Genomic DNA, 57,671 nt, shown 5'->3' on the forward strand with positions numbered 1-57,671 from the left:
GCGCTCGACGGCTCGTTCTGCGTATCCTTGGTGGGCTAGCAATAGCAAAGGGAGACGTGCCAGAGCGGCCGAATGGGCTTCACTGCTAATGAAGTGTGGGGCACAACTCCACCGGGGGTTCAAATCCCCCCGTCTCCGCGAATTGGTCCCGGTTTTCGAACCGGGACCTTTTGCGTTTAAGAGTGGCCCCTCTCCCCTCGGGTCACCAGGACAGGGCGGACGCCTAGCCGCGTTTGGCGCCGCCGCTAACTTCGGCTCCTGCGTGACGGTGAAGGCTCAGACTGTCTGCAGTGCTGATCAGCATCAGCACGGCCATGGCAATGAAAGCCCCTTTGTAGGCCGCCACCTGATCCGGGCCGAACACATGGGTGGTTTCGAACAGGCGCAGGAACAGAGCGCCCACCGCGATGCCTGCTGCCGCCGCCAACTGAACGAGCGTTGCGGAGATGGCATTGGCTGAGGGTAGCTGCCCCGGGACGATGTCCGCGTACTGCACTGAGGCGTATGCGGAGAAACCGATGGAGCGGAACGCGCCACTGAACAGCAGCAGGGCGAAGATCAGTGGCTCGGGTGTCTGGGCGTCCAGTAAGGCGCACAACGCAAAGGTCACAGCGGAGGCAAACGACGCAAAGACCAGCACCGGTTTGAACCCAAAGCGCCTTATCAGAGGCGTGGTGGCCGGTTTAATCCCGATGTTGCCCACGAAAACGGCCGCCACCATCACCCCGGCCTTCAGGGGATCCCAGCCGAACCCGTCCTGGAACATCAGGGGCAGGAGGAAAGGAACCGAACAGATGGTCAGCCGGTAAATGAAACCACCCGTGGAAGTAGCCCTGAAAGTCCTGGTGCCAAAGACGCTGAGATTGAACAGTGGAATGCGCGCCTTCCTCATCCACCACACTGCACCGGCCAAGGACAGCAGACCTCCAACCACCACCGCCAGGGCGAGCACATTGGACGAGTGACCGCCCAGGGTTTCCAGTCCTACCACCAGGGCACCCACGCCAACTGTAGTGAGAAGAAGCCCCAACCAGTCGAGGCGGCGCTTGGCATCAAACGTTGTTCGCGGCACCAGCCTGAGTGCTGCAATGAAGGCGGCAAGGCCCAGTGGGACGTTGATGATGAAGATCCAGTGCCACGACAGGAAAGTGGTCAGTGCCCCGCCCACCATCGGAGCCAGGACCGGAGCCAGCAGGCCAGGCCATACAAGATATGCGGTGGCACGGAGAAGCTCCGATTTTGGGGTGCCGCGCAGGACCACCAGGGTGCCCACGGGCACCATCATGGCCCCGCCCGTTCCCTGGGCCACGCGGCTCAGAGTCAGCATAGTCAGGTCCGTACTGATGGCGCAGAGTAACGAGGCGACGGTGAATACCGATATCGCGAGGCAGAAGATCCTGCGGGCACCGAATCGCTCGGCAAGCCAACTGCTCAACGGGATACCCATGGCCACCGTCACCAAGTAGGCGGTCATGGTGATGTTGATGTCCGCTGGTGCCACCCTGAAGTCCGAGGCGATGCTGGGAATGGCAGTGGTAAGGATCGTCCCGTCGAGGAACTCCATGAAGAACGTTGCTGCAACCAACAGGGCCAAGCGCGGCCGCCAACTGGTTTCGTCGGAAGTTTCGACGTCGGCGCTGGGTTTTGTGCTCATGGCTCCGGTCCAAGTTCTGGCTGGTGGCCCGCGACGGGCAAGCAGGCGTGTTTGCTCGATCCTATAGACGCAGAGTGGGAGCGATCACAACATGACGTAGTTCTACCGGGTGTGAGTCCTTCCCAGGCAAGCCAGTATCCGGTCTGAGCCCACCCCGGAAGGGACCCTAGCCCGCCTGCGCCAGCGCCAGTGGGAGAACGGCAGCCACGCCGACTTGGCGCAAGGCCCGGGCAGATACGGTCATGGTCCAGCGGCTGTCAATGATGTCGTCCACCAGCAACACGGGCTGCCCTCCCGTACCCGCCAATGCCTGGGCGAGTTCGGGGCCCACAACGAGGCGGTCCCAGACGCCGGCCAACCTGTAGGCACTGTTGCCCCCACGCGCACCGGTGGGCCCTGCGTGTTGGGGCTGCAACTGGCCCAGGTAAGGCATTCGTCCTATTCCGGCAATTCCCTGTGCCAAAGACTCCACCAGTTGGGGCTTGCTCCGGGACGGGATGCTGACAACCGCCACCGGACGTCCGACGCCGCTCCACGGTGTTCCCCCCTCGGCCCCCGACCATTCGCGCAGGACTTGGACGCAAGCCTGCAGCATGGCGGGATCCACGGCGCGGTCCGGAGCCCCTGCGGCGAACAACTCCCTCAAGGCACCGCCCCAACCCAGGTCGGTGAGCCTGGCAAGGATCCGTCCTTCGGAGAGGCTCTCATCCGGCTTGATCTTTCCCTTGACCGCCACACCCAGCCGGTCCATGCCGCTGGGCCACTGAAGGCGCGGCTCAACGGCCAGGCCCGCGCGCCGGAGAGTCTGGCCAGCGGCGTCGGCTGCCGAAGCCGCCACATCTACAGGGAACCAACGCCCGGCGCAGTTGTCGCAGCGTCCGCAAGCGGCTGCGGTTTCGTCATCCAGGACGGAGGTGATGAATTCCATGCGGCAGCCGGCTGTGTCTTGATAAATCACCATGGAATCCTGCTCATCCACGCGGGCCTCAGCGATGCGTGCATAGCGCTCGGCGTCGTAGTTCCACGGCGTGCCGGTCGATCGCCAACCGCCCCCAACGCGTTCCACCGCGCCATCAACCGCCAGGACTTTGAGGAGCAGCTCCAAAGGGGTGCGGCGGAGGTCTACACGGGCTTCCAGTGCGACAGTGGAAAGGGCTGATCCTGCCTCCCCCAGTACGCTCAGCACGGCGTCGGCTTTCTCGGCCGATGGCATGGACGCTGTGGCGAAGTATTGCCAGATTTCGCGGTCTTCGGATCCCGGCAGCAACAGGACATCTGCATTGGCTGCTCCACGGCCCGCACGGCCAACCTGCTGGTAGTAGGCAACTGGAGACGACGGAGCACCCAGGTGGATCACGAAGCCCAGATCCGGTTTGTCGAACCCCATACCCAGCGCGGACGTGGCCACAAGGGCTTTCACTTGGTTGTCCTTGAGGAGTTGTTCAGCCCGCTCCCGGTCTGCGGGGTCCGTCCGTCCCGTGTAGGACAGGACGTTGTGTCCGGCCTCGGCAAGGAGCCGCGCAGTGTCCTCTGCTGCCGAGACAGTGAGCGTGTAGATAATGCCGCTGCCGGGCATGTCTGCAAGGTGGGTCAGCAGCCATCCGAGGCGATCCCGGGAATCGGGCAGCGTCAGGACACCGAGCCGCAATGATTCACGACCCAGAGCGCCGCGGATGGTCAGCACTCCCGCGCCCAGTTGTTCCTCGATGTCGTGAACCACCCTGGAGTTGGCCGTGGCCGTGGTGGCCAAGACGGGGACAGAGCCCGGCAGTTGTGCAATGAGATCCGCAATGCGGCGGTAATCGGGACGGAAATCATGTCCCCAGTCCGAAATACAGTGAGCCTCGTCAATCACCAGAAGCCCGGTTCGACGAATAAGCTCCGGGAGCTGGTTCTCCCTGAAGGAAGGGTTGGTGAGCCGTTCCGGGGAGACCAGAAGGACATCTACCTCGTCCGCGGCCAACTGGGCCAGGACTGTGTCCCACTCCAGGGCGTTCGCGGAGTTGATGGCGACGGCCCGCACCCCGGCCCGGGCAGCAGCGGCCACTTGATCACGCATGAGGGCAAGCAAAGGCGACACAATGAGCGTTGGTCCGGCGCCCCGCCGACGCAGCAGCAATGAAGCCACAAAGTAAACCGCGGACTTACCCCAGCCGGTGCGCTGTACCACCAAGGTCCGGCGGCCTGCGTCCACCAAGGCCTCGATGGCTTCATACTGTCCGTCATGGAACTGCGCTTCAGGGTGACCCACCAACTCACGAAGGCACGCCAGCGCCTGCTCATGGGTAGGTGATTGCACGGAAACGGCAGCGATTGGGGAGTTGTTGGCCATCAACCCAGTATTCCAGCCGACCCTGACAGCCAGAACCCGACTGCCTCGCTATGTGGACAAACACTATCCACAGGTCAAGTCTTCAGGTTCAACCCCAACTGCGTTGCCACAGTAGGATTGAGCCCGTGACTAGCGAGCAGAACAAGACATTCGACCTCTCGGCTTCCTTCAAGGCGTACGACGTCCGGGGCATCGTGGGTGAAACCATCACGGCTGAAATCGTCGAGGCCGTTGGTGCTGCCTTCATCGACGTCCTGGGCTTGGAGGGTGAAACAGTACTGGTTGGCGGCGACATGCGTCCCTCCTCCCCGGAGTTCATCCAGGCCTTTGCCAACGGGGCTGCCACGCGTGGCGCTAATGTCCAGTTGCTGGACCTCATTTCAACCGACGAGCTTTACTACGCCTGCGGGGCCTTGAACGCTGCCGGCGCAACGTTTACCGCCAGTCACAACCCCGCCGCGTACAACGGGATCAAGATGTCCAAGGCCGGCGCCCAGCCCATATCCTCCGAGAGCGGCTTGAAGGAAATCCAGGCCCTCGCTGAGCAGTACCTGAACACCGGCATGATCCCCGCGGCGGCCACCCGCGGCGAGATCGGCGTCCAAGACGTCCTGAAGGACTACTCCGAGTACCTTCGGAAGCTCGTTGACCTTTCCGGGTCCCGTCCTCTCAAGGTCGTGGTAGATGCAGGCAACGGCATGGCCGGCCTCACCACCCCCGCCGTGCTCGGTGACAAACTCCTCCCGGCGCTGCCCTTCGAAATCGTTCCCCTCTATTTCGAACTCGACGGCTCGTTCCCGAACCACCCCGCCAACCCCTTGGAGCCGGAAAACCTGCGCGACCTCCAGGCCGCCGTCGTCAAGCACGGCGCGGACATCGGCCTCGCATTCGACGGCGACGCGGACCGCTGCTTCGTCATTGACGAAAAGGGCGAGCCCGTTTCCCCTTCTGCGATCACCGGCATGGTGGCCCGGCGAGAGATTGCCCGCGCCCAAGCCTCGGGTGAAGAGAACCCCGTGATCATCCACAACCTCCTCACCTCCAAAGCTGTGCCCGAGCTTGTTGCCAAGGACGGCGGCCGTGCCGTACGGACCCGTGTTGGACACTCCTTCATCAAGGCCGTCATGGCCGAGGAAGGTGCAGTATTCGGTGGAGAGCACTCGGCACACTTCTACTTCCGGGATTTCTGGAACGCTGACACCGGCATGCTCGCCGCCATGCACGTCCTCGCTGCCTTGGGTGAGCAGGATGGTCCGCTCTCCGAACTCGGCCGCCAATACGAGCCCTATGTCTCCTCCGGTGAAATCAACTCCGAGATCGAGGACAAAGCCGGTGCCGTGGAACGCGTTCGCATCGACTTCGAAACCGAAGACATCGACATCGACCACATGGACGGCAGCACGTTCACGGCCAAGGACGGCAGCTGGTGGTTTAACCTCCGCCCGTCCAACACCGAGCCCTTCCTTCGCTTGAACGCAGAAGCCAAGGATCAGGCAACCATGGAGAAGATCCGGGACCGCGTTCTGGCCCTGGTCCGGTCCTAGGAACCAGCATGAACGAAGAACCAGCCACCGCGCCCAGCGAGGGCGAATCCGTCCAGGACCGTGAACTCCGCGAGACGCTGGGCACAGCACTCGGGACGGCCCAGGAACATATTCAGCAGAACGGCGGGTTCTTTCCGTTCGGCGTCACACTCTCGAACGATGACGAACTGCGGATAGTCATGATCGCCCCGGGCGAGCCGGACGATAATGGCGAGGTGGATGCCGGCCAGATGTTGACCGACATCCACGAATTGCTGCGCCAAGGCCGTGATGATTTCAAGGCTGTAGCTGTTGTGAGTGACGTCAGCCTGCCGGATCATGGATCTGACGGCATTCATGGTGCAGCCGAACACAGGGGCGGCGAAGTCCGTGCGGCCATCATTCCGTACACTCCCACGGTGGACGGTTTAGAATTTAGGGCCATGGAGCCCGATACCCACGAGCCATCCATCTGGGTGGACTAGACCTTACCCGTGAGCTGATCCTATGAAAATCAATGCCTTCGCAGATGTCAGCCTCCGCGCCATCATGGTGTTGGCCGCTGCTCCCGAGGGCACACTGCTTACCACCCAAGCGGTGGCCGATGCCGTGGGGACACCGTACAACCATGTCAGCAAGGCAATGGTCCGCTTGCGGGCGCTGGGCTACATCGACGTTGAACGGGGACGGCTCGGCGGTTCCCGGCTCAATGAATCCGGTCGGAGGGCCACCGTTGGAGAAGTCCTCCGGCATCTGGACAGCCGCCAGGATCCAGCGGAGTGCCAATCCCCCACAAAGAACTGCCCGCTCATCAATGAGTGCGGCCTGCGCCACGCGATGAACCGGGCCAGGGAAGCGTTCTACACCGAGCTCGATACCGTGGTGATCGCTTCCCTCCCCCATGCACGCCAGATGAACCCGGTGTTCCAATCCATCGGGCTGCGGCCTGAGTTCAGGACCCCTGCGACCCAGTCGTAGCTGTTCCAGGGCAGGCAAAACCCTTTCCGATAGCTCCCTCGATTGGGCATGCCAAGCGGAACCCATCCAGTTTGCACAACTCTTCTACGCGGTGTAGAACTTGGGATATAAATATATGCATTCCAATGCCTATATATTCGGCCGGGCAGTCGGCCCCTACACCAGGAGAACCATGCTCTCGGAAAAGTCCCGCCCTATCATCGAAGCCACTTTGCCCCTGGTTGGTACCCGGATCAGCACGATCACCGTCGACTTCTACAACCGACTTTTTACAGCACACCCTGAGTTGCTCGACGGGTTGTTCAGCCGTTCCAACCAGCGCTCCGGCGACCAGCAGCGGGCCTTGGCCGGGAGCATTGCGGCCTTCGCTACCCACTTGATCAGCAATCCAGGCACCCTCCCGGAAAAGGTACTGTCCCGCATTGCACATAAACATGCTTCCCTCGGAATCACCGAGGATCAGTACGGAGTGGTCTACGAGCACCTCTTCGCAGCCATCGCAGCTGACTTGGCCGAGGTCATCACGCCGGAAATCGCCGAAGCATGGACAGAGGTCTACTGGCTCATGGCCGATGCCCTGATCAAGCTCGAGAAGGACCTCTACGCTTCACAGTCGAACAGCAAGATGTGGATGCCGTGGCGGGTCACAGCCAAGGATCCGGCGGGCACGGACGCCACGACCTTCACCCTGGAGCCGGCCGACGACACCCCGGTGACGGCAGCAAAGCCAGGCCAGTACGTCAGCGTCAAGGTCCAGCTCCCCGATGGACTCCGCCAGGTTCGCCAGTATTCGCTGTCCGGTGACGCAGGCACCAGCAGGGTCTTCACTACCAAGCTGAACGACGGCGGTGAGGTATCCACAGCCCTGCACACCGGCGTCGAACCTGGCGACCTCCTTGAGATCTCAAACCCGTACGGCGAAATTACCCTCAAAGAAGGAGACGGCCCGGTCATCCTGGCATCGGCGGGTATTGGCTGCACTCCCACGGCGTCCATCCTGCGGGCGCTCGCGCAAACAGGTACGGGCCGGCAGGTGATGGTGCTTCATGCTGAGAAAACCATGGAGAACTGGGCACTCAGCGGACAGATGACGGCGGACGCCGCGAAAATTGACGCCGACCTGAAGCTCTGGCTCGAAACACCGCATGCCTCGGCCAGCCAAGGATTCATGTCGCTGCGCGAAGTGGACATGCCCGCAGACGCCTCGCTTTACCTTTGCGGGCCCCTCCCCTTCATGAAGAAGATCCGCGACGAAGCCATCGACGCAGGGATCCCGGCCACCCGCATTCATTACGAAGTGTTCGGCCCAGACGTTTGGCTCGCCAGCTAAGTCCCGGCGCGACTTGAGTCACGGCACGACTTGAGTCACGGCACGACTTGAGTCACAGCACGACGGCGGCCCGCCACCTTTCATACGAAAGGTGACGGGCCGTCGTCGTTCACTTAAGAACGCCGTTGTTCCTAAGAGGTCTAGCCCAGACGGGTCTTGAGACCGTCCAGTTCAGACTGGAGTGCCACCGGGAGGGACTCGCCGAAGTTGGCGAACCATTCCTCGATGGACGCCAGCTCGGTTGCCCACTCCTCAGGGTCGACCCGAACAGCCGATTCAACCTCAGCCGGAGTCATGTCCAGGCCTTCGAGATCCATGGATTCACCGGTCGGTACGAAACCGATCGGAGTTTCCACGGCGTCGGCCTTGCCTTCGAGGCGCTCGATGGCCCACTTGAGCACACGGGCGTTGTCCCCGAAGCCAGGCCAGGCGAAGCCGCCCTCAGCCGTACGACGGAACCAGTTGACCAGGAAGATCTTGGGCAGACGCTCCGGGTTGGCCTTGGCGGACAGGTTCACCCAGTGGTTCAGGTAGTCGCCTGCGTCGTAGCCGATGAACGGCAGCATGGCCATGGGGTCGCGGCGGACAACGCCAACGGCACCGGCGGCAGCAGCCGTGGTTTCGGAGGACAGGGTTGAACCCATGAAGATGCCGTTTGACCAGTCGCGGGCCTCGGTGACCAACGGGATGGTGGTCTTGCGGCGGCCGCCGAACAGGATCGCGGACAGTTCCACGCCTTCGGGGCTGAAGTACTCTTCGGCCAGCATGTCGATCTGGTCGATCGGCGTGCAGAAGCGGGAGTTCGGGTGCGCTGCCGGGGCGTCGGAGTCCGGGGTCCAGGACTCGCCACGCCAGTCGGTCAGGTGCGCCGGAGTTTCCTCGGTCATGCCCTCCCACCAGACGCCACCGTCGTCGGTCAGTGCCACGTTGGTGAAGATGCTGTTGCCCTTGGCAATGGCACGCATGGCGTTGGGGTTGGTGCCCCAACCGGTGCCCGGTGCGACGCCGAACAGGCCGGCCTCGGGGTTGACGGCGCGGAGCTCGCCTTCCTTGCCGAAGCGCATCCACGTGATGTCGTCGCCCAGGGTCTCAACTTTCCAGCCCTTGATAGTGGGGTCGAGCAACGCGAGGTTGGTCTTGCCACAAGCGGACGGGAAGGCAGCAGAGACGTAGTAGGTCTTCTGCTCGGGGGAGGTCAGCTTGAGGATGAGCATGTGCTCGGCCAGCCAGCCTTCGTCGCGTGCCATGACCGAGGCGATGCGCAGCGCGTAGCACTTCTTGCCCAGGAGGGCGTTGCCGCCGTAGCCCGAACCGAAGGACCAGATGGAGCGCTCTTCGGGGAAGTGCACAATCCACTTGTCAGTGTTGCAGGGCCAAGCGACGTCGGCCTGGCCGGCTTCCAGCGGTGCGCCCAGCGAGTGGAGTGCCGGAACAAAGAAGGCATCGGTCTGCGTGATGCGGTCGAGGACGTCCGTACCAATGCGCGCCATGATGCGCATGGAGGCAACAACGTAGGCGGAGTCGGTGATCTCGACGCCAAACTTCGGGTCCTCGGCATCCAGGTGTCCCATGACGAACGGAATGACGTACATGGTGCGGCCGCGCATGGAGCCGGCGAACAGTCCGCGCAGCTTCTGCTTCATTTCGTCCGGAGCCATCCAGTTGTTGGTGAAGCCTGCATCGCGCTCGTTCTCGGAGCAGATGAAGGTCTGCTCTTCCACACGGGCAACGTCGGCAGGGTCAGAGAACGCCGCGAAGGAATTCGGGAACGTTTCCGGGTTCAGCCGCTTCAGCGTGCCAGCCTCGACCAGTTCGTCGGTGAGCTTCTTGTTTTCTGCTTCGCTGCCATCAACCCAGTGGATGCGGTCCGGCTGAGTCAGCTCGGCAACTTCCTCCACCCAAGCCAGAAGGCGTGCATGCGTAGTAGGTGCCTTCTCAAGCAGCGGCAGTCGCGCCAGATCGCCCATTGCGGTTCCCTTCCTCGGGTTCAGTGGTGTGTCCTAAACGATAGGGGCCGCGGACCAGACCAATCCGCTGTCAGACATCGGACATCCAAAGTGGGTGGAGGGAAAATCCGCTAGAAATAAGGGTTCGAGGACCTGAGAAGCCAAATTTAAGTGACGAAGGTCACGTAGACCGGTCTAGTTGCCTAGATTACAGCTTTTCGATTTGGAACTTCACATGAACTTCTGTAAAGTTTATTGAGGTTCGAGGGGGTCAGAGAAACAGGCCGCCGAGAATCACACGAAATGCGCCCATAGCTCAGCTGGATAGAGCGTCTGTCTACGGAACAGAAGGTCAGGGGTTCGAATCCCTTTGGGCGCACAAATGAAGACCCGCACCGGTTCGCCGGTGCGGGTCTTTTTTATGCCCGACTGAGCCCATGTAAGTAGCAGCACAGGCCTTTTTGAGCCCTCAAAACGGCATCAACTGCGACCTACTTGGGCGAGCACAGCGGCAGGTGACCCGCGCGCAGAAACCGGAAGGGCCGTCGTCGTACTTCGAGAGAAGTACGATGGCGGCCCTTTGCGTTAAGTGCGGAGCGCTTACTCCCCCACAGCCTCGGTAATACGACGCCGGATGCCGTCAAAGTGGCGGTTGAGCAGTTCAGAGGCGAGAACTTTGTCCCCGGCGGCGACAGCGGCGTAGATGCTGCGGTGCATAGCGGCGGTTTTTGCCAGGTCCTCGTTGCCCGGACCGATCTCCACATGGATTTTCCGGTACACCTTCCAGAAAACCCCCATGAGGTTGATCAGGAGTTCATTGTTGAGCGGTTCGAAGAGCCGGCGGTGAAACTCGGCGTCGGCTGCGACGAAGTTTTCGCCAGCTGCAGCCAGCTCCTCCATCTGCTTCACGGCTTCTTCAATGGAGGCGAGCTGATCCTTGGTCATGACATCCATGGAGGAGCCAATCAGCCCGGATTCGAGCGCTTGGCGTACGTCCACCAGCTGCAAGGCCTCAAGACCCTGGTGCCGCAGTGAGAGTCGTCCACGGAATGTGAGTCCATCAGCCAGGGCATCGAAGTTGCTAGGCGCCACGAACATGCCGAAGCCATGCCGGATCTCAATGACGCCCAGGGCCTGGAGAACTTTGAGGGATTCACGGAGCGTATTGCGCCCCACGCCAAGGGCGCCGGACAGCTCGCTCTCGGTGGGCAACGGATCGCCGGCCTCGAGCTCGCGCTCAAGGATCAATTCCATAATGTCCGACTGCAAGGCACGCAGCCGGGCCTGCGCGCTGAACCGCGCCTGCGGAACCACACCGGAAGTTGTCATGGCTTTCTCCTTGCCGATGCACCTCTCCCTCAGCCGGCGGAGGCCAGCAGCGGAAACAGGTGCGGTATTAACATTGAGGCGAGCTTAGTGCCCGGCCCCGATCAGGGGACTCGCAACATACAATATCGGATGTCCCACCTCCGTCATAGCCATGTAGGCGCGAAAACGTTGAGATTTCTCGCCGGACCGGCCGCGACCGGTATAAATCCAGCGCAGGACCAAACCCCAAGGCGTCCAATCTCACTTGACGTTCCGTTGTGACCGCCCTTACAGTACGGGCCTCTCCGTCGCATGGCCATACTGGGACCATCCGCCGACGAACAGCTTGCCCTGGCCCATTCCAAGTTGCTCCATCGTCAGCAAGTTGTGGCAGGCGGTCACCCCGGAGCCGCAGTAGGAGATCGCGCTGTTCGCAGTCACGACGCCGGCACGTTCGAAGTTCGCGCGGATATGCACCTCTGGCAGCAGCTGTCCCGAATAGTCGAGGTTTCCTCGGCACGGGACGTTCACGGCACCGGGTATGTGGCCTGAACGGGGATCGATGGGGTCTTGCCTGCCTTCGAACCGGTCACGATTCCTCGCATCCACTGTTATGAACGCGCCAGAGGAAGCTTCCGAAATGTCTGCCAGCAGGTGCGAAGGCCAGGCCTGAGCAGTGAAGCTCCCGGTCTGTCGCAGCGGCGTCTCCGTGGTGCGATCACCGGGATAGCTGCCGATACCGCCGTCCAGGATCGCCGCATGATGCCCCGTCGATCGGAGCATCCAAACCAGCCGGGCCGCGATGACTCCTCCGGCATCGTCATAGGCGATCACGGTGTCCGAGTCGCTGATCCCCGCTTCCCGCATCCCTTGGGCAAAAACCTCGGGATCGGGCAACGGGTTCCTCCCCGCTTCCGGGGATGCAGGACCGGACAACCACTCGTCCAGGTCGACGAAAACGGCGCCGGGAACGTGGCCGCGCTGATACGCGTCCCTCCCGGAAGAGCCATCGAGATACCAACGGGAATCTGCAAGAACGAATTTCCCGGGGTTATCCGCGCACCAGCTCCAGTCGACAAAAGGCTTTAGTTCTTCTCCCATAGCTTTGGAGCCTAAGTAGAAGTTCCACACTTTGAGATACGCATCCCATTATTCGGACACGCCACGTGTTGCGGGGCCCGCTCTGCGCCCCAAAACCCACACCAGCCCTGCAAAGCAGGCCTCACAACGCTCAGGGAGCGGTTGTAGGCTTTCCCCATGACTGCCGAGAGCTCCCGGGAATTCGATGTAATCGTGATCGGCGCGGGCGCCGTTGGAGAAAACGTAGCGGACCGGGTGGTTCGAGGCGGCCTGACTGCGGTGATCATCGAAAGCGAGCTGGTGGGCGGCGAGTGCTCTTACTGGGCGTGCATCCCTTCGAAGGCGCTCCTCCGTCCAGGAAGCGTGCTCCACGCCGCCCAAGTGATACCCGGAGCCAAGGAGGCCATTACTGGAACCGTGGACGCCGAGGCTGCGCTGAAGCACCGTGACTGGTTCACCAATAATTGGCAGGACGGCAGCCAGGTTGAGTGGCTGGACAGCGCAGGCATTGAGTTGATCCGTGGCCGTGGCCGAATCACTGGCCCGCGCGAAGTCCAGGTGGATGGGCTCGATGGCAACAACTACTCGCTCAAAGCCCACCACGCCGTGGTGATCGCGACAGGTTCAACCCCCACCATTCCGGATATTGACGGCCTCAGCGACGTACCTTTCTGGACGACCCGCGGCGCCACGGCAGCCAAGGAAGTCCCGAAGCGTTTTGTGGTTCTCGGTGGAGGCGTAGCAGGGGTGGAGATGGCGCAGGCGTTCGCCCGCCTCGGCTCGGACGTCACGCTGATCGCCCGCGGCCGCCTGCTGAGCAGCTACCCGGAGGAAGCGGCTGATCTGGTGTTGGCCGGGCTTCGCGCCGACGGCGTCACTGTCCACGTCCACACCGATATGCAGAAAACGGAGAAGAACGACGACGGGTCAGTGACAGTCACGTTCGACGGCAAGTCACTCACGGCCGATAAACTCCTGGTCGCTTCCGGACGGCACCCCGCCCTGGCCAATCTGGGCTTGGAAAATGTGGGCGTCGAAGCGGAGGACGGCAAACCTCTGCGCCTCACCACCGATGCCAGCGGACTCGTTGAAGGTCCAGCGAGCGATGGCACCAGCGGACTGTGGCTCTACGCCGCCGGAGACGCAGCCGGCCAGGTGCTGTTGACCCACCAGGGAAAATACGAGGCCCGTGCTACCGGCGATTCAATCGTGGCAAGGGCCAACGGCAAGCTCCAAGGTGCGCCCCAACCGTGGAGCCCCTATGCCCACACAGCCAATGACCATGCCGTCCCGAGCGTCGTGTTCACCGATCCCGAGGTTGCCTCAGTTGGCCCGAGCCTGGAGCAGGCGCTGCTGCAGGGCAAGAACGTCACCGGCGTGGAACTCCCCATCAACGTCTCCGGCTCCCAACTGCACTCCCCCGACTACAAGGGCTGGGCGCAGATGGTGGTGGATGAGGATCGGAAAGTCATTCTGGGCGCCACGTTCGTGGGCCCTGGCGTTGCAGAACTCCTCCATTCCGCAACGATCGCGATCGTGGGCGAGGTGCCCCTGGACCGCTTGTGGCATGCAGTTCCGTCCTACCCCACCATCAGCGAAGTGTGGCTGCGGCTCCTGGAGAAGTACGGACTCTAAAGTTCTATTTGAACTGACTGGTCAGTTTAGTTAGACTTTCAGCAGACACCATTTCTGCGAAAGGCCTCATTGTGCTGTCCGTACAGCAACTTCAGATCAACGGCCGCCGGGGCGATCTCCTTCCGGCAACGTCACTTCAAGTCCGCCGCGGCGAACTCCTGCTCGTCGCTGGAGAGGGCCAGGACCAGCGGACAGCTTTGGCGTTGGCTTTGAGCGGGCGCATGAAGCCAAGCAACGGCGTCCTCAGCTGGGACACCACCACCAAGACCAAGAAGATCCGCCTTGCCAGCGCGCTGGTGGACTCTCCCGGCGTCAACGAACCCGAGCAACACCTCAGCGTCCGCGACCTCGTCACCGAGGACCTCTCCCTCATCCCGCGCCGTTACCGCGGCGCGCTGCTGAGCAAACCGTGGCTGAAGGTCAACAGCTTTGAAGACATTGCTGGTCTCTGGATAGAACAAATTCCCGCCGCACGCCGCTTGGAACTCCTCACCGCACTCGCTTTGGCAGATCCAGCCACAGACCTCCTCGTGGTGGACTCCCCGGACCGCCACAGCGCCGATCCCTCGGCCTGGTTGCCCCGGCTTCAGGCATTGGCGTCCGACGCCGGGCGCCCGCTTGCCGTCGTCGCGGTCGTAAGTGCCCTCCCGGACAACTGGACGGGCGCCGCCGCGGCGATCGGCAACTCCGTCATGCACCCCCCTGAACCGGACGCCGAAGCTGCCCCCGCCCAGCCCAAGCCGACCACCGTCGTCGAGACCAAAACAGTCGTCGAGCCCAAAGCCAAGCACGCGGCCCAACCGGCGTCTGAAACACCTGCAGCCACCTCAGCAGCTGCCAAACCTGAATCCGAAAACCTTCAAAGGACTGCAAAGTGACTGTTCTGCGGCTGGCCCGCTCCGAACTCAAGCGCATGACCGGCGGGCTCCTGCCCAAGCTGACCATCCTCGCCCTCACCATGGTGCCGTTGCTCTATGGGGCGGTGTACCTTTACGCGAACTGGGATCCGTACGGAAACCTGAACCAGATCGACGCCGCCTTGGTGGTTGAGGATACGGGTGCCACGTCGTCGGACGGCACACAACTGCAAGCGGGCAAGAAGGTGGCAGACAGCCTGGTTGAGGGCCACGTCTTCAACTGGAAGCAGGTGTCCAGTGCTGAGGATGCAGATGCTGGTGTTCGCACGGGTGAATATGCCTTCGCCCTGCGCATCCCCAAAGATTTCTCTTCAAATCTGGTCTCCCCCGGCAGCTTCGACGCCGCCAACCAGGCCATGCTGCACGTCACCACCAACGATGCCAACAATTACCTCCTGAGCACCATCGTGGACAAGCTCACAACAGCCGTGCATTCAACGGTGGCCAAGGAAGTAGGCGAGGAAACGGCCAACCAGCTCCTCACCGGCTTCGGCACTATCCATGCGTCCATCGTCAAGGCCGCTGACGGCGCCTCGGAGCTGGCCACGGGCGTGGGGAAACTCAGTGACGGCGCCGCGACGCTGCACAGCGGCACCACCCAGCTGGTCACTGGCGCGGATCAACTCGTGGCCGGGCAAACCCAATTGCGTGATGGTGCTGTGCAGCTGAACGCCGGCGCGGGCCAGCTGAGCTCGGGCCTGACCGAACTCAAGAACAAAACGGCAACCCTGCCGACGGATTCGCAGAAACTCGCCGACGGAGCAGCTCAAGTAGCCGCCGGAAACGCCGAGCTGAACACGAAAGTCCAAGACGTCGTTGGGCAGCTCGAGGCCGCAGACAAGAACCTCCGCAACCGCGTGGTGGAATCGAACGCGCGGCTGGTCACGGCTGGTGTGCTGACGCAGGAGCAGGCGGACAAGGTCCTGGCAGACTTTGACTCCGCCGCAGCGTCCAGCCCCGTCGCCGATGCCAAGGCAAAAATCTCCGGCGACGCTGCCAAGATCCAGCAGCTCTCGGACGGTTCAGCCGCTGTGAGCGCCGGGGCATCCAAGCTGGCCGCCGCCACACCGGCCCTGACGGACGCGATCTCGCAGGCAGCAGACGGGGCCGGGCAGCTGAGCACGGGCGCGTCAACGTTGGCCGCCGGCCAGCAGACCGCTTTGGACGGCGCCGCCAAGCTCGACGACGGTGCCCGCCAACTCGATGACGGTGCGGGCCAGCTCGCCAGCGGCGCAGTGACTGCATCCGAAGGTTCACACACCTTGGCCACTGAGCTCGCCAAGGGCGCGGGCGACATCCCCAACCCCAACGATGATCAGAAGAACAGTGTGTCCAAGGTGATCGCGGATCCAGTGGCTGTGGACAACGTGTCCCAGGCCAAGGCAGGTTCCTACGGTGCCGGTCTGGCGCCCTTCTTCCTGACGCTCGCACTGTGGATCGGCGTGTTCATGCTGGTCCAAGCCATGCGACCCATCACCCAACGGGCCCTCGCGTCGAACGCCCCCGCCTGGAAAATCGCCGTCGGAGGTTGGTTGCCGTTCTTCGTGGTCTCGGTGCTGCAGGCCACCATCCTCACCTTGGTGGTGGACCTCGGTCTTGGCCTGAACCCCGCGCACCCCATCGGGATGTGGCTGTTCATGCTGGCCGCCGTCATGGCGTTCAGCGCGATCATCCAAGGGATCGTGGCGCTCATGGGAACGCCCGGAAAGTTCGTGGTGCTGATCCTGCTGGTCCTGCAGCTCGTTTCCTCCGGTGGAACATTCCCGTGGCAGACCACGCCCATGCCGCTCCATGTTGTGCACGAGGTCCTGCCCATGGGATACGTAGTCACTGGCATGAGGCACCTGATCTACGGCGGTGAGCTCAGCATGATCTGGCCCACCGTGCTGGGCCTGCTTGGATACACTTTGCTGGGAGCGGCACTGTCAACGCTCGCCGTCCGCAAGCACAAAATGTGGACCCTCAAGACGCTGAAGCCGGAGATCGCAGTATGAGCACCACCGAGCCGGTCCCTTCCCAGTCAGATTCCGGGGCAGGCGAGAAGAAGCTCCGCCCCGGCCGCACCAACGCCACCAAGCAGCGCCTGTTCGAGGCCTCCATGGAGCTGATCGGCGAGCGCGGCGCTGCGGGGGTGACCGTGGATGAGATCGCGGCCGCCGCCGGGGTGTCCAAGGGGACTGTATATTACAACTTCGGCAGTAAATCCGATCTGATCGCACAGTTGCTGCGGCATGGTGTGGACATCATGCTGGTCCGGCTGCAAGACGTCCGTGGTCAGAGCAACGATCCCCTGGAGTCCATGAACAACATGGTGGGGCAGGCCATGGAGTTCATGGACGATTACCCCTCCTTCGCCCGCCTGTGGGTCAGCGAAAACTGGCGCACTCCCGGCGAGTGGAGTGCCGTGTTTGCCGAACTTCGGGCTGAGCTCCTGGCCGTGATCGGCTCCGCCGTAGAGAGCGTCGCGGAAGGATACAAGGTTGATGAAAGCATCGCCCGAGGCTCTTTGGAGGCCGCGATTTTCGGGGCCATCTTCGTGGTGGGCCTGGACCGGCAGACGTACAACCCTGAACGCACGCGCGAGCAAAGCGTCGCAGCCGTGATGACCATCATGCATGGGTACGTCATCAAGTAGCTCTGCCTCGCTCCCGTTGTGAGGCCCGCTCTGCATCCCACCGCCTCCCTGGCTTGGCTTGCAGGGCGCAGAGCAGGCCCCACAACGGTATTCAACTGCAATGTCCGACGGCGTGGCGCGGCCCCTTGGTCGGCGATGATTAACCTCATGCGTCACATGGGGAACAGCGGGAAGCTTGCGGTGGTGGCTGCGTTCGTCTCGCTCGGGCTGCTGGTCCTGGCCGCTGTGGTGCTCGAGGAACTGGTGTTGTGTCTGTTCCTGGGCTCCGTGCTGGTCTGCTATCTCGCGTCCCTTGTCCAAGTGTTCAACCGCCGACGCTACTTGGTGGTTCTGCTTGGCGCGGCGGGCACCAGCCTGTTCATTGGTTGCAGCATCGCGTTCCTGCGAGTGTGGGGAATCGCCTTCAACCAGGACGCCGTTGCTCTCGGCAGTGCTGCAAGCACCCAGGACTCGGACATCTACTTCTACTTGGCAGCCGCGGCAGGAGTCGGGACGTTGGCGGTGCTGTTCCTCGGAGCGGTGGTGCCGTCGTTCGGTTCACGGGCTGTTATTCCTCCGAAGAGGCCCTCGACGGCGGCAAAGCGCACCTCCGCGACGCGCAAACCCGTTTCCCGTCCAGCTGCTCCTGCCAAGCGTCCTGCTACTTCGCTTCCTCGGACAGCGCTGGCCAAGTCAAGTCCCGCGAAGCGCCCCGCACCCCGTGCGCCAGCGGCGCCAGCCAAGCGTCCGACGTCGAGCGCTTCCACCCAACGCAGGCCGGCCCCAAAGCGCTAACGCCCCACCCAACTGAGTAGCAGCAGAGCGCGTTTTGAGCGCCCAAAACGCGCTGTACTGCGACTCAGTTGGGTGGGACCTCAGTTGGGATGGGTTAGGAGTCGAAGCCCAGGCCCAGGGCGTCGAGGGCTTTGAGGATGAGGTTCCGTTTCCCCTGGTTGTGGTCTGCCCTGTCCATGGACCAGCGCGTCAGGTTGATTCCCAGGGAAGCCAAGGGCTCAGGAGGGAAGGGCAACGGGCGTTTCCTGACCATCTCCAACCGGCTGCGCTCGGTGTCCAGGCCGGCCAACAGGTCCAGGAGGACGTCGGCGGCGAATGCCGTGGCACCAACCCCGAGTCCAGTGAAACCAGCCGCGTACGCCACCCGTCCCTTCCGTGCCGTGCCGAAGAACGCGCAGAACTGGGTGCTCGAATCGATGGGTCCGGCCCACTTGTGGGTGAACTTCAGCCCCTCGAGTTGCGGGAACGTGGTGAAGAAGTGCGAGGCGATCTTCTCCCACGTCGCCGGCTGGTGTTCGTGCTTTTGGTCCACGCGCCGACCCCAGAAGTAGAGGGCGTCGTAGCCGCCGAACAGGATCCTGTGGTCCTTGGTGATGCGGTAATAGTGGAATTGGTTGGCTACGTCCCCAATGCCCTGCCGTTTGCCCCAGCCGATGGAGTCCAACTGCTCCGCGGTGAGTGGCTCGGTCATGAGCGCGTAGTCGTACACCGGCACTGTCATGAGCTGGTTGCGCTTCAGAAGTGACGGAAACACGTTGGTGCCCAGAACCACGTGTCCCGCTTCAACGTTGCCGCGCTCCGTGACAACCGTGACGCCGTGCTCATGGTCGTTCAACTCCCGCACGCGTGTGTCCTCGTAGATCACCACGCCGAGCTCTGTAGCCACCCGCGCCAACTCCAGGCCCAGTTTGTACGGATGGACCATGGCCACAGAGTCTTTGTGCCAACGGCCCGCCAGGTAGGTGGGCGAGTTGACCTCTGCCCTCACGGCGTCCTGGTCCAGGAAAACGCTGCCGGTGGTGTAGTCCTCCTGGAGCCAAACCACTTGGTGGGGTTCCACGGCAACGTTGAGCTCACCTGTGCGTTCCCACTCGCAGTCCATGCCGTACTTCTCCACGGCTTCCTGCATGCGGTCAAGGTTTTCCATGCCCAGCCTGTCCAGGGTTTCCAGCTCGTCCGGCCAACGGTTCTTACCATTCTCGTGGCCGTGGGTGAGGCTCGCCTCGCAGAAGCCGCCGTTGCGGCCCGAAGCTGCCCAGGCCACCCGCTCCCCTTCAAGCAGGATCACCGTCCTGCCGGGGTCGCGTTCCTTTGCGCGCAGGGCTGTCCACAGTCCGGTGTAGCCGCCGCCCACGATCACGAGGTCCGCGGCAGCATCACCGTCGAGTTGCGGGTAGCGTGTGGCTGAGTCCTTGAGGTGATCGATCCAGAACGGCCGGTGGGCCGCACCTTCCAAGGCACGTGCCACGACGGCGGTCTGAGGGGCGTTCCGTTCGAAAACGGTGGTATTCACGGGAAATTCTCCTGCTTCTGGGCGCACTCATGCGGCGCCGGGACTGGTGTTAGTGACCGGTACTGCTCAGGCAGTGACCGGTTCGGCGTCCCACAAGGGCCGGGGACGCGAGGCGATGAGGTTCCTCGTGTAGTCGTCCCCGGGGTCCTCAAGGATTCGGGCGGTAGGCCCTTGCTCCACAATCCGTCCCTGATGCATCACCAGTACCTCCGAGCACAAGCGCGAGACCACAGCCAGGTCATGGGTGACGAACAGGATGGTCAGTCCAAGCTGGTCCCGCAGTTCCTCAACAAGCTCCAGCACCTGGGCCTGAACCGAGACGTCCAAGGCGCTGGTGGCCTCGTCCAGAACCAGAAGGCGGGGGCGGGCAGCCAGCGCTTTTGCCAAGGCAACGCGTTGCCGTTGTCCACCCGAGAGTGCGCGAGGCAGAGCATCGATTCGTTCCGCTCCGATGCCCACCCGGCCCAGAAGGTTGCGGGCACTGTCCTTGGCTTCCTTGCGCCCCTGTTTCTGATGCAGGCGGAAGACGTCGGCCACTGCGTTCCCTACAGGGATGCGCGGGTCCAAAGACAGGTAGGGGTCCTGGAATACAATTTGGACGTCCTTAGCCAGGGTTTTCCGTTCGGAGGCGTTTAGGGGGCGGCGCGGACGGGGGACGTCCCGCAGGGTGAGTTCACCGGATGTGGCAGTTTCCAGAGCCACCACAAGCCGGGCGAGAGTGGACTTTCCGGAGCCGGACTCCCCCACGATGCCCAAGGATCCGCCCTCCGGCAGGCTGAAATCTGCGGCGTCCAAGGCGGTAATGATTTCGCCGCGGGGAAGTTGGTACGTTTTTGAGAGCCCCGAGACCTTCAGCAAAGGGGCCACTGCCGAATCCGGCCCGGGAGCGGCCGGAGAAGCTGAAGCAGCGCCTGACTCGATGACGGGAGTCGCCTCCACCAGCTGCCGTGTGTAGTCCTGCTCAGGAGTCAAGAACACAGTCCGGGTGGGCCCGTGTTCCACCACCTCACCACGGCGGAGCACGTAGACCCGCTCACACAAACTGGCGGCAAGGTTGAGGTCGTGCGTGATGAAGAGCATGCCCATCCCCCGCGCCTGTTGCTCTTCACGCAAAATGTTCACGATCCCCGCTTGAGTTGTGACATCCAGGGCGGTGGTGGGCTCGTCGCACAGCAACAGATCCGGTGAGTTCAGGAGTGCCGCTGCAATCATGACGCGCTGGAGCATGCCGCCCGAGAGCTGGTGCGGATGCTGATCCATGAGTTCTTTGGCGCGCCGGAGCCCCACCTGTTCCAACTGCTTCACAGCCCGTTCAGTGGCCTCGGACCGGGACAAACCATCAAACCGAAGCAGGGTTTCAGTGAGGAAGTCCCCCACGGTCCGGACGGGATTGATGCCCGCCCTGGGGTCCTGGAAGATCATGGAAGCGTGTCTCCGGCGCAGCTCCATGAGGCGTTGTTTGCTGGCTGTGAGGGTGTCCAGGCCCTGAACTGACACAAGGCCGGAGGACTCCGAGCCGCCGGGAAACAACCCCAGCGCGGCCCGGGTGGTCAGCGACTTACCTGAGCCGGACTCCCCCACCAAGGCGACAGCTTCGCCGTCGTTCACGTGCAGGGAGACGCTGTCCAGCAGCGGCGGCCTGCCCGGAAAGCCGAGCGTAAAGTTTTCGATCTGCAAGAGCTGGCTCATGAAAGTTTTCCTCCGATGCGGTCTGAGAGTTCCTCGCCGATGACATTCACGGCCACCACCACCAGGACCACTACCAACGCGGGCCAGAAGGCAGGGAGGATGTAACCGCCCAGCAGGGCGCCACGGGATTCCTCGATCATGGCGCCCCAGTCGCTGGTGGGCGGCTGCACGCCGAGCCCGATGAAGGAGAGCGCAGCGAGGTCGGCCAACACATAGCCGAAGTTCAGTGTTGACTGGGCGCCAACAGTGGGGATCAGGTTGGGTAGAACCCGTCCCAGCACCACCCAGGGCGTCCGGAAACCGAGCACCCGGTACGCCTGGACGTACGGCCTGCTCCGCTCAGCCACCACCAAAGACTGCGCCAGCCTGGCAACGTACGGAACGTAGGCGATGGTCATGGCCAGGATGGGCGCGAAGAGCCCCTTACCGAACAAAGCGATGGCAAGCATGGCCATGAGCAGCGCGGGAAAAGCGAAGAGGAGATCGAAAAGGCGGCCCAAAACCTTGCCCAGCCATCCCTCGGACCAGCCGGCTACCAGGCCAAGAAGCAGGCCCAGCACCGTTGATCCGATCACCACGATGGTGGGCCCCAGCAGCGAGGTCCGTCCACCGTGCATGAGCCGGCTCAGGAGATCACGGCCTAGAGCGTCGGTGCCCAGCAGGTGCTGTCCGCCGGGACCGGCAAGGACGTTGTTGAGGTCCACATAGTCGGGGTCGTACGGCGCCAGGACCGGGGCGAAAAGAGAGAGAAGTACGACGACGGCGGCAACGGCGAGCGCGCCCCACGCCATGGGTGACAGGAGGCTGCCGTAACGGCGAAGCCCCGCCTGTGGCAGCTGGATGGCTAACGTCATCGGGACTCCGTTCCGGCCGCGATCCGCGGATCAATGAGGGGTTGGACGAGGTCCACCACGGTGTTGACCAGGACGAAGGCTGCAACCACCACCATGACGATCGCTTGGACAACACCGAAGTCGAGCCTGTCGATGGACTGCACCAGGAGTTGACCGATGCCGGAGAGGCCGAAGGTCCGCTCGATGATGGCGCTGGAGACCAGAAGTCCGGCCACGAGCACGCCGCTCACGGTGAGGATGGGTCCCATGGCATTGCGCAGGACGTGGCGTGCCACCACGGATCCGCGGGTGAGGCCGCGGCTGGTGGCCACCTCAACGTGTTCGCGGAGCAGTTGCTCGTTCATGGAGGAACGGGTCACCCTGGCCACCATGGCGATGTAGGTGATGCCCAAGGCGAGTGCCGGGAGGGTGAGATGCCAGATCCGGTCCCATCCGCCGTCGCCGCTTCCAAAGGAGGGGAACCAGCCCAAGCCCACGGAGAAGAGCGCTACCAAGGCGATGGCTGCCACAAACGGCGGAACGGCACCCGCGGCGGTGAGGGTAATGAGGATGAAGCGATCGCCGAAGCCTTTGTTCAGGCTGGCCACAATGCCGGCGAACAATCCCAGGACGGTGATGAAGACTGCGGCAAGTGCTACGAGTTGCAGGGTGGTGGGCAGCCGTCCGAGCAAGACGTCGGAGACGTCCTGGCGGTAGGTCAGCGAGCGGCCCCAATCCCCTTGGAGAATGCCGCCGAGCCAATTCAGGTACTGTTCCCAGGCCGGTTTATCCAGGCCGAACTGCCGGGTGATCTCTTCCAGTGCCTCGGGTTTGGGGCTGCGTCCCCTCAGCAGGAACCGTGCGGGATCGCCGGGAACAAGGAAGCGGGAGAAGAACACGGCCAGTGAGGCAACAAAGAGGGTGACTACCAAGGCCAGAACCTTCTTGGCGATGTACATTGCGGGGCGGGCTGCCTGGCCTTTTTCGCGCCTGCGGGAGGGGGCACCCGGCGCCGGGGCTGGCGCCTGTACGTGATCTGTAGCGGTCATGTCAGCGACCTCCTATCTGGGCTGCCCACGGGAAGTACATGTAGTTGATGGAGGGGTCCGCCCCGGTGATGCGTTTGCCCTGCCACATGGACGTGACAGTCTCATAGAGAGGCCCCCACACCACGTCATCGGCGGCCAGCTTGGCGGCCTGGCCCGTGAGCTTGCCCCGGGCGTCGGGGTCCTGCACGGTGTACGCGGTGTTGACCAAGTCATCGAATTCCGGGTTGCTCCAGCCGCCATAGTTGCTGAAATCGCCGGTGCGCAGCACGCTGTACATCTCCAAGGGCTCGGTGCTGGAGAGGTACCAGGAAGTCACCAGAAGGTCCACGTTCTTGCGGGCCTCAGGATCGGAGAAGAGCGTGGTGTATTTGTCGTTGGACATGGTCTGGATTTCGGGGTCCAGGCCAATCTCCTTGGCCGCGGATGCGATGGCCCGTGCCGTGATGTCGAAAGCTGCGTTCAGTGAGGCCGTGGCGAAGACGAACTTGCTGCCCTCGGCCCCTGCTTCCTGGATGAGTTTCTTGGCTTCTTCCAGGTCATAGGGCGTGGACAACAAGCCGTCGAAAGCCTCTTCCGCAGTCTGGGTAGGAACGTCCTTCCACACACTCTTGGTGGTCAGCGCATCCGTCTTCTTCGCATAGCCCTGTTCGGCCGCTTTGATCAAGGCTTCACGGTTGATGGCCATCATCAGCGCTTTGCGGACCCGGACGTCCTTGAACGTGCCGGCGAGGTTGGTGAAGACCATGCTTTGCACCGACGTATCCTCGCCGAAGTACAAGGACCCGGCGTCTTTGTTGGCCTTCAGGATGTCCATGGCGTTTGACGGGATCGCGAAGCCACCGTCAATTTCGCCGGTCTGGAACGCGTTGATCCGGGACGTGGCATCGGGGAGCATCTTGAAAGTGACCTGGCCTGACTTGGCTTTGAGCTCCGGATCCCAGTAATCGTCGAACCGTTTGAGGGTGATGCTTTCCCCGGCTTCCCATTGCTCGAACATGAAGGGGCCGGTGCAGTTCACGCCGGTGCTGGAGTTGCCGTAGTCCTTGCCCGCCGCTTGCAGGGTCTTGGCGGACTCCACCACGCCTGTGGCTCCCACCAGGGAGCTGTTGAACACGTAGTCCGGCCGGGTGGTGGTCACGGTGACCTCGAAGTCGCCGGTCTTCTCGATTGAGTCCACGTTCTGGTACGCGGAGGCCCAGAAGGAACCCACTTCCGGGTCCACATGGCGGCTCAGGGAAGCCACAACATCGTCCGCCGTCATCTCGCTGCCGTCGTGGAATTTCACTCCCTGCCGGATGGTGTAAACCCACGTCAACGGATCCGGATTCTCCACCCTTGTGGCCAGGCCCGGCGACGTGGACAGGTCCGCATTCCAACGGAACAACGACTCACACACATTGGACAGGACAGTGTTGTCCGGGTAGTCGAAGGCGTACGCATAGTCCAGCGAGAACGGCTCCGCGTACATGGCCCAGTTGAAGTTATCGATCTCCTTGGTAGGGGCCGGAGTGGAGTCGGACACGGTGAACTTGGCTCCGTCCGCGGCGTCCGTCACGCCGGCGGGCCGGACGCCGCAGCCGCCCAGAACCAAGCCGGCCACGACGGCGGCGACGCCTACCGCGGTGATGCGCGACGGCGTCGTCCGCTGTTTGTTGCCTCCGGCACCGCGCTCTGTTGGCGGCCTCATGGCATCACCCTGGCGGGCTGGACTTGGTTGTCACGGGTGAGCGCACGATCGTAAACGCACTCGCCCCCAATCCACGTCTGCGTCACCACCGCACGGTGCAGTTCCTCCGCCGGGAGGTCGAAAACGTTCAGGTCCAGAACGGCGAGGTCCGCGAGTTTTCCCGGTTCCAACGTTCCCGTTTCAGCGTCCAAGTGGTTGATCCAGGCGGAGCCGTAAGTGTAGGCATCCAGGATCTGTTTGAGGCTGAGCTTCTGTGATTCAGGACCGAGCGGTGGCAGGTCCTCCTCCGGTGCGGTTCGGTTGACTGCTACGTGGCTGGCTGCGATGGGGTCCGCCGTGGAGACCGGCCAGTCGCTTCCTGCCACCAAACGTGCGCCTGCGGAGGCCAGTTCACCGAAGGGGTAGTGCCTGTCCTCGGCACCTGGTTCAAGGAACGGGAGGGTCAGGGTGTCCATCTGTTCTTCGTGGCAGGCCCAGAGAGCCTGCACGTTGGCCGCCGCATTCAACGCTGCAAAGCGGGGAACATCCTCGCTGCGGACTACCTGAAGGTGGGCAAGGTGGTGCCGCTGATCGTTGGGCCCGTTGCTGTCCCGCGCTGCCTCGAGCGCGTCCAGAGCGTCAGTCACGGCGCGGTCGCCCAGTGCATGGAAGTGGAGTTGCATACCTGCGGCGTCAATGGCCGTGACGAACTTCTTCAGCTCATCCGGTTCGAAGAACTCAATGCCTCGGTTGTCCGTGTGATGGCCATGGTGATCGAGATAGACGTGGTGCATGGCGGCGGTGTAGTTCTCAGCCACACCATCCACCATGACTTTGACGGTGTTGGCGTTGAGCATCTGGTGATCGAAGCTGCTGGCCACCCTATCCCGGCGTTCCACAATTGCTTCCAGCTGGCCTATTCCGGCCGTGCGGTTCCACCATTGGCATGCTGTGACCCGGACTTTGAGGTCTCCTGCCTTCGCCGCATCCATGTAGACGTTCAAATGATCGGCATGTTCGCCCTCCGGGATAGGAACCCAGGCGTCCTGCCAGGCCGTAATGCCTTGCGCCAGGAGAAGTTTCTGGGATGCGAGCAGGCCCTGGTACGCCAGCCCGTACGGCACCGGCGGTTTGGCCGCGTTGAACAGGTCCATGGCACCTTCATGAACTGTGCCGGCCGGTCTCCCGTCCTCTTCACGTTCCAACCGTCCGCCCTCCGGATCAGGTGTTTCTGCGCTGATTCCCGCGGCTGCAAAGGCTGTGGTGTTGGCCCATGCCCCGTGGTGGTCCCGGTTGATGAGGTAGACGGGCCGGTCCGGCACCACCTCGTCCAGTAGTCCGCGCGTGGGAGTGCCGCCGGGGAAGAAGTCCATGGACCACCCGGCACCCAAAATCCAAGGTTCGTCCGGGTTTTCCTCTGCATATCGGGCAACACGTGCCACGGCCTCTTCTGCACTGCTGGCCTCTGTGAGGTCGCACTGGAGCAGTTCGATGCCGGCGAAGATGGGGTGAACGTGGGCGTCCTGGAAACCGGGCACCACCAGCTGACCTTGCAGGTCCACCCTGCGAGTGTCCGGTGTGACAGTTCTGTTGACGTCCTCGGGCTGACCGACAGCGATGATCCGGCCTTCGGTTATTGCGAGGTTTGCGCGGAGGGGCCCGGCGTCGTTGCCGGTGTACACCCATCCGTTCTCAAACAAAATCTCTGCGTGCACGGCTGAGTCCTTTCGTGGGAAATTCAACTCTGCGAGACACACTATGAGCCAGATCACATTAAAGTCAACAGTGTTGACATCAATGCTGACAAAGACTTTCACTGGACCTTGAAAGGAGGGCGCCATGAATCAGGTAGGTTGATATTCAACCGGGGATCGCATGGAAGGTGGACAACTGATGGTGCAGCCAGCACAATCGACGGACCGCCGCACGCGCCTGGACCCCGCCACCATCATTGACGCCGTCCTACGGATCTCCCGTCAGGAACTCGGGGAACGGCTTACAGTCCGCCGGCTGGGACAGGAACTTGAGGTAGACGCCACCGCCGTCTATCGCCATTTTCGGAACCGGGACGCGATTGTCAGGGCAGCGCTGGACCAGCTGTTCATGATGTCCGTGGAGCGCACGCTGGCCATCGCACGGGACCTTCACTGGCGTGCCCGGCTGGAGGCGTACCTCGACGAACTCCTCAAAGCTTTCATGCAGCACCCGTCCTTGGGGAGCGAGTCATTCGCCACGGACACGTACGGCCCGGGCGAGTTGAAAGCAATCGAGTTCGTTCTGCAATGCCTCACTGACGCGGGGCTCGCAGAGGACCGCGTGGTGCACTACTACGCGGCCCTGGAAAGCTACACCCTTGCACTCGGCGCGGGAATCGCGGTTGAAATCCAGCGGCTACCGGACTCCGAAGGCCACGATCCTTGGCTCAACCCCCGGGTTTTCACACGCATCACCGGTCACCCGCTCCTTGAAAAACACCACGAAGCACTACAAAACCTGGACTCCCTCAAGGCTTTCCAGGCCGGTCTGGCTGCGATTCTGGACAGCGCCGAACGGGAAAGCACCAAGCAGGCCTGACCGGCCTGCTGCCCCGGACCGGCTGCCTGCTTTACCAGCAACACACCCACACTTCCCCACACGACGCCACCACCCGGCGTCATTCATTCAGCACTGCCCGGACAGCGACGCCCGGCAGGGAAAGCACGGTACCCCCATGCACCAATTCATCAACGGAAAACTGCTGTCCGGCACCTCTGGAAACAGCCTCGACGTCATCAACCCGGCCACCTCCGAGGTAGTGGAAACGGTGGGACTCGCTTCACTGAAGGATCTGGAGTCGGCAGTGGCGGCCGCCCGTTCAGCCTTCCCGGGTTGGTCCCGGACTGCCCCGGGCGAACGCGCCGGGATCCTGCATACGTTCGCCCGCATCATGGAAGATCGAGCGGAGGAATTCGCCCGGGTTGAGAGTTCGCAAACGGGCAAACCCCTGGGGTTGACCAGGGAGTTCGACGTCCCCGGGACCATCGACAACATCGACTTCTTCGCAGGAGCTGCACGACACCTCGAGGGCAAGGCCACCGCCGAGTATTCGCCCCAGCACACATCCTCCATCCGTCGGGAGTCCATTGGCGTGGTGGGGTCCATCGCCCCGTGGAACTACCCGCTGCAGATGGCAGCGTGGAAGATCCTTCCAGCCATTGCGGCCGGCAACACCATTATTCTCAAGCCCGCCGAGATCACCCCGCTGACGTCCCTGATGTTCGCGCAAGCGCTCAGCGATGCCGGACTGCCCGACGGCGTGGTGAACGTGGTTGTGGGCGACGGCGCCACCGTTGGGGTAGCGCTCATGCGGCACCCGGACGTGGACATGGTCTCCTTCACCGGCTCCACAGCAGTGGGCCGCACGGTCCTGGAGGCTGCTGCCGTCAACGCCAAACGCGTGCACCTTGAGTTGGGTGGCAAGGCACCGTTCGTGGTGTTCGATGACGCCAACCTGGACGCTGCTGTACATGGCGCAGTGGCCGGATCACTGATCAACACGGGCCAGGACTGCACCGCTGCAACACGGGCAATCGTGCACCGGAGCGTTTACGAGGAGTTCGTGGCGAAGGTTGCTGCCCGCTTTGAGGGGATTATCCTGGGCGCGCCCGGGGATAACGATGCGGACCTTGGCCCGCTGGTCTCGTTCAAGCAGCGCGACCATGTGGCAGCGATGGTGGATCGTGCACGGAGCTACAGCAAGGTCATGGCCGGCGGCTACGCTCCTACGGATGGGGGCTTGGAGAGAGGCGCCTTCTACCGGCCCACGCTGGTGGTTGACGCGGCTCCGGACTCGGAAATCGTCAAGGACGAAGTGTTCGGTCCGGTCCTGGTGGTCCTGCCCTTCGACACCGACGACCAAGCGATCCACCTGGCCAACGACACCGTCTACGGACTCGCCGCCTCCGCCTGGACAAACAACCTTCAGCGGGCATTGCGGGCTACCCGTGAGATCAAGGCCGGCTGCGTCTGGGTCAACGACCACGTCCCGATCATCTCGGAGATGCCCCACGGAGGCTTCAAGCAATCCGGCTTCGGCAAGGACATGTCTGCCTACTCGTTTGAGGAGTACACCCAAGTCAAGCATGTGATGTTCGAGTTGGAGGGCGTTAGCGAGAAGGACTGGCACCGGACAATCTTCACCTTGCGCTAATTCCCTGCGTTGCGGGGCCCGCTCTGCGTGCTTGCGGGATTAGGGCCCACGCCGCCCGGGTTCCCTGGCTGAGCTTGCGAAGTGAGGGAGGCGGTGGGGATGCAGAGCGGGCCTCACAACGGGTGTTTCCGGCCGGATTTTGCGTCCAGCACCGAGCACTGCCGTGGCTACTCCCAGGAGGAGGATCAGCCCGCCAAGGATCTCGGTCAGCGTGGGAATCTCGTTGAGGACGAGCCACGCGGCCGTCATCCCCACCACCGGGACCAGGAGCGTAAAGGGCACGACGTCGGAACTCGGGTACAGCGACAACAGCCGGTTCCAGATGCCGTAACCAATCAGGGACGCGAACACCGCCGTGTAGATCGCGCTCAGGATGGTGGCGGGCTGCAAGTCAGTGAGGGTCGCCCACACGGTGTCCGGCCCGTCCACCACCAGCGACAAAGCAGCCAACGGAACCGGAACCACCGCACCGGACCACACCACCAGGCCCAGGCCGGAGGCTGCTTTGGAATGCCGGGCCACCACATTGCCTACGGCCCAGGACAATGCTGCTGCCAGGACGATCATTAGCGGAAGAACCGGTGCCACCGCGCTGCGACCCAACGCCACCACCCCCAGGCCCACAACGCCCAACACCACGCCGGCCACTTGGCGGCGGCTCGGCCTTTCGCCGAGGACCCTTGAAGCAAGCAAAATGGTGAACAGAACCTGCGCCTGAAGGACCAGCGACGCCAATCCCGCCGGCATCCCGAGGGCCATACCCAAATACAGGAGGCCGAATTGGCCGGCGCTCATGAAGAGCCCGACGCCGACAATCGCCTTCCAGCCCACCTTTGGTTTGCGGATGAACAGGATGAACGGAAAAACTACCAGCAAGAAGCGCATGGCGACGAAGAGCAGCGGCGGGACTTCCCTGCCGTTGGCGTGCAGGCCGAGGTCAATAGCAACGAAGTTAATGCCCCACAGGACAGCAACAAGGGTGGCGAGGGCAGAGTGGCGAAGGTTCACAAGTACACTCTGGCGCTCTTTTAGTTGAAGCACCAGCGTTGAATTCAGCATAGAACAGCGTAGATTTGCTTCATGATCGATATTTCGGCGTTGAGGGCCTTAGTGGCCGTTGAGCAGCATGGCTCTGTTGTGGCGGCATCGGACGTGATGGGCTTCAGTCCATCCGCAGTATCGCAACAGATCAAGAAACTCGAGAAGCAAACCGGCGTCACCGTCCTGGAACGCAATGGGCGGGGGGTGCTTCTCACGGAGCGCGGCCTGGCATTGGCGGGCTACGGTCGGCGGATCATGGGCGAGCTCGAAGAACTCCAAGCCACCCTGCTGGCAGATCCCGCGAAACCGTCCGGTTTGCTGAGGCTCGTTGCTTTTTCCACGGCTTGCCGAGGCCTGGTGGGACCGGTTCTCGGGCGTATGGCGGCTGAGCACTCCACCTTGGACATCACCGTACTGGCCGAGGATCCCCGCGAGGCAGTGCAAAGAGTCGCGTCCGGCGAAGCGGAACTCGCGGTAGTCCATAACTGGAACTCGGTACCCTTGGTGATCCCCGAGAACCTGGTGCTTGAGGATCTTTGCACTGACCAGGCCGATGTCCTCGTCAACAGCACCCACGCACTCGCCGGAAGCGCCGCCGTCGAGCGTGAAGACTTACTCAACGAGACGTGGATCAGCACCCCGGCGGGTGCCATCTGCAATGAGGCTTTGTTGCAGATCTTTGCGGGACTAGGCAAAGTCCCCGACATCCGCATATACGATCCCGACTTTTCCACCCACGTCGCGATGGTGGAGCAAGGCGTGGCGGTAGCACTGGTGCCGCGGCTCGGCAGGCCTCCACTTCCTGACGGAGTGGTTGCCATCCCGGTGATCAACCCCGTGCAGCAACGGTCCGTGGGCGTGGTGTACCGGAGGACGATGACCGCCAGCCCCAACATCCGGATCGCCGTTCGAATGCTTCGCGAAGTGGCGGATTCGTTGCCCCTGCCGCAAGGCTGATCAGGAGCGATCACGTCACACAGTGGAACATTCGACGCTCATGCAGCTGTTAGCTTAGGCTAACCTTACCTAGCTGCCGCGCCATCCGAGGGCCCGGCCGTCGACTCCTTGAAGGGGCCCGAACTGTGGAAGCAATCCTCTTTCCGACGGACATGAACCACCACCACACGTATGGTCTGGTGAGCTACATCCTGATTGACGACGGACTCTATCCCAGCGCCCACAATCGGCGGGATCCCTACGCACTTCCGGCGTTCGACATCCGCGGCCAATGGGTTTACCCCAGCCGCTACAACGAATATTTGGCACCGCAGTTGCCGGTCTACATGTTCGACGGCGAATACCTGATCGCCACCGGGCACGGCGAAGAAGCCGCGGGCTTGCCGGTGTTCGAGATCCGCTGCATGTGCATGCCGCAACTGTCCTACGGGGACTCAAACAACCCGCAATAGTTATTGGCGGGGAACTGTGAAGTGCGTCAACCGAGCATCCTGCCCGTCCAGTTCAGCCCACAACTTTTCCGTTTCCATCACCGTCAACGCACTCGTTGGGTATCTGGTGGCGGCATCCATGTAGGCGTCATGGTTAGAATCGCGGGAGGCCAGGTGCATGGCAAGATCCTGGACTCCAGGCATGTGGGAAATGACCATCAGCGTGGTCACAGTGTCCGGAACGTGGTTGATGACCGTCAACATGCGGTTAGCCGAGGCGGAGTACAGCCCATCTTCAAGCTTGGGTGTCGGGGCTTTGTCACCCAACTCGTCGCACACCCAGGTGCAGGTCTGACGGGTTCTCAACGCTGACGAGCACAGAATGAAATCAGGTACCACACCGTTCCGGAGCAACCATTTACCGGCCAGCGGAGCCTCCCGATGCCCGCGCTCCTGCAAGGGACGCTCATGATCAGGCACGCCCGTGGGCCAATCAGCCTTGGCATGCCGCATGATCACCAGGCGCTTAATGTGATGGTCACTCATAACCCAACCCTATCCGGCGCAGGCTCCCTTCCCCCGCGGCTTCCTGACCTTCTTTCGACAGAGGACAGCCCTAGGTCAACCTGGTGCGGTTGCTCACGGGGCTGTTGACACGTCAAAGTCGGTCAGGACCACTCGCACGCCGCTCCGTCATCACCAACTTTGAATCCACGGACCCTTGGACACGCCGTGCAGCGGGCGTGTTGAGGGGATTTCGCGGCCAATGTGGGTGGTGGCCGCACACTCCGACGCGCAGGCGCAAAGGGATCGTCCCGCGAGAGTGGCAGCACCACGGGATTACCCCGCAAAAGCGAAAGCGCCCGCCCTTACAGGACGAACGCTTTCGCTGCAGTGGTGCTTAGATCGAGTATTCCGGAGCGGCCCAGACAATAACTTCGGGGTGCTCATAGAAGCGGTAGCCTTGGCCGCGGACCGTGCGGACGGTGTTGGCGAGGCGACCGAGCTTGGAACGGAGACGACGGATGTGGACGTCGATGGTGCGCTCGTTGGGCACCTCTTCGGCATTGCGCCACAGGCCCTCAAGCAATTCGTCACGACCCACGGTGCGGGTGCCGTTTTCGACGAGGTAATTGAGGAGTTCGAATTCCTTGAACGTCAGGTTCAGGGATTCGCCGTCGAGGTGCACTTCGCGGCGGGCGAGGTCGATCAGCACGCCGGAGGGGCGGGATTCCTGCTGCGGCGTCGGACGGGCGGCTTCGGTGCGCTGGCGTGCGGCAACGGTGGGGTCGCCGAAGGTGGAACGCACGACGTCGAGTGCTGAGCCGGGTGCCCCGGCGGGGGCAACTGCGACGGCGGCGTAGCTCTCCGCGCCGGTCACGAGGGACTGGGCGTAGGCCCGGATTTCCTGGGCAAGTTTGGCGATGGAAGTTCCCGCAGCGGCTGCGGTGTCTTCGTCAATGCCCATGTAGAGGACAAATCCGCGGGCCACATTGTCGTTGGCAACGGGGCGGAGCTTGTCCGACTGCGCAATCACAGGGGTGGGCGCAGTCATGGGCGCCGGCTCTGCTGTGGGGACCGCACGCAGCTGCCCATAGGAGTTGGGGTTGTAGCCCTGCGGCACATAACCGGGAGCCTGCTGCCCTGCCCCTTGGGGAGCTGGAGAGTAGCCGGGGCGATTGCCGAAGCCGGGGCGAAGCCCTGCGTTCGACGCGGCCTTGTTGGCGTTACGGACGGAGATGTGGACGTATCCAGATGCAACTGACATGGAGTGCTTACCTCAAAAGTGAATAGCCGTCATCGCGGCTTCGAATGCTGGTTGTCCCCGCAATGAGTTTGGGGAAGGGCGCCCAACGCTGGGCTAGGGGGCGAATGCCTGAAACTTCTTGGGGTGGAAAGTTAGGCTTGCATTCGACAACAGCGGTCATCATGGCCAGCGGGTGTACTGGGCCAGGTTGCTGCGGCTGCAGGTGCTGTTGAGTTCTTGTTCACATTGGAAGTGTGCAACGTAACAATGGCAACACGCAAGTAACAAAGCGCTGAACCGTCCACATTTTGAGACGCAGAGGTCTATTGTGCTGCAAATCACAATTCAGCTGAGCGTGTAAATGAATGGCATTTCATTCGTCTGGAGCGAGAAATATTCGACGTCCAGTGAATTTTCTTCGGTGAATCGGGCATGATGTGCATCCGCGTTCCCGTGAACCGCCACGCCGCGGAATCTCACGATCTGAAACAGTTGTTGTCCAATCGTGCGAAGCCGCGCTCAACAAATTCTTCAGAAAATTCTGCTACAAGCTGTAGAAACAGCTAAACCCAAGGATCTGCGCCTAAGGGGACAGGGATAGCTGCACTCGTGGGGAAATCCCAAGCAGGGACTACTGCCCGCCAGGCATGTTGAGGAGTAGTGGCTCATGTGACCTGTGGACAGGCGTGTTTCGGCACCCCCCTCTCGCTAGTGTTGACTCACAGGGTCCTCACAGGGCCGGCAAAGCGCTGGCATACCGGCAGAACAGAGAGTTGTCCCATGGCCTCCTCGCACTCCATGACCAACAACCTCCCCCAGCTGTCACACCCGGACGGTTCCCCGATCCGCGCCCTGGTGGTGGACGATGAACCCAGCCTTGCCGAACTCATGAGCATGGGCCTGCGGATGGCGGGCTGGTCTGTGGCCGTGGCCGGCGACGGTCCCGAGGCTGTGAAGCTTGCGAAGGATTTTCGCCCTGACGTATTGGTCCTGGACGTCATGCTCCCCGGCTTCGACGGCGTGGAGGTCCTCAACCGCATCCGCACCTTCGCCCCGGAAGTTCCCGCGCTGTTCCTCACCGCCAAGGATGCCGTGCAGGACCGCATTGTGGGGCTCGCTGCCGGTGGTGACGACTACGTGACCAAGCCTTTCAGCATGGAAGAAGTCCTCCTTCGCCTCCACCGCCTGGTCCAGCGTTCGGGGGTGGCCGCCATGGACACTGCCGAACTTGTGGTGGGCGATCTCATCCTGAACTTGGACACCCGCGAAGTCACCCGGGGCGGCGAGGACATCCCACTCACTGCCACACAGTTTGAGCTTTTGCGCTACCTCATGGAGAACCCCAAACGGGTGGTCAGCAAAGCCCAGATCCTTGACCGCGTGTGGGACTACGACTTCGGCGGCCAGGCCAACATCGTGGAACTCTACATTTCCTACCTTCGGAAGAAGATTGAAGCCAATCATCCGCCCATGATCCACACCATCCGTGGCGCCGGATACGTCATCAAGCCAGCGGACTAGCGTTGAGCACACTTTCAGGAGTGGCCAAAAGCTCAGGTATCGCCGGAAAGCCACAGCGAAGCTGGCTCAACCCGTCCACCTGGCACTTGCGCACCCGGTTGGTCCTGGTGGCCATGGCCCTGCTGGTGGCCATCTGCGGAGCAATCGGGATTGTCAGCTACGCGTCCATGGACATGGTTTTCAATAAACAGCTGGACATACAGTTGCAGCAGGCGTCCAGCCGCGCCAATAACTTCGGTAGGCCGCCGTCCAACTTTCCTTCTTCACCTTCAGGAAGACCTGATCCGTTGGAGGCGCGCGGTCAGGCCGCAGGAACGTTGAACGCCCGGTTCGACGGATCCACGGTGAGCAGTTCGGGCCTGATTGACGCCAAAGGTAACCGCGTCTCCCTCTCCGGCGCGGACGAGCAAGTGCTGCTGGATCTGACCAAGGACAACCGTCCCGTGGACCGTTCGCTCTCCAATGGCGACTATCGGCTGGTGGCGGTCGAAAGCCCGTATGGTGATGTGATCGTGACGGGGCTGCCCTTGGCGGACAAGCAAAGCGCCGAGGCCTCGCTGGTGCGGACCATGGTGTTGGTTTCGTTGGGTGGACTGGTGCTGATCGGGCTCGCAGGTACGGTGATCATCCGGCGGACCATGCGGCCGTTGGAGCAGCTCTCCGAGGTGGCCACCAAGGTCTCGCGCCTCCCTCTCGACGCCGGTGAGGTGGCACTTGCGGTGCGCGTACCGCCGTCGGCCTCTCATCCAGGGACGGAAGTGGGCAGCGTAGGCCATGCTTTGAACCAAATGCTGAACAACGTCTCCAACGCACTGGAAGCAAGGCAGGAAAGCGAAACCAAAGTGCGCCAGTTCGTCGCTGATGCATCGCACGAACTCCGCACGCCGCTCACCGCGATCCGTGGCTACACCGAGCTGCTAAGGATGACCGAGAACTTCACTGACGACGGCAGGAAGTCGTTGGTGCGCATGCAAAGCCAATCCGAACGCATGACCACTTTGGTGGAGGATCTTCTGTTGTTGGCCAGGCTGGACGAGGGCCAGCCTTTGAAGGTTGAGGACGTTGACCTCACCCAATTGGTGATCGAGACAGTCAGTGACGAGAAAGTCATGGCACCGGATCACATTTGGCAGCTTCAGCTCCCTGATGAACCTGTTATGGTCCGCGGTGATGCGACGCAACTGCACCAGGTGCTGGCCAATCTGTTGTCCAATGCGCGCAAACACACCGACCCCGGCACCACCGTGGTCACGTGCGTTTTGCTCTCCGCCGATGGCAGCGCCAAGGTCACAGTGACGGATAACGGCCCGGGCATTCCCGCAGATTTCCAAGGCCGGATCTTTTCCCGCTTTGCTCGCGCCGATGCCGCCAGGTCAGGCTCTGAAGGCACCTCCGGACTTGGCCTGTCCATTGTTGAATCCATCATTTCGGCACATGGCGGTAGCGTGGAAGTGACCTCCCGCCCCGGACGCACAGAGTTCGCCCTCCGGCTCCCCGCCTCTAGCAACGAAGGCACATAACGAATCGGGCAAGTCGACTCACCGGCGCCGTGATCTCTGTTACCTAAATGTGACTTCTCGGGAAACCTCCTGTACCGTCGAAAGGGTGGGTTGTCCCTAGCAGGCCCACATCCGGGATGCGCCGAGCTCTGCCACTTCCCGGAGTCCGTTCTTTCTCCGAGGCAGAGACGGGGGACCCAGAGTCTCCGGACCCAGGCATTTATGCCGGTCCTTGGGGTGAAGCCGCAGCGTGATGCGCGGCCGGATGACCTCATCCGAACCCGACAGCTAACTCCGCAGGCGCTGAGAGGTAATCACATGTCTGAATTTAACGATCAGTCGCGCCCTTCGGCGCGTCACCGCGATGACCACAACGCACCGTTGACCAAGTCGCAAGCTGTCCTCAAGAACGCTGCCCGCGAGGGCAAGTCCGGCCACCGCATGTCAGTTGTAGCCGGTGTTGTTGCGGCCGCACTGGGCGTTGCATCGCTCGGAACTGCCGCTAACGCCGCACTGACCCTCCCTGAGGCTAGCCGCGTTGCCGGAACCCAAGCCAGCGCGCAGGCCAGCAGCAACAAGCCAGCTGAAATCTCTGCTTCCCTGGATGCTGCCGCCGCCAAGGGCGCCGCTGACCGGGCTGCTGCGGACAAGGCCGCTGCTGAGAAGGCTGCTGCCGATAAGGCGGCCGCTGACCAAGCAGCAGCCGCACAGGCCGCTGCCGATAAGGTTGCCGCAGACCAGGCTGCCGCCCAAGCCGCAGCCGAGAAGGCTGCTGCTGACGCCGCTGCCAAGCAGGCCGCCGACGCCGCTGCAGCCGCTGCCGCCGCACAAGCCGCAGAAGCCGCAGCCGCTGCTGCCGCCCCCAAGGCCGTAGACGATCCCGCTGCTGCAAAGGCCTACGCCGCGAGCGTCCTGGGTAGCTACGGCTGGAGCGCAGCTGAGATGACCGCTTTGAACACCCTGTGGGAGAAGGAATCCAACTGGAAGACCACTGCCACGAACGCTTCCAGCGGCGCCTACGGCATTGTCCAGTCCCTGCCTGCTTCCAAGATGGCGTCAGTTGGCGCTGACTGGCAGACCAACTACCAGACCCAGATCAAGTGGGGCCTGAACTACATCAAGGAGCGCTACGGATCCCCGTCGGCTGCCTTGGCCTTCCACCTGGCCAACAACTGGTACTAAACCAGACTGCTTGATTGCCGCGCCCGTTGCCGCCGTTCGCACCAGTACCTACTGGAGCGTATGGCGGGAACGGGCGCGGCTTTTGCCGTTTCACAGGTGCTGCGGGTGGTTTACAGGTACCTCCACCCAGGAACACTACGACTCCGGCTCGGCCTCCACCGCACCCCGCACGGCTGCAATGGACGCAGCGACGTCGCCGGCGTCCGTGGTCCAGTTACTCACCGAGATGCGGAGGATTCCCCGGCCCCGCCACGACGAACCGGACATCCACACGGCACCCTCGGCCATGAGCCTCTGGGTGACGCGGTGCGTGCGATCATCACTTCCGAAGCTCACCGAGACCTGCGTGAAGACGACGTCGTTGAGCACCTCCACACCAGGGATCGAGGCCAGCCCTTCAGCCAGGGCACGCGCGTTTGCCGCCAGGCGCTCCACCATGGAAATCACGCCATCCCGGCCCAATTGCCGGAGTGCGGCCCATACCGGAATGCCACGGGCACGGCGGGACATCTCGGGGACCTTGTCGAAAGGATCCCCCGGTCCGGCATCCGTAGCAATGAGGTAACTGGTGTGCACACTGAAAGCGCGCCTCAAGGCTTCCGGGCGGGCCACGATTGCCAGGCCACAGTCGTAGGGGACGTTCAGGGTTTTATGAGCGTCGGTTGCCCACGAATCGGCTTCCTCCACACCGGCCAGCCGGTCACGCAGCCTGGGACTCACGGCAGCCCACAAACCAAAGGCACCATCCACGTGCACCCATGCACCGCGATCGTGGGCCACAGCTATGGCTTCCTCCATGGGATCAAAGGCCCCTGAATGGAGGTTGCCGGCTTGCAGACTAACCAAAGATGGGCCTGGCTGCTGATCCATGGCCTCGGCCAGGGCGTCGGGATAGATGCGGCCTTCGTCGTCGGCGTCTACCGGAACGCAGGCGCCCAAACCGAGGTATCGCAACGCAAGATCCACTGCCGCGTGCCGTTCCCGGCCCGCAAAAGTTGTGATGCGTGGCGCGCCACTGAGGCCGAGGGCTTGAAGGTCCCACCCGGCCTCGTCCATCAGATACTGCCGGCCCGCCGCCAACCCCACGAAATTGGCCGTGGTGGCACCGGTGGTGAATCCGACGTCGGCGCCGGCGGGCAGGTGCAGGAGGTCCAAAAGCCAGGCAGCCGCAGATTCCTCGATTGCGGCAGCGGCAGGGGTGGCGAACCGGAGCCCGTTGTTCTGGTCCCAGGCGGAGACAAGCCAATCGGCGGCCATGGCTGCGGGCAGCGTTCCGCCCATGACCCAGCCAAAGAAGCGACCGGACTGGATCGTCATGAGCCCGGGCTCGGCTAGTGCGGCGAGCTCGTCAACTACCTCGGCCGCATCAGTAGCCCCGTCAGGGAGACGCTCCAAAATGCTTTTGGCCACCTGGTCGGCGTCTGAGGAAGGGCGGACAGAACGTGTAGGGACAGACGCCAGCCAGTCACCGGCGTGGACCATGGCCCGCTCCAATGCAGCACCGTACGCCTCCGGCATCGCAGACATGCGCACAGCCTACGCCCGGTTCATCACAGGGAACAGCCCAAGCAGCATTAGCCCAGCGGTACTAGAGGCTCAGAGTCAGGAGGTGACCGCCGTCGTCGTCCTTCACCGCGGTGACCGTCACTGCCGAGTAGTTCGGAATCCGCCACATACCCGGCTCCAGTTCCGCATTGTGCCTGGCAGCGGCCTTGCCCACCACCACGGTCCGCATCCCCGCGGCACGGGCGGCGGCAATACCGGCAGGTGCGTCTTCGAAAACCACGACGTCGGCCGGGTCGACTCCCAGCAGCGCTGCCGCCTTGAGGTACCCCTCCGGGTGCGGCTTGCCGCGGGTGACAGACTCGGCGGTGACCGCGGTGGATGGCATGGCGAGCCCGGCCGCCTGCATACGGATATCGGCAAGGACCCGGTCTGCAGACGTGACCAAGGCGATGGCTTCATCCGGAAGTCCCGCCAGCAAGGCCTCCGCCCCGGGAAGGGCGATCACGCCATCGGTCCGGGAGCGTTCCCTCTGGCCGAGTTCCGCGGTCAGTGCTTCGAAATCTGCACCGGCGGGCGCGTATCGGCGTACAGTATCGCCCGCCTGGACGCCGTGGGAAGTGCGTAGAATCTCGTCAAAATCCAAGCCGTAGCGCTCGGCGAACTCGAGCCAGACTTGCTCAACGATCGCCGTTGAATCCACCAGTGTGCCGTCCATGTCGAAGAGCACGGCACGGACGGTCAGCACGGGTTCGGCAGGATGGCTCATGAGTCCATCCTGCCGCACGCTCATGGGGTGGCGCCGAAGTGTGACTTAGCCGTTCGGCCGCTGCGGCAAGTACTGCAGCGCCCACTTGTTGCCGTCAGGGTCAGCGAAGTAGACGAAATGACCCCAATCCTGGACGTCGATGTCACTGACGTCCACGCCATTGGCCTTGAGTTGCTCGTGCGCCTTATTGATATCCGCCACCACCACTTGGAGGCTTGGCGCGGTCCCGGGAGGGGCGTCGCTGAGGCCCTCACCAATAGCAATGGAACATGCCGAACCCGGCGGTGTCAGCTGCACGAACCGGATGCCGTCCGTGGGACGCTCATCAAAATCGGCGTTGAAACCAACCTTATTGACGTAAAAGTCCTTCGCGCGGTCGACGTCCGACACAGGGACAAACACCAGTTCAAGTTTCCAGTCCATGCGCCACAGGCTAACGGGGCGCGCCGGAAACCGGTAGGGGCTTCCCTAACCCGCTACGCCGTAGAGGCGGTCCCCGGCGTCGCCCAAGCCCGGCACGATGTATGACTTTTCATTGAGCTTTTCGTCAATCGAGGCGAGGACGATCTTCACGTTGGCGTCGGAGAGCTCTTCCTCCAGCTTGGACAGTCCCTCCGGAGCGGCCAGCAGGCAGATGCACGTGACGTCCGAGGCGCCGCGCTTGAAGAGGAACTTGATGGCCTCACGCAGGGTGCCCCCCGTGGCGAGCATGGGGTCCAGGACAAAGATCTGGCGGCCGGTGAGGTCCTCGGGGAGGCGCTCCGCGTAAGTGATGATGTCCAGGGTTTCTTCGTCGCGGGCCATTCCCAGGAAGCCCACCTCGGCGGTGGGGACCAGCTTGGTCATGCCCTCAAGCATGCCAAGCCCTGCGCGAAGGATGGGGACCACCAGCGGAGTGGGCTTGGTGAAAGCCGTGCCAATGGTGGTGGTGACCGGAGTTTCGATCTCCACCGGCTGCGTCTTAACCTCGCGGGTGGCTTCATAGGCCAGGAGGGTGACGAGTTCTTCAGTGAGCTGCCGGAAGACCGGTGAAGGGGTGTTCTTATCCCGCAGAACGGTGAGCTTGTGAGCGACCAGCGGGTGGTCCACGACGAGTGTGCGCATCCCCCAAAACTATCATTGAGACATGAGCGCCACCGAGCCGTATCACGCAGACCACATGGCCTGGATGGGCCTTGCCCTGAACGAGGCCCGGTTGGCGCTGAAAACGGACGACGTACCAATTGGTGCCGTCGTCTTAGGGCCCGACGGCGGTGTGCTGGGTTCCGGACGCAACGAACGTGAAGCGCATGGGGACCCAACCGCCCACGCGGAGGTGGTTGCGATCCGTCAGGCTGCTGCTTCGCTGCGTCAACGCGCTCAGGATGCCGGCGCCGATGGTGACGGTTGGCGGCTTGAGGACTGCACTTTGGTGGTCACCCTTGAGCCGTGCGCTATGTGTGCGGGGGCTATTGTCCTGGCCAGGATTCCGCGGGTCGTGTTTGGCGCCTGGGACGAGAAGGCGGGAGCGGTGGGTTCCGTGTTCGATATCCTCCGCGAGCGCCGCCTCAACCACTGGGTGGAGGTCTACGCAGGAGTTCGCGAGGAGGAATGCGCGGCCCTGCTGAGGGATTTCTTCGCGACGCGCCGGGTACCCCTTACTCTCCCGCGAGATGGGATTTGATGACGATCCGGGTGCTTGGGATTGCCATTAACTGTCATCTCGCGGGGCGTTGGAGGGCCTCCAGGACGGTGGCAGCGGTGGTGTCCCAGTTGTGAAGGTGTTTACGGGCGTGGAGTGCGTTACTGCGCCAAGTCTGTTGCAGGGCTTTGTCGCCGAGCCACTTCTTGATGGTCTCGGTCAGGTTCTTGGGATCGCTGAGATCCAGTGCAGCACCCGCCCCGGAGCTGCCCAGCGCCTCCACTGCACCGGTCCCCTGCCGCACAAGAACCGGGACACCGTGCGCCAACGACTCCGTTACCACCATGCCAAAGCTTTCTGATCGCGATAGAAGGACGCTGAGGTCAGCTTTGTGCCACTGCTCTTCGAGGGCATCGCCGGTCAGCTCGGAGGTAACGCTGATGCGATTTTGGAGACCGGAATGCTCGACGGCGGCCCTCACCTCGGCGGCATAGCTTGGGTCAGTCTCGTCGGAACCGATGAGGGCTGCGGTCCAGGGTGCGTCAGATATGTGGCTCAGCGCCTCCACCAAGAGTGTCTGGCTCTTATTGGGCAGCAACGCCGCGACAGCCACGATATGCAGTGGCCGCGATCCCCTGGCAGGGTTTGCTTTTTCGGCCCCGGGAGTCGCGATGACGATGTCCTGCGTCCCGTGCCTCGTCTCGAGCTCAGCCGCTGCGTGGGCGCTGGGACAAATGATCCCTGTTGCGGCAACCAGCGCCTTGGCCTCAAGGTCATGGTGGTCCGCCAACGCCATGTGCGACAGGATCCACACCTTGGTCCCGGCATGGACCGCGTCGGTCACCTCATCCGGTGCCCCGCTCGCCACCAGTCCGTCGGCAATCACCGTTGTGCCGCCGTCGAGCATGTCAGCGAAACGTTGCCGGTCCGTTGGGCTCCCAACCGGCCAGTCGCCGTCGACCGTTACAGTGTCAACACTGGCACCCAACGCGGTCAGGTGCTCGGCGAGCTTGGCGTTGTACTTGTTGCCGCCGGAGCCGTGCCGGATATTCCCCGGGATCAGGAAGCGGATGTGCACTTACTTGACCGGGTTTACTTGACCGGGAGCTCCAGCGAGTAGCCCGCCCAAGCGTCCGGGTTTTCGCGAAGGACCACGTCAATACCTGTGAGGGCCGGACCATCGGCAGTGTCCTGGATTTGGGCGGCCATGGCGTCGGCAATGTGCTTCGCGAGAGCCTCCGTTGTAGAGAGTTTCCCCTTGAAAGCAGGGTGCTCGTCCAGGTTCTTGTAGTTCAGGTCGGCGAGCACCTCCTCAAGAATGCCGCCGGCGGCACCGATGTCAAGAACGATCGCGTCGTCATTAACGTTGGGGCGGCGGAAGGTGACTTCGGCCACGAACGTGGCGCCGTGCAGGCCCTGGGCTGGGCCGAACGCCTCGCGGGGAAGGCTGTGGGCGATCATGAAGTGGCGTCGGACGGTCAGGCTGAACATGTATTAATCCTCCGGGTGGGGGTAGGCGACCACGTGGCAGAAACCGCCGGGCCGTTCAAACATTTTCGTGAGGGTGTTGGGCAGGTTCTGGAACTGGCATTCGCTGGTGAGGAAGGTGTCGAAGAGCGGGTCTTTGAGTTGGTTCGCCGCTTCCTGCAGGCGCTGGGCATTAGTACGCCGATGCCTTCTGGGGAGGGCGACGGCGCCCACCTGGCTGGATCGGATGTTGAGCCTGCGGGCATGGAAGTCCTCGCCGAGCGGCAGGGTGACTTCCTTGTCGGCGAACCAGGAAAGTTCAATAACGTCAGAGTCGTCGCCGGCCAGTTGGAGGCTCAGCTTGAGGCCTTCGTTGGACGCGGAGCAGTGGAAGACGATGTCGTTGTTGTCCTGGGCTTCTTCGGGGAGTGCGAAGTCGACGTTGATGGTGTCCGCCAGCTTTCGCTTCTCCGGATCAGCATCCACCAACTGCAGGCGACCGAGCGGATACTTCCGCAGGAGCGTCGCCAGGACGCCGCCCACCAGGCCACCACCGACGACGGCGACACGGTCACCCAGCCGCGGCCCGGCTTCCCACAGCGCATTGATGGCCACCTCAACGATGCCCGTGAGGACAGCGCGGCGTGCTGGGACACCTTGTGGGATTGAGGTGAGCTGGCTCGTGGGCATCACGTAGAAGTCCTGGTGGGGGTGGAGGCTGAAGACAGTTTTCCCCCGCCATTCGTCCGGGCCTTCTTCCACAATGCCGACGTTCAGGTAGCCGTACTTCACCGGGCCAGGGAAGTCGCCTTCCTGGTGCGGGGCCTGCATGAGGTCGGCCACTCGTTCCGGGACGCGGCCTTCGTGAACTACACGCTCAGTGCCGCGGCTGACGCCTGAGTAGAGCGTCCTGACCAGGGCTTCTCCGTCTTCCGGCTTGGGGATCGTCTCGGAGCGCAGCTCGCCGGCGCCGGTCTCGGTGACCCAGTAGGCCCGGGCTTCGTGTTCATGTTCGTGCGAGATAGTCATGGTGCTTATGAATCTATCGCTGGCGCGCTGCGGACGGAAGTTGGCAGTATTTTGCTTGTTCCGTTCGCTTGCTTGCGGGGCCTCGTTTTGGGGAACCGGGCTCAACTCCGGTACCCTATTTCAGTTGGTGACGTGTCCGAGCGGCCGAAGGTGCAACACTCGAAATGTTGTTTGGTGTAAAAGCCAACGTGGGTTCAAATCCCACCGTCACCGCCAATGAGAAAGGCACTGCTTCCCTTTGTTTATAAGGGAAGCAGTGCCTTTTGCATGCTCATCGAAAGGCGGGATCCCGGCGCTTTGAGAGGCCCAAAGCCGCAAGACCAACCCCTCGTGGCAGCTGATCCGCCGTATGCTGTTCCCAGAGGGGGTCCCGTGAGTTCACAGAGAGTTTGCGTTGTTATCGAAGACGATGCCGACATTCGTGATCTCATCGATCTGATACTCACTGATGCAGGCTTCGAGGTACACGCCGTGGAATCAGGAACCGAAGGGATCATCGCCGTCGATCGGCTGAAGCCATCGCTGATCACCCTGGATCTGGGCCTTCCCGACATGGACGGCAGGGAGGCCGCACGCCTGATTGCTGCCATGTCCCACGCGCCGATCCTCATGATCACGGCGTTCGCTGAACGGGATGATGAACTTCACGGCATTGCCTCAGGAGCCAAGGCGTACCTGATCAAACCCTTCAGGCCCCGCCAATTGCGTGAGCTCGCTCTGCGTTTGAGCCCTCTGGAACTCGCGGCGAAGGCAATTTCAACGGATACGTGCAACACTCCCTGAGCGGAAAAGCACAACTTCCTATGGTCTCCGCCGCGGTGGCCCATCGACGCCGCACGTCGAGGGGCGACATCTCGGCACTTTGGGAGGCCCATAGTGCCGAAATCCAACCCCTCGACGTGAGGCGTCGGAATCTATACTCGGATACGAAGGGGGAATGTATGCGTCGCCGCATCACAATATTTGCCATCACTGCTGTTTCAGTTGGACTGACCGTGGGCTGCTCCGCCCCCGCCCCGCTTGAAGTGGACCCTGCGAAAACGTCGGTGGAATACACCTTTAGGGACAGTTCCGTTCCGCCTCAGTACCACCGAAGCTACGTAATTAAGGCCTCAAACACTGAAGCCACCATCACAGTGGATTCTTACGGCGACGTCCTTCGTCAGGAAACTGCGGCCATGCCTGCGGAGACGTGGACCCGGGTGATGGACCTCGTTCGCAGCCTGCCGGAGAGGACCAAAGACATTAAGACTCCTAAACCTGGCTGCGCAGGTGGCACTGCCTCGAAGATCTTGGTCCGGGAAAGCGAGCAGGAGCGCTACTCCCAACGCATTGAAAACTGCGGTGGGGGTCCGGGGGCACCCCTGACGGACACAGCGGTCCCACTTACAGCTCTCTTCGATATGAACGATCTGTTGAAAACCGGCATGTAGCGCGTCGAGGGGCGGGATCTCGGCACTTTCGAGGCTTGAAAGGCGCGAGATCTAACCCTTCGGCGAAGCTAGGCGTAGATTGAGCCCGGATGCCGTAAGACACCCCAAGATCCGTTAAGACACCCTCGGAACCGCACTGACCGCGGAGGCAACAATGGCCGGGACCACTAACAAGGCAGGCAAAAGCACCGACTACGCGTTCGTCACTGTGTGGCGCGTGGCGGGCGCACGTCAGGAAGTGCTGGATATCCTCGGCGACGCAGGCGCCCTCAGGCAATGGTGGCCCTCCGTCTACCTCACTGTGACGCCAATAGCCCAAGGTGGCCCGGATGGCGTGGGTGCAAGCTTCGGCCTGCACACCAAAGGCTGGCTCCCCTACACGCTCAAGTGGCAGCTAACAGTCACAGAACCCGTAACCTTGGACGGCTTCGCGCTCACGGCCAAAGGGGATCTCAACGGCACGGGCCGCTGGACCTTTGAGCCTGACGGACCCGAAGTGGTCATCACCTACGACTGGCGGGTCAGTGCAGCCAAGCCTTTGCTTCGCCGCCTGAGTTGGCTCCTCAAACCGGCGTTCTCTGCCAATCATCACTGGGCCATGGCACGCGGTGAGGAGAGCCTGAAACTTGAGCTCCGGCGTCGACGGTCCGGATCCGCCACAAACATCCCGGCGCCGCCGAAGCCAACGTTTGTCCGGTCCTTGAAGGGGTAAGCCGAACTATCCACATACGGACCCATCCGGGTCCTGCCTGGCACCGAACTCCCGATAGAATCAAGACGCCGATCAATCAGCAGCCACAGATGAGGGAGGACCCGTGCGCACATCGCAGACCCGGGCACCCTTTCATGCGTTGCGGTCGGGCGCCATCTCGATTGTGGTGGTTCTTCTCGCCGCAGCGGCCCACCTTGTGGGCGGCGGAGAACTTCCCACAACACCGGTACTCCTGGCGCTCGTCGCGCTGACGGCCCTGGCTGCCACGCTCGCCACCAGGTTCAAGCTGAATCTTGTCACCATGGCCGGGATCCTGGGCGCGGGACAGCTGGCGCTTCACGAAGCTTTCACAGCCTTGGGCCCTATATCGGCCAGTGTTCAGGAAACAAGGCACCACCTCGCCGCTGAACCCTTAAGCTCCGGGCTGGACATCGCGGCTACGCATACCCACGAGCTCGGCACAGCCTTCGGCATCATGATGTTCGTGGGCCACGTCATTGCCACCGTTGCTACTGCGGTGGTCCTGGCCAAGGGCGAAGCTGCTTTGTGGCAACTGGCCGCCTGGCTTCGGCCACTGCTCACCCTGCCCACCTTGGTGTTCAGGCCCGACGCCGGCGCCTCGCCTGTCGCGGCGGGCGCGCCTGACGTCTTTATCCCCCGCCCCTGGCGGAACCTTAGGCAAGACAGGCGCCGCGGACCGCCCGCCGTCGTCGTACTTCCTTAGTTCCGCCCGGCACCTTCCGCGCGCAAGAAATCGCGCGCTGCAACAGCACAGCCTTTGCATGGTGACGGGCCTCAAACCCCTACCCCGCGCCGCAAAATCCGGCGCTCCCGAAAGGCACTTCCCATGAAATCCCTCATTCGCCGCACTCTTTCTGCTACCGCTGTCGCTGGTGGAACAGCCGCCCTGATGATGGCCGGTATCGCAGGTGCATCGGCTCACGTTGGCGTCGACCCGAACAAGACTGCAGCAAACTCCTACGCACTGTTGACGTTCAGCGTTCCTCACGGTTGCGGCACGTCCGGAACCACCAAGGTTGCCATCAGCCTCCCCGAGGAACTGACCGACGCGACCCCCACCGTGAACCCGAACTGGACCGTGGAGAAGGTGACGGAGAATCTCGCCGAGCCCAAGAAGCTGGAAGATGGCACATCCATCACCAAGCGCACCAGCCAGATCGTGTACACCGCAAAGGCCCCACTGGACCCTCACATGCGCGATGCCTTGGTTCTCTCGGTGAAGTTGCCCGATGCCGCCGGCAAGACCATCTACTTCCCCACTTTCCAGACCTGCGAAACGGGCAAGACGGATTGGATCGAGATCCCCAAGGACGGCCAGAGCGAGGATGACTTGAAGTCACCCGCACCGGCGATCGCCATCACCCCGGCGGACGCCGCGGGAGACCACCACGCCGCGGCTGCTGAGTCCACCGAACAAGCCTCCGCTGTGACCGACGACGGCTCGCAGGCGCGTAGCTGGGCGGGTCTGATCGCAGGCATCGCTGGCTTGGGGCTGGGCGGCGCTGCGTTCTTCCGCAGCCGCTCCGCCAAACCGGCAGTGGCCAAAGCAGACAATAAGTAGTTGACGCCGGATTGGCGCCCGGAAGATCACAATCCGGGCGCCAATCCGCACTCATGGCCGTGGCTGAATTGACTCGGATCAGGGCCGGGGCAAGGCTGGTGCCCATGTGGACTCAGCGCATCAAAACCGGTCTTGTGACGACGACGGCAGCCGCTGCGCTGCTGCTTCTTGCTGCTTGTGGGCCAAGCCCCAGCCCGTCGGGAACCAGCAGTGCCCCGCCAACCTCCTCGACGCCGTCGGCCTCGTCACCCTCGGCCTCAGCGACGTCGAACCCGCCTTCTCCAACAGCCACGACGTCGCCATCCCCCTCGGCGACAGCAACCTCCGCTGCACCCGCAGCACCCGCGCTGTGCAAGGCGGCATCCCTCACCGCGGCAACCGACGCGACCGGTGGCGGTGCGGCCGGAAGCATCTATGAGAAGTTGATCCTGACCAACTCCGGCAGCACCCCTTGCATCCTGGAGGGCTTCGCGGGAGTCTCCCTGACTGCCGACGCCAACGGTGAACCGATCGGTGAACCAGCCACGCGCGAAACCACAACCCCGGTGACCAAAATCGAACTGGCCCCAGGGAAGTCGGCGTGGGCCGAAATCCGCTACACGCAGGCCGGCAACTACGGCGACTGCACTAAGACCCCTGCAGCCGGTTTCCGGATCTACCCGCCGAATGACACGGCGTCACTGTTCATCCCGGAGCCGCACGATGCCTGCAGCAACGCCGGCATCAAGCTTCTGACCATCACGGCTTTCCAGGCAGTCTGACCGTCTTCCCACGGCTCCGGCTTATTCTGTCGGAGCCGTGGGGCATGATGGAGGGATGCAGGAGCCGCAGGCGTCGGATGGCGCTATCAGCCGTTTCAGCCGGGCAACCAGGGAATGGTTCCTCGGCGCTTTTTCCGAGCCCACACCCGCGCAGGATGGCGCGTGGAACGCGATCTCCTCAGGCTCCCATGCCTTGGTGGTGGCTCCTACAGGTTCCGGCAAAACCCTTGCTGCTTTCCTGTGGGCCCTCGATCGCCTCCATTCCACGCCCAGTGACACGCTGCCGGGTCTTGAAAGTGTCCCGGCCAACGGCAAGGGCCGGGCCAAGCGCCCCAAAACCAAGACGCGCGTCCTCTATATTTCGCCACTGAAGGCACTGGGCGTGGATGTGGAGCGAAACCTCCGCGCACCCCTGATCGGCATCACCCAAACTGCCAAACGTTTAGGGCTCCCCGCACCACTGGTGACCGTCGGCGTCCGTTCAGGAGATACGACGGCGGCCGATCGCCGCACGCTGTTGACCAACCCGCCGGATATCCTCATCACTACTCCGGAATCCCTGTTCCTCATGCTGACGTCCCGCGCCCGGGAAACGCTCAGCGAAGTGGACACCATCATCATCGATGAAGTGCATGCTGTGGCCGGCACCAAGCGTGGCGCACACTTGGCCGTATCCCTTGAGCGGTTGGATGCGCTGCTTCCCAAACCCGCCCAGCGGATCGGTCTCTCGGCCACGGTCCAGCCGCGCGAGCTGGTGGCCCAATTCCTGGCTGGCCAGGCTCCGGTGGAAATTGTGGCTCCGCCATCCAAGAAGAACTGGAACCTCACGGTCACGGTCCCTGTGGAAGATATGTCTGACCTGCAGGGTGCTGCCGGCGCATTCGACTCGGGGCCGGCGTCCGGTCTGCAGCCCCAGGCATCCATCTGGCCGCATGTAGAGGAGCAGATCGTGGATCTGGTCCTGTCCAAGCAGTCAACTATTGTCTTCGCCAATTCCCGTCGGCTGGCGGAACGCCTCACCGCCCGGCTCAACGAGATCTACGCCGAACGCCAGTTGATGGCGGTGGGCGGTAGCGAGTGGGCCGCTCCTGACGCGGCCCCTGAAGCGAACATCGGGGTCCCTGTCTCCACGGCCACTCCCGCCCACATGATGGCTCAGGCCGGAAGCACTACCGGCGCTGATCCTGTGCTGGCGCGTGCACACCACGGCTCAGTGTCCAAGGATCAGCGGGCCATGATCGAGGACGACCTCAAGTCCGGCAGGCTCCGCTGTGTGGTTGCAACATCGTCCCTGGAACTGGGCATCGATATGGGCGCGGTGGACCTGGTGGTCCAAGTGGAATCGCCCCCGTCTGTAGCCAGTGGTCTGCAGCGCGTTGGACGTGCCGGACACCAAGTTGGCGAGATCTCCGAGGGTGTCCTGTTCCCCAAGCACCGGGCTGACCTCCTCCACACCAGCGTCACCGTTGAGCGCATGCTCAGTGGGCAGATTGAGCGATTGAGCATCCCGGCCAACCCACTGGACATTCTGGCCCAGCAAACAGTGGCCGCCACGGCCTTGGGCAGCATTGATGTTGAGGACTGGTTCAGCACTGTCCGTCGTTCAGCGCCGTTTGCGAGCCTGCCCCGCTCAGCGTTCGAGGCCACCCTGGACCTCCTGGCCGGCAGATACCCTTCGGACGAATTTGCCGAACTGCGGCCCCGCATCATCTGGGACCGGCACGCAGGAACCATCGAAGGCAGGCCCGGTGCGCAGCGCTTGGCAGTGACCTCTGGTGGAACCATCCCTGACCGGGGCCTGTTTGGCGTGTACATCATCGGCACGGAAGTCGAAGGGTCAGCCTCCCCCGGAAACACAGACGGATCCGAGCCCACTGCTTCCGCCCGTGCTGCCAAGGGAGGACGCCGCGTTGGCGAACTCGACGAAGAGATGGTTTACGAATCCCGGGTGGGAGATGTGTTCGCACTCGGTGCCACCAGTTGGAAGATCGAGGACATCACCCACGATCGCGTGCTGGTCTCCCCCGCATTTGGGCAACCCGGCAAGCTTCCTTTCTGGAAAGGCGATTCCCTCGGCAGGCCCGTGGATCTGGGCCGTGCACTGGGCGCCTTCATCCGGGAACTGTCGGCCGCGGATGAGGGCCCTGCCATGGAACGCTGCCAGGCCAGCGGGTTGGACGCCTTCGCTGCAAGCAACCTGATCCAGTACCTCAGGGAGCAGAAAGAAGCCACGGAGATTGTCCCCAGCGACCGAACCTTGGTGGTGGAACGGTTCCACGACGAACTCGGCGATTGGCGCGTAGTCCTCCACAGCCCGTTCGGCATGCCTGTTCACGCCCCGTGGGCACTTGCTGTGGGCCAGCGCCTGCACCAGCGCTACGGCTTGGACGGATCGGCCATGGCAGCCGACGACGGAATTGTGCTGCGGGTGCCCATGATGGAAGATGAGCCACCCGGCGCCGAGCTATTTCTCTTCGACCCGGAGGAACTCGAACAAATCGTCACCGCTGAAGTAGGCGGCAGCGCCCTGTTCGCATCCCGGTTCCGCGAGTGCGCCGCCCGTGCGTTGCTTCTCCCCCGGCAGAATCCGGCCAAGCGTCAGCCTTTGTGGCAGCAACGCCAACGGTCTGCCCAATTACTGGATGTCGCCCGGAAGTATCCTTCGTTCCCCATCGTGCTCGAAACAGTGCGGGAATGCTTGCAGGATGTTTACGATCTTCCCGCGCTCAAAGACATTGCGGCATCTGTGGAGCGCCGGGAACTGAGGATCGTGGAGACCACCACCCAGCAGCCCTCCCCTTTCGCGAAGTCCCTGCTATTCGGGTACGTGGCGCAATTCCTCTACGAGGGCGATTCCCCCTTGGCGGAGCGCCGGGCTGCCGCCTTGGCCCTGGACTCCACGCTCCTCAACGAACTCCTGGGCCGCGTGGAACTGCGCGAACTTCTGGATGCCGAGGTCATCGACTCAACGGAATTGGAGCTGCAGCGCCTCAGACCGGACCGACGTGTTCGTGGCATGGAAGGCGTGGCCGATCTCCTGCGGCTGCTGGGCCCGCTCAACGTTGAAGAAGTAGCCGAGCGGCTCCAAGGTCTTGAGCAAACTGAGAGCCTGGAACACCTCGATGAGACCCCGCCGGCCGCCCATGGCAGTGCCGAGGACGCAGGGTCACACCTCGCGGCATTGCAGAAAGCCAACCGCTCACTGAAGGTCACCATCGGCGGCGTCGAGCGTTTTGCTGCCATTGAGGACGCGGCACGTCTCCGCGACGCAATCGGCGTTCCGCTGCCCATGGGTGTGCCCCTGGCCTTCATTGAGCCTGTCACTGATCCTTTGGGCGACCTTGTTTCCCGGTACGCGCGAACCCATGGCCCCTTCACTGCCGCTGAGGCTGCGGCGAGGCTGGGGCTTGGCGTCGCGGTAGTCAACACGGCCTTGAAACGGCTCGCTGACGACGGTCGCGTGGTGGAAGGCGAATTCCGCCCCCACGCGGTGGCCGAGCAGCCTTCGGAGGCAGCCGACGCAGCGCTCATGACCATAGACGCTCCACCGTCCAGCGAGTGGTGTGACGCTGAGGTTCTGCGGAAACTGCGGCGTCGTTCGCTCGCTGCGCTGCGGGCCGAAGTGGAGCCCGTGGACACGGCCGCCTACGGTCGGTTCCTGCCGGCTTGGCAGAACGTGACTGCGCCGGGTAAGTCCCGAAGCCAGGCATTGCGGGGGCTGGACGGCATCATCACGGCAGTGGACCAACTATCCGGTGTGCCCATCCCGGCATCCGCGTGGGAACCCCTGGTGCTCGCGAGCAGGGTGGCGGACTACAAACCGGCCATGCTGGACGAACTCATGGCAGCCGGCGAACTTCTCTGGTCGGGGGCCGGGTCTCTGCCGGGGAACGACGGTTGGATCAGCCTCCATGTGGCCGATTCCGCTGAGCTGACGCTCAACCCGGATCCCGAATTCGAACCCGGCGACGCCCAGCAGCGGCTCTTGGAACACTTCAGTGCAGGTGGTGGCTACTTCTTCCGGCAACTCACGGACGTGGCCGGCGGTATGGATGCGGTGTTGAGCGACGACGCCGTGGTTTCTGCCCTCTGGGACCTCGTCTGGGCCGGCCGGGTGACAGGCGATACTTTTGCTCCGGTGAGGGCCATGATCGCCGGCGGGAAGACCGCGCACCGGCAAGTAGCCAAGGCGCCGAGGGCCCGGGCCCCACGCATGAGCAGGCTGGGCCGTTCCCATGGGACGGGGTTGTTGGGCTCTCCCGGGCTAACGGGTGGTCGTTACGGCTCAGTGACAGGCGGCATTGCTCCTGCCCCGCCGTCGGCCGTGGGCCGCTGGTCAGCGCTTCCCGCGCCGGAATTGGACCCCACTATCCACGCCCGCGGCACCGCTGAGCTTCTACTGGACCGCTACGGCGTGGTCACCCGCGGATCGGTCATGGCAGAGAACATCATCGGCGGATTCGGGCTCATGTACAAAGTCCTGGCCCGTTTGGAGGAGGCCGGCCGTTGCCGCCGCGGTTACTTCATTGAGCATTTGGGAGCCGCCCAGTTCGCCGTCCCGGCTACGGTGGACCGCCTTAGATCCTTCACTGAGGATGCGCGCATCTCAAAAGCCGAACCGTCCGCGCTTGCCCTTGCCGCGACTGACCCCGCCAACCCTTACGGCGCTGCTCTTCCGTGGCCTGCTCTTTCTGTCGACGCCGGTTCCGGCCACCGTCCCGGGCGTAAGGCCGGAGCGTTGGTGGTGATGGTCGACGGCGCGTTGGTCCTTTACGTCGAACGCGGCGGCAAGACTCTGCTTACCTTCAGCCAGGACGACGCAGTGCTGACCGTTGCGGCACAGGCACTGGTAGATGTGGTGCGCCGCGGTGCCGTGGACAAACTTTTCATGGAGAAGGTCAACGGCCACGATCTCCTGGAAACTCCGATCGCCGTTGCCCTCGCGGCCGCGGGGGCCTACTCCACTCCGAAGGGACTCCGGATCCGTGCCTGAAGGCGATTCCATTTGGCGGGCTGCGTCGCGGCTGAACGAGGCGTTGGCCGGAAAGACCATCAAGGCCTCCGATTTCCGTGTGCCCCGCTTTGCCACCCTGAATCTGGCGGGCTGGACCATGACCGAGGTTGTTCCCAGGGGCAAGCACCTGCTCATGCGCCTGACTGGACCCGTTGATGAGGAACCCGGCGCCAGTAGGAAACCTCGTTCCCTGACCATCCACTCCCACCTCAAAATGGAAGGGAACTGGATGATCTACCCGCCAGGAGGTCGCTGGACGAAACCCGGTCACACGGCACGGTGTGTGCTCCGCACGGACTCGGCCGACGCCGTCGGGTTCTCATTGGGCATCCTGGAGGTGGTGCCCACGGTTGAAGAAGAGAAGATCGTCGGGCACCTCGGGCCGGACCTGCTCGGCCCCGACTGGGACGAGGAAGAAGCGTTGCGCAGGCTTCGTGCCGAACCGGACGTCACCGTGGGATTTGCGCTGCTGGACCAACGGAAGCTCGCAGGCATCGGCAATATCTACCGATGCGAGTCGTGCTATTTGTCCGGCATTCACCCTGCCCTGCCGGTAGGAGAAGTTCCTGACCTTCCCAAGACCGTCAGGGACGCCAAACGCCTCCTCGGCGAAAATCTGGGCCCCGGGCGGCGGACCACCCTGGGGCCGCGCGCCCTGCGTCCCGGGTATTGGGTGTATGGCCGGGAACGTCAACCCTGCAGGCGCTGTGGCGCCACCATCCGCCGCGGCCTTCTGGCAGGACCGGACGGTACAGAGGAACGGGACATCTACTTCTGTCCGCGGTGCCAACCGGCCCCCTAGTCAAAACCCCAAAGAACCGGCCGGACCCGGCCACCTAAATGCCAGCCAGGTCCGGCCAACCACCGCCGCGACGGCTGCGCGCGCCTGCCAGTCCGGCCCGCTCAGCAAGGAGCGACCCCCATGTCCATGCTTTCCCATGCCCCGAATACCACCTCCACAGCGTTGAAATCGGTGGATCTGACCATTACCGGCACCTTGAATGCGACTACCGTCCTCGCTACTCGCCAAGCATCCGCGAAAGCCGCCGCGGACGGCCCCATCCTTGTTTTGCTCGATGTCGCTGAGGTGACATCAGTGGGAGCGTCAGGCGTCGCAGGGCTGCTTGAGGTACTGCACCTGCTCCGATCGCGGGGCGGCGATCTCCGCCTTTTCGGCAGTTCCGACGACCTGGAGGGAACCCGTCTTCAGGCCCATCTGGGTCACATCGCCCGTATCTACCCAAACCGCCAAGACAGTCGACGGCGGCGCAGCACTCGGGCGGCCACGCGGACTTGCGCCCCGCTCCAGTTGGCGGAACCTCCTCGGGCGTCGCCGTCGCTCCCTCCGGTGGGGCTGACCGTGGCGCAGGCTCCTCCCACTTTCACGGGACACCCGAACAGAAAACGCCGGCGGGCCAGCCTGCTCATCCCCTTGATGGTGACTGCCCTGGCTGCCACGGGGTTAAGTTTTGCTTCCAAGGAAGTGGTGCCGGTAGTCCAAGCCCTATCCCTTTGCAGGGCCGGAGATGCTTCACCCTCATTCCCAAGGATGGCGTGCTTCTGGGCGTTAACCTGGATTGGGACTCGGAGACGTTGGCCGAGCACCGCGAGAACCTCGGCCATGATCCTGCGGTGGTGGTGCAGTTCTCGGATATCCCCTATGACGACGAAACGTGGGCGCACACCACCAATGCCGTTACTCAAGTCCGTCCTACCGGTGGCGTCCTGCTCCTGACACTGGAACCGCATGGCGGCTTGGAGACCATGAGTGATGAAGCGATCGACAAGTTGGCCACCGACTTACGTGCCATCAACGATCAGGGGACGCCCGTCGTCGTACGTTTTGCGCATGAGATGAACGGTTCCTGGTATTCCTGGGGCCAGCAGCCGCTGCGTTACGTGGAGGTGTTCCGCAAGGCGGCCGCTGCGATTCATGCCGGGGCGCCGGGCACGTCCATGATGTGGGCACCGAACTATGGCGGCGGCTACCCGTTTACGGGGGGCCGATTCGCGGCACGTCCGGCCACTCCGGATTTTGCTGCACTGGACACAGACCATGACGGCACCCTCACCATGGCCGACGATACTTACGCGCCCTACTATCCAGGGGACGACGCCGTGGATTGGGTGGGAGTTTCGCTTTACCACTGGGGCAACCAGCGGCCTTGGGGGAACAACGACATCTCGGAGGCCGGCAAGTTCCTGGCCATGCTGACCGGCTCTTATAGCGGCACGGCCGGCGATGACAGTTCCGTCCCGGATTTCTACCAGGTGTACGGAGTGGACCACAACAAACCGGTGGCCATCCCGGAGACGGCAGCCATCTTCACCCCGGCCCGCGGCGGTGCATTCGAAGTGGACGTCAAGCAGTCGTGGTGGCGCCAGGTTTTCTCCGCCGAAACCCACCTGAAGTACCCGCAGTTGAAGATGATCAACTGGTTTGAGTGGAACAAGTACGAGATCGAAATTAACGACGACGACGTCGACTGGCGGAGCGCTGGATCGCCCGCCATCCGCGACGCGCTGGCCCAGGACCTGCCGGACTGGTTGCGCTACGGCGAGGATTTGGAGGCGTGCCGCTAGGCCGCAGGCGCGGCCACTTCCTCAAGCGCTTGGGAGTCGCCCGCCATCCCCGTCCCCAAATCCCGTGGACTCCCGTTGGACGATCCTGAAGCCGGATTTCACGGTTTTGGGTGCCGCCCTCGCATCCTTTTCCTGAATCCGGTTCACGAGCAGAGCCACCGCGGTTTCGGCAATCTCGTCCCTGCCGGGATCCACGCTGGTCAGGGACGGCAACGAAAAACGGCCTTCATCAAGGTTGTCGAACCCAATAACGGCAACGTCGTCAGGAACCCGCAGGCCGTCCTGGGCAAGTGCACGCAGAGCACCCAATGCAAGGGTGTCGTTGAGGGCGAACACCGCGTCGAACTCAACGTTGCTGGCACGGAGCCGTCGAATTGCGGCCACCCCTGTTTCCCGGCGCCAGGACCCGCCCCTGACCACAAGCCGCGGATCAATCCCGATGCCGGAGTGTTCCAGTGCCTGGCGGTAACCGCGCTCTCGCAGGTTGGCCGAGCTCGCCTCGTCAGCTGGTTGTTCCGGGGCTCCAATGAGCGCGATCTTGGTCCGGCCAATACCCAGCAGGTGCTCCACGGCTGCCCGTGCCGAGGATGTGTTGTGCATGGTCACGTGGTCCGTTGGCCCACCGAAAATCCGTTCGCCGAGGAGGACCAGGGGATCATCTGTAGTGAGGACATCCACGTCCTGCTGGCCAATGGCGGCGGGACTGAAAAGCAGCCCGTCGATGAACCGCATTTGCCCGCCTGAGAGCGTGGCAATCTCCAGTTCACGGTCCCCGTTGGTCTGCTCAATCACCACGCGCAGACCTCTCTTGGCAGCGGCGCGGATCACCGAGTCCGCCAGCTCAGCAAAGTACATCTCGCGGAGGGAAGGAACGGCGAGACCGATCACACCTGTCTTGCCTGAACGGAGTCCGCGGGCCGAGAGGTTGGGCCGGTACCCCATTTCGTCTACGAGGCGCCTGACCCTGAGCCGGGTTTCGGGTCCCACCTTTGGGTTGTCGTTGAGCACGTTCGACACCGTCTTGATGGAGACACCTGCCGCCCGGGCGACGTCATGAATCGTCGGATTCACATTCATCCGCGTCCTTCCCACCCCGCAGCATCTCCGACTGGGGCACTGCCTAGATCATAGCCTCGACGCACTTTCCGCCATTTCCTTGACGGTCCATTGTGCTCCGCTTTAGCATGAGGTTCAACGTTGTACCCACCCAGTGATCTCCCTGCGAAATCAAGAGTGCTGCCCTCGAGGCAGCCAAGGGTGGCGGAACACTACCCAAAGTCGCCCGCCTTGCCCGTGTTTAGCCCATAGGTACAACGTTGTACATTCCACCGACCATGGCGGCACTGGCGATTCCTGGTCAAAGATCACCGATACGAAGGAGTATGCAATGCCGAAGAAACGTCTTAGGGCCGCGGCAGCAATTGCTGCCTCAATTGTGGCCCTGGCCGGCTGCGCGGGCGGAGAAAGCACTTCGCCCAATGCCGGGGTTCCCACCGACCAACCCATTACCCTCACAGTCTGGAGTTGGGACGGCACGGTCAAAGAAGCTGTTCCGGGATTCGAAAAACTCCACCCCAACATCACCGTCAACGTGGTTAATGCGGGCTCATCCACCGACGAGTACACAGCCCTGGATAATGCCATTCAGGCTGGATCAGGGGTACCGGACATCGCCATGTTCGAGTACTTCTCCCTCCCCCTTTTCGCCATCCCCGGGAAACTCAGCGACCTGTCTGAGTTTGGGGCCAAAGACCTGGCGAAGGATTAC

49 protein-coding genes, 3 tRNA genes, 1 pseudogene and 1 riboswitch (1 of these 54 only partly in view) are annotated in these 57,671 nt (G+C 62.8%); of the genes and pseudogenes, 31 read left to right on the forward strand and 22 right to left on the reverse strand.

Annotated features, from left to right (window positions below; genetic code table 11):
* The first annotated feature begins 50 nt into the window (after window positions 1–50).
* Window positions 51–138 (forward strand) — tRNA-Ser (locus J7I86_RS02535).
* Between the two features lie 85 nt (window positions 139–223).
* Here J7I86_RS02535 and J7I86_RS02540 read toward each other — a convergent pair.
* The gene (locus J7I86_RS02540; RefSeq protein WP_214815225.1) at window positions 224–1,654 is read right to left on the reverse strand and encodes an MFS transporter; all 1,431 of its coding nucleotides are present in this window, start codon (window positions 1,652–1,654) and stop codon (window positions 224–226) included.
* A gap of 166 nt (window positions 1,655–1,820) precedes the next feature.
* A complete protein-coding gene (locus J7I86_RS02545) occupies window positions 1,821–3,986 on the reverse strand; it encodes an ATP-dependent DNA helicase RecQ (protein ID WP_214815227.1) in 2,166 nt (721 codons plus the stop codon).
* Between the two features lie 125 nt (window positions 3,987–4,111).
* On the opposite strand from J7I86_RS02545, the gene J7I86_RS02550 reads away from it, so the two are divergent.
* From J7I86_RS02550 to J7I86_RS02565, 4 genes are all read left to right on the forward strand, one after another.
* Complete coding sequence (locus tag J7I86_RS02550) at window positions 4,112–5,530, forward strand: phosphomannomutase/phosphoglucomutase (RefSeq protein WP_214815229.1); 1,419 nt, start codon at window positions 4,112–4,114, stop codon at window positions 5,528–5,530.
* A gap of 8 nt (window positions 5,531–5,538) precedes the next feature.
* Window positions 5,539–5,994 carry a hypothetical protein gene (locus J7I86_RS02555; RefSeq protein ID WP_214815231.1) on the forward strand — a complete coding sequence of 152 codons (456 nt, stop codon included), beginning with the start codon at window positions 5,539–5,541 and terminating at the stop codon, window positions 5,992–5,994.
* Window positions 5,995–6,016: 22 nt separating this feature from the next.
* A complete protein-coding gene (locus J7I86_RS02560; RefSeq protein WP_214815233.1) occupies window positions 6,017–6,487 on the forward strand; it encodes an Rrf2 family transcriptional regulator in 471 nt (156 codons plus the stop codon).
* Between the two features lie 172 nt (window positions 6,488–6,659).
* Entirely contained in the window at window positions 6,660–7,817 is a 1,158-nt protein-coding gene (locus J7I86_RS02565; protein ID WP_214815235.1) for a globin domain-containing protein, read from the forward strand.
* Window positions 7,818–7,957: 140 nt separating this feature from the next.
* Here the strand turns inward: J7I86_RS02565 and J7I86_RS02570 are convergent, their stop codons facing one another.
* Complete coding sequence (locus J7I86_RS02570) at window positions 7,958–9,784, reverse strand: phosphoenolpyruvate carboxykinase (GTP) (protein WP_214815237.1); 1,827 nt, start codon at window positions 9,782–9,784, stop codon at window positions 7,958–7,960.
* Window positions 9,785–10,068: 284 nt separating this feature from the next.
* On the opposite strand from J7I86_RS02570, the gene J7I86_RS02575 reads away from it, so the two are divergent.
* Window positions 10,069–10,142, forward strand: a tRNA-Arg gene (locus J7I86_RS02575).
* A 221-nt stretch (window positions 10,143–10,363) separates the two neighbouring features.
* Here J7I86_RS02575 and J7I86_RS02580 read toward each other — a convergent pair.
* Entirely contained in the window at window positions 10,364–11,092 is a 729-nt protein-coding gene (locus J7I86_RS02580) for a FadR/GntR family transcriptional regulator (RefSeq protein WP_214815239.1), read from the reverse strand.
* Window positions 11,093–11,359: 267 nt separating this feature from the next.
* On the reverse strand, window positions 11,360–12,172 hold the full coding sequence (locus J7I86_RS02585) for a sulfurtransferase (protein ID WP_214815242.1): 813 nt from the start codon (window positions 12,170–12,172) through the stop codon (window positions 11,360–11,362).
* Window positions 12,173–12,328: 156 nt separating this feature from the next.
* Between J7I86_RS02585 and J7I86_RS02590 the strand changes: the two genes are divergently transcribed.
* From J7I86_RS02590 to J7I86_RS02610, 5 genes are all read left to right on the forward strand, one after another.
* Window positions 12,329–13,786, forward strand: coding sequence for an NAD(P)/FAD-dependent oxidoreductase (locus tag J7I86_RS02590; protein ID WP_214815243.1), 1,458 nt, complete (start codon window positions 12,329–12,331; stop codon window positions 13,784–13,786).
* A gap of 71 nt (window positions 13,787–13,857) precedes the next feature.
* Window positions 13,858–14,664, forward strand: coding sequence for an ABC transporter ATP-binding protein (locus tag J7I86_RS02595; protein WP_214815245.1), 807 nt, complete (start codon window positions 13,858–13,860; stop codon window positions 14,662–14,664).
* Window positions 14,661–16,697, forward strand: a complete 2,037-nt coding sequence (locus J7I86_RS02600) for a YhgE/Pip domain-containing protein (protein ID WP_214815247.1) — start codon at window positions 14,661–14,663, stop codon at window positions 16,695–16,697. The genes J7I86_RS02595 and J7I86_RS02600 overlap by 4 nt, the downstream gene beginning before the upstream one ends.
* Window positions 16,694–17,338, forward strand: a complete 645-nt coding sequence (locus tag J7I86_RS02605) for a TetR/AcrR family transcriptional regulator (protein ID WP_214815249.1) — start codon at window positions 16,694–16,696, stop codon at window positions 17,336–17,338. Before J7I86_RS02600 ends, J7I86_RS02605 begins: the two co-directional genes overlap by 4 nt.
* Window positions 17,339–17,494: 156 nt before the next feature.
* A complete protein-coding gene (locus J7I86_RS02610; RefSeq protein WP_286179232.1) occupies window positions 17,495–18,112 on the forward strand; it encodes a hypothetical protein in 618 nt (205 codons plus the stop codon).
* Window positions 18,113–18,206: 94 nt separating this feature from the next.
* Here J7I86_RS02610 and J7I86_RS02615 read toward each other — a convergent pair whose 3' ends face one another.
* The 6 genes from J7I86_RS02615 to J7I86_RS02640 all read right to left on the reverse strand — a co-directional run bounded on the left by J7I86_RS02615 (window position 18,207) and on the right by J7I86_RS02640 (window position 26,577).
* On the reverse strand, window positions 18,207–19,625 hold the full coding sequence (locus J7I86_RS02615) for an FAD-binding oxidoreductase (protein WP_214815253.1): 1,419 nt from the start codon (window positions 19,623–19,625) through the stop codon (window positions 18,207–18,209).
* A 66-nt stretch (window positions 19,626–19,691) separates the two neighbouring features.
* Entirely contained in the window at window positions 19,692–21,314 is a 1,623-nt protein-coding gene (locus tag J7I86_RS02620; RefSeq protein WP_214815255.1) for an ABC transporter ATP-binding protein, read from the reverse strand.
* A complete protein-coding gene (locus J7I86_RS02625) occupies window positions 21,311–22,168 on the reverse strand; it encodes an ABC transporter permease (protein WP_159735475.1) in 858 nt (285 codons plus the stop codon). The genes J7I86_RS02620 and J7I86_RS02625 overlap by 4 nt, the downstream gene beginning before the upstream one ends.
* Complete coding sequence (locus tag J7I86_RS02630; RefSeq protein ID WP_214815257.1) at window positions 22,165–23,196, reverse strand: ABC transporter permease; 1,032 nt, start codon at window positions 23,194–23,196, stop codon at window positions 22,165–22,167. The genes J7I86_RS02625 and J7I86_RS02630 overlap by 4 nt, the downstream gene beginning before the upstream one ends.
* A 1-nt stretch (window position 23,197) precedes the next feature.
* Window positions 23,198–24,883, reverse strand: coding sequence for an ABC transporter substrate-binding protein (locus tag J7I86_RS02635; RefSeq protein ID WP_214815259.1), 1,686 nt, complete (start codon window positions 24,881–24,883; stop codon window positions 23,198–23,200).
* On the reverse strand, window positions 24,880–26,577 hold the full coding sequence (locus J7I86_RS02640) for an amidohydrolase (protein WP_214815261.1): 1,698 nt from the start codon (window positions 26,575–26,577) through the stop codon (window positions 24,880–24,882). The genes J7I86_RS02635 and J7I86_RS02640 overlap by 4 nt, the downstream gene beginning before the upstream one ends.
* A gap of 178 nt (window positions 26,578–26,755) precedes the next feature.
* Between J7I86_RS02640 and J7I86_RS02645 the strand changes: the two genes are divergently transcribed.
* Entirely contained in the window at window positions 26,756–27,436 is a 681-nt protein-coding gene (locus J7I86_RS02645) for a TetR/AcrR family transcriptional regulator (RefSeq protein WP_286179233.1), read from the forward strand.
* A 136-nt stretch (window positions 27,437–27,572) separates the two neighbouring features.
* Window positions 27,573–29,051 carry a gamma-aminobutyraldehyde dehydrogenase gene (locus tag J7I86_RS02650; protein WP_214815265.1) on the forward strand — a complete coding sequence of 493 codons (1,479 nt, stop codon included), beginning with the start codon at window positions 27,573–27,575 and terminating at the stop codon, window positions 29,049–29,051.
* 39 nt (window positions 29,052–29,090) lie between these two features.
* On the opposite strand, the gene J7I86_RS02655 is transcribed toward J7I86_RS02650, so the two are convergent.
* Window positions 29,091–30,059 carry an EamA family transporter gene (locus tag J7I86_RS02655; protein ID WP_309476646.1) on the reverse strand — a complete coding sequence of 323 codons (969 nt, stop codon included), beginning with the start codon at window positions 30,057–30,059 and terminating at the stop codon, window positions 29,091–29,093.
* Between the two features lie 72 nt (window positions 30,060–30,131).
* On the opposite strand from J7I86_RS02655, the gene J7I86_RS02660 reads away from it, so the two are divergent.
* On the forward strand, window positions 30,132–31,049 hold the full coding sequence (locus J7I86_RS02660) for a LysR family transcriptional regulator (RefSeq protein WP_214815267.1): 918 nt from the start codon (window positions 30,132–30,134) through the stop codon (window positions 31,047–31,049).
* Window positions 31,050–31,174: 125 nt separating this feature from the next.
* Window positions 31,175–31,501 (forward strand): hypothetical protein, encoded by a 327-nt coding sequence (locus J7I86_RS02665; RefSeq protein ID WP_309476647.1) that lies wholly within the window; start codon window positions 31,175–31,177, stop codon window positions 31,499–31,501.
* On the opposite strand, the gene J7I86_RS02670 is transcribed toward J7I86_RS02665, so the two are convergent.
* Window positions 31,502–32,026, reverse strand: coding sequence for a histidine phosphatase family protein (locus tag J7I86_RS02670; RefSeq protein ID WP_214815268.1), 525 nt, complete (start codon window positions 32,024–32,026; stop codon window positions 31,502–31,504). It lies immediately after the preceding gene.
* Between the two features lie 355 nt (window positions 32,027–32,381).
* Complete coding sequence (locus J7I86_RS02675) at window positions 32,382–33,248, reverse strand: winged helix-turn-helix domain-containing protein (RefSeq protein ID WP_159735484.1); 867 nt, start codon at window positions 33,246–33,248, stop codon at window positions 32,382–32,384.
* Window positions 33,249–34,007: 759 nt separating this feature from the next.
* Between J7I86_RS02675 and J7I86_RS02680 the strand changes: the two genes are divergently transcribed.
* From J7I86_RS02680 to J7I86_RS02690, 3 genes are all read left to right on the forward strand, one after another.
* Window positions 34,008–34,748, forward strand: a complete 741-nt coding sequence (locus J7I86_RS02680) for a response regulator transcription factor (protein ID WP_214815270.1) — start codon at window positions 34,008–34,010, stop codon at window positions 34,746–34,748.
* A 20-nt stretch (window positions 34,749–34,768) separates the two neighbouring features.
* On the forward strand, window positions 34,769–36,268 hold the full coding sequence (locus tag J7I86_RS02685; protein ID WP_214815272.1) for a HAMP domain-containing sensor histidine kinase: 1,500 nt from the start codon (window positions 34,769–34,771) through the stop codon (window positions 36,266–36,268).
* Window positions 36,269–36,377: 109 nt separating this feature from the next.
* A riboswitch (cyclic di-AMP (ydaO/yuaA leader) is annotated at window positions 36,378–36,564 on the forward strand.
* Window position 36,565: 1 nt separating this feature from the next.
* Entirely contained in the window at window positions 36,566–37,429 is an 864-nt protein-coding gene (locus J7I86_RS02690) for a hypothetical protein (RefSeq protein ID WP_214815274.1), read from the forward strand.
* A 135-nt stretch (window positions 37,430–37,564) separates the two neighbouring features.
* Here J7I86_RS02690 and J7I86_RS02695 read toward each other — a convergent pair whose 3' ends face one another.
* From J7I86_RS02695 to upp, 4 genes are all read right to left on the reverse strand, one after another.
* A complete protein-coding gene (locus tag J7I86_RS02695) occupies window positions 37,565–38,956 on the reverse strand; it encodes an aminotransferase class V-fold PLP-dependent enzyme (RefSeq protein WP_214815276.1) in 1,392 nt (463 codons plus the stop codon).
* Window positions 38,957–39,017: 61 nt separating this feature from the next.
* Window positions 39,018–39,701 carry an HAD-IA family hydrolase gene (locus J7I86_RS02700; protein ID WP_214815279.1) on the reverse strand — a complete coding sequence of 228 codons (684 nt, stop codon included), beginning with the start codon at window positions 39,699–39,701 and terminating at the stop codon, window positions 39,018–39,020.
* Between the two features lie 45 nt (window positions 39,702–39,746).
* Window positions 39,747–40,124 carry a VOC family protein gene (locus J7I86_RS02705; protein WP_214815281.1) on the reverse strand — a complete coding sequence of 126 codons (378 nt, stop codon included), beginning with the start codon at window positions 40,122–40,124 and terminating at the stop codon, window positions 39,747–39,749.
* A 45-nt stretch (window positions 40,125–40,169) separates the two neighbouring features.
* The gene (upp, locus tag J7I86_RS02710) at window positions 40,170–40,805 is read right to left on the reverse strand and encodes a uracil phosphoribosyltransferase (protein WP_017198151.1); all 636 of its coding nucleotides are present in this window, start codon (window positions 40,803–40,805) and stop codon (window positions 40,170–40,172) included.
* Between the two features lie 22 nt (window positions 40,806–40,827).
* Here upp and J7I86_RS02715 point away from each other — a divergent pair, with 22 nt between their 5' ends.
* Window positions 40,828–41,364, forward strand: a complete 537-nt coding sequence (locus J7I86_RS02715) for a nucleoside deaminase (protein WP_214815283.1) — start codon at window positions 40,828–40,830, stop codon at window positions 41,362–41,364.
* Window positions 41,365–41,398: 34 nt separating this feature from the next.
* On the opposite strand, the gene J7I86_RS02720 is transcribed toward J7I86_RS02715, so the two are convergent.
* The 3 genes from J7I86_RS02720 to J7I86_RS02730 are packed head-to-tail and all read right to left on the reverse strand — an operon-like array spanning window position 41,399 to window position 43,818.
* Window positions 41,399–42,400 (reverse strand): glycosyltransferase family 4 protein, encoded by a 1,002-nt coding sequence (locus tag J7I86_RS02720; RefSeq protein WP_309476648.1) that lies wholly within the window; start codon window positions 42,398–42,400, stop codon window positions 41,399–41,401.
* A gap of 14 nt (window positions 42,401–42,414) precedes the next feature.
* Window positions 42,415–42,813 (reverse strand): 6-carboxytetrahydropterin synthase, encoded by a 399-nt coding sequence (locus J7I86_RS02725; protein ID WP_024819572.1) that lies wholly within the window; start codon window positions 42,811–42,813, stop codon window positions 42,415–42,417.
* 3 nt (window positions 42,814–42,816) lie between these two features.
* Window positions 42,817–43,818, reverse strand: coding sequence for a zinc-binding alcohol dehydrogenase (locus J7I86_RS02730; RefSeq protein ID WP_214815285.1), 1,002 nt, complete (start codon window positions 43,816–43,818; stop codon window positions 42,817–42,819).
* 126 nt (window positions 43,819–43,944) lie between these two features.
* Here J7I86_RS02730 and J7I86_RS02735 point away from each other — a divergent pair.
* The 11 genes and pseudogenes from J7I86_RS02735 (at window position 43,945) to J7I86_RS02785 (ending at window position 55,903) form a co-directional block, all read left to right on the forward strand.
* Window positions 43,945–44,034: transfer RNA gene (locus J7I86_RS02735), tRNA-Ser, on the forward strand.
* Window positions 44,035–44,190: 156 nt separating this feature from the next.
* Complete coding sequence (locus J7I86_RS02740) at window positions 44,191–44,601, forward strand: response regulator transcription factor (protein WP_214815287.1); 411 nt, start codon at window positions 44,191–44,193, stop codon at window positions 44,599–44,601.
* A 158-nt stretch (window positions 44,602–44,759) separates the two neighbouring features.
* On the forward strand, window positions 44,760–45,251 hold the full coding sequence (locus J7I86_RS02745; RefSeq protein ID WP_214815289.1) for a hypothetical protein: 492 nt from the start codon (window positions 44,760–44,762) through the stop codon (window positions 45,249–45,251).
* 154 nt (window positions 45,252–45,405) lie between these two features.
* On the forward strand, window positions 45,406–45,963 hold the full coding sequence (locus J7I86_RS02750) for an SRPBCC family protein (RefSeq protein WP_214815291.1): 558 nt from the start codon (window positions 45,406–45,408) through the stop codon (window positions 45,961–45,963).
* Between the two features lie 103 nt (window positions 45,964–46,066).
* The gene (locus J7I86_RS02755; RefSeq protein ID WP_214815293.1) at window positions 46,067–46,687 is read left to right on the forward strand and encodes a hypothetical protein; all 621 of its coding nucleotides are present in this window, start codon (window positions 46,067–46,069) and stop codon (window positions 46,685–46,687) included.
* A 123-nt stretch (window positions 46,688–46,810) separates the two neighbouring features.
* Window positions 46,811–47,545 carry a YcnI family protein gene (locus tag J7I86_RS02760; protein ID WP_214815295.1) on the forward strand — a complete coding sequence of 245 codons (735 nt, stop codon included), beginning with the start codon at window positions 46,811–46,813 and terminating at the stop codon, window positions 47,543–47,545.
* 104 nt (window positions 47,546–47,649) lie between these two features.
* Window positions 47,650–48,306: a DUF4232 domain-containing protein gene (locus tag J7I86_RS02765; protein WP_214816799.1), complete on the forward strand. Its 657-nt coding sequence runs from the start codon at window positions 47,650–47,652 to the stop codon at window positions 48,304–48,306.
* Window positions 48,307–48,361: 55 nt separating this feature from the next.
* On the forward strand, window positions 48,362–53,299 hold the full coding sequence (locus tag J7I86_RS02770) for an ATP-dependent helicase (RefSeq protein ID WP_214815297.1): 4,938 nt from the start codon (window positions 48,362–48,364) through the stop codon (window positions 53,297–53,299).
* On the forward strand, window positions 53,292–54,122 hold the full coding sequence (locus J7I86_RS02775; RefSeq protein WP_214815299.1) for a DNA-formamidopyrimidine glycosylase family protein: 831 nt from the start codon (window positions 53,292–53,294) through the stop codon (window positions 54,120–54,122). The genes J7I86_RS02770 and J7I86_RS02775 overlap by 8 nt, the downstream gene beginning before the upstream one ends.
* Window positions 54,123–54,248: 126 nt before the next feature.
* A pseudogene (locus J7I86_RS22595) lies at window positions 54,249–54,515 on the forward strand (STAS domain-containing protein); the annotation flags it as partial.
* A 359-nt stretch (window positions 54,516–54,874) separates the two neighbouring features.
* Complete coding sequence (locus tag J7I86_RS02785; protein WP_309476649.1) at window positions 54,875–55,903, forward strand: glycosyl hydrolase; 1,029 nt, start codon at window positions 54,875–54,877, stop codon at window positions 55,901–55,903.
* 21 nt (window positions 55,904–55,924) lie between these two features.
* Here J7I86_RS02785 and J7I86_RS02790 read toward each other — a convergent pair whose 3' ends face one another.
* Window positions 55,925–56,980: a LacI family DNA-binding transcriptional regulator gene (locus J7I86_RS02790; protein ID WP_214815301.1), complete on the reverse strand. Its 1,056-nt coding sequence runs from the start codon at window positions 56,978–56,980 to the stop codon at window positions 55,925–55,927.
* A gap of 310 nt (window positions 56,981–57,290) precedes the next feature.
* On the opposite strand from J7I86_RS02790, the gene J7I86_RS02795 reads away from it, so the two are divergent.
* Window positions 57,291–57,671 carry the 5' portion of an ABC transporter substrate-binding protein gene (locus tag J7I86_RS02795; RefSeq protein WP_214815303.1) on the forward strand. It continues 933 nt past the right edge of the window, so the window shows 381 of its 1,314 coding nt (coding positions 1–381); it begins with the start codon at window positions 57,291–57,293; its stop codon lies off the right edge, out of view.

The sequence above is a fragment of the Arthrobacter sp. ISL-95 genome (genome assembly GCF_018613695.1).
Lineage (GTDB): Bacteria > Actinomycetota > Actinomycetes > Actinomycetales > Micrococcaceae > Arthrobacter.

Coding starts and splice junctions, on each gene's coding strand:
- J7I86_RS02540 (WP_214815225.1), bottom strand. CDS start 1,654: ATGAGCACAAAACCCAGCGCCGACGTCGAAACTTCCGACGAAACCAGT.
- J7I86_RS02545 (WP_214815227.1), bottom strand. CDS start 3,986: ATGGCCAACAACTCCCCAATCGCTGCCGTTTCCGTGCAATCACCTACC.
- J7I86_RS02555 (WP_214815231.1), top strand. CDS start 5,539: ATGAACGAAGAACCAGCCACCGCGCCCAGCGAGGGCGAATCCGTCCAG.
- J7I86_RS02560 (WP_214815233.1), top strand. CDS start 6,017: ATGAAAATCAATGCCTTCGCAGATGTCAGCCTCCGCGCCATCATGGTG.
- J7I86_RS02565 (WP_214815235.1), top strand. CDS start 6,660: ATGCTCTCGGAAAAGTCCCGCCCTATCATCGAAGCCACTTTGCCCCTG.
- J7I86_RS02570 (WP_214815237.1), bottom strand. CDS start 9,784: ATGGGCGATCTGGCGCGACTGCCGCTGCTTGAGAAGGCACCTACTACG.
- J7I86_RS02580 (WP_214815239.1), bottom strand. CDS start 11,092: ATGACAACTTCCGGTGTGGTTCCGCAGGCGCGGTTCAGCGCGCAGGCC.
- J7I86_RS02585 (WP_214815242.1), bottom strand. CDS start 12,172: ATGGGAGAAGAACTAAAGCCTTTTGTCGACTGGAGCTGGTGCGCGGAT.
- J7I86_RS02590 (WP_214815243.1), top strand. CDS start 12,329: ATGACTGCCGAGAGCTCCCGGGAATTCGATGTAATCGTGATCGGCGCG.
- J7I86_RS02605 (WP_214815249.1), top strand. CDS start 16,694: ATGAGCACCACCGAGCCGGTCCCTTCCCAGTCAGATTCCGGGGCAGGC.
- J7I86_RS02610 (WP_286179232.1), top strand. CDS start 17,495: ATGGGGAACAGCGGGAAGCTTGCGGTGGTGGCTGCGTTCGTCTCGCTC.
- J7I86_RS02620 (WP_214815255.1), bottom strand. CDS start 21,314: ATGAGCCAGCTCTTGCAGATCGAAAACTTTACGCTCGGCTTTCCGGGC.
- J7I86_RS02625 (WP_159735475.1), bottom strand. CDS start 22,168: ATGACGTTAGCCATCCAGCTGCCACAGGCGGGGCTTCGCCGTTACGGC.
- J7I86_RS02630 (WP_214815257.1), bottom strand. CDS start 23,196: ATGACCGCTACAGATCACGTACAGGCGCCAGCCCCGGCGCCGGGTGCC.
- J7I86_RS02635 (WP_214815259.1), bottom strand. CDS start 24,883: ATGAGGCCGCCAACAGAGCGCGGTGCCGGAGGCAACAAACAGCGGACG.
- J7I86_RS02645 (WP_286179233.1), top strand. CDS start 26,756: ATGGTGCAGCCAGCACAATCGACGGACCGCCGCACGCGCCTGGACCCC.
- J7I86_RS02650 (WP_214815265.1), top strand. CDS start 27,573: ATGCACCAATTCATCAACGGAAAACTGCTGTCCGGCACCTCTGGAAAC.
- J7I86_RS02660 (WP_214815267.1), top strand. CDS start 30,132: ATGATCGATATTTCGGCGTTGAGGGCCTTAGTGGCCGTTGAGCAGCAT.
- J7I86_RS02670 (WP_214815268.1), bottom strand. CDS start 32,026: ATGAGTGACCATCACATTAAGCGCCTGGTGATCATGCGGCATGCCAAG.
- J7I86_RS02675 (WP_159735484.1), bottom strand. CDS start 33,248: ATGTCAGTTGCATCTGGATACGTCCACATCTCCGTCCGTAACGCCAAC.
- J7I86_RS02680 (WP_214815270.1), top strand. CDS start 34,008: ATGGCCTCCTCGCACTCCATGACCAACAACCTCCCCCAGCTGTCACAC.
- J7I86_RS02690 (WP_214815274.1), top strand. CDS start 36,566: ATGTCTGAATTTAACGATCAGTCGCGCCCTTCGGCGCGTCACCGCGAT.
- J7I86_RS02695 (WP_214815276.1), bottom strand. CDS start 38,956: ATGTCTGCGATGCCGGAGGCGTACGGTGCTGCATTGGAGCGGGCCATG.
- J7I86_RS02700 (WP_214815279.1), bottom strand. CDS start 39,701: ATGAGCCATCCTGCCGAACCCGTGCTGACCGTCCGTGCCGTGCTCTTC.
- J7I86_RS02705 (WP_214815281.1), bottom strand. CDS start 40,124: ATGGACTGGAAACTTGAACTGGTGTTTGTCCCTGTGTCGGACGTCGAC.
- upp (WP_017198151.1), bottom strand. CDS start 40,805: ATGCGCACACTCGTCGTGGACCACCCGCTGGTCGCTCACAAGCTCACC.
- J7I86_RS02715 (WP_214815283.1), top strand. CDS start 40,828: ATGAGCGCCACCGAGCCGTATCACGCAGACCACATGGCCTGGATGGGC.
- J7I86_RS02725 (WP_024819572.1), bottom strand. CDS start 42,813: ATGTTCAGCCTGACCGTCCGACGCCACTTCATGATCGCCCACAGCCTT.
- J7I86_RS02730 (WP_214815285.1), bottom strand. CDS start 43,818: ATGACTATCTCGCACGAACATGAACACGAAGCCCGGGCCTACTGGGTC.
- J7I86_RS02745 (WP_214815289.1), top strand. CDS start 44,760: ATGCGTCGCCGCATCACAATATTTGCCATCACTGCTGTTTCAGTTGGA.
- J7I86_RS02750 (WP_214815291.1), top strand. CDS start 45,406: ATGGCCGGGACCACTAACAAGGCAGGCAAAAGCACCGACTACGCGTTC.
- J7I86_RS02760 (WP_214815295.1), top strand. CDS start 46,811: ATGAAATCCCTCATTCGCCGCACTCTTTCTGCTACCGCTGTCGCTGGT.
- J7I86_RS02765 (WP_214816799.1), top strand. CDS start 47,650: ATGTGGACTCAGCGCATCAAAACCGGTCTTGTGACGACGACGGCAGCC.
- J7I86_RS02770 (WP_214815297.1), top strand. CDS start 48,362: ATGCAGGAGCCGCAGGCGTCGGATGGCGCTATCAGCCGTTTCAGCCGG.
- J7I86_RS02790 (WP_214815301.1), bottom strand. CDS start 56,980: ATGAATGTGAATCCGACGATTCATGACGTCGCCCGGGCGGCAGGTGTC.